General features: G+C 68.5%; 46 protein-coding genes, 2 tRNA genes and 5 pseudogenes (2 of these 53 running past the window's edge). 35 read left to right on the top strand and 18 right to left on the bottom strand.

Features of this window, described 5'->3' with window-relative positions:
* The 3 genes from OG390_RS18120 to OG390_RS18110 form a co-directional block, all read left to right on the top strand.
* Positions 1-624, top strand: the 3' portion of a protein-coding gene (locus OG390_RS18120) for a pyridoxamine 5'-phosphate oxidase family protein (protein WP_406169175.1). Its footprint begins 246 nt before the window's first position; 624 of the gene's 870 nt are visible here — the last part of the coding sequence; its start codon lies off the left edge, out of view; it ends in the stop codon at positions 622-624.
* Between the two features lie 249 nt (positions 625-873).
* Complete coding sequence (locus OG390_RS18115; protein WP_406169174.1) at positions 874-2,652, top strand: TIGR03767 family metallophosphoesterase; 1,779 nt, start codon at positions 874-876, stop codon at positions 2,650-2,652.
* Between the two features lie 92 nt (positions 2,653-2,744).
* Positions 2,745-3,881 (top strand): serine hydrolase domain-containing protein, encoded by a 1,137-nt coding sequence (locus tag OG390_RS18110; protein WP_406169173.1) that lies wholly within the window; start codon positions 2,745-2,747, stop codon positions 3,879-3,881.
* Positions 3,882-3,901: 20 nt separating this feature from the next.
* Here OG390_RS18110 and OG390_RS18105 read toward each other — a convergent pair whose 3' ends face one another.
* The 3 genes from OG390_RS18105 to pepN all read right to left on the bottom strand — a co-directional run bounded on the left by OG390_RS18105 (position 3,902) and on the right by pepN (position 8,853).
* The gene (locus OG390_RS18105; protein WP_406169171.1) at positions 3,902-4,462 is read right to left on the bottom strand and encodes a cysteine hydrolase family protein; all 561 of its coding nucleotides are present in this window, start codon (positions 4,460-4,462) and stop codon (positions 3,902-3,904) included.
* A 168-nt stretch (positions 4,463-4,630) separates the two neighbouring features.
* Positions 4,631-5,683: a hypothetical protein gene (locus OG390_RS18100; RefSeq protein WP_406169169.1), complete on the bottom strand. Its 1,053-nt coding sequence runs from the start codon at positions 5,681-5,683 to the stop codon at positions 4,631-4,633.
* A 578-nt stretch (positions 5,684-6,261) separates the two neighbouring features.
* Entirely contained in the window at positions 6,262-8,853 is a 2,592-nt protein-coding gene (gene pepN / locus OG390_RS18095) for an aminopeptidase N (RefSeq protein ID WP_406169168.1), read from the bottom strand.
* Positions 8,854-8,990: 137 nt separating this feature from the next.
* On the opposite strand from pepN, the gene OG390_RS18090 reads away from it, so the two are divergent.
* Positions 8,991-9,653 (top strand): DsbA family protein, encoded by a 663-nt coding sequence (locus OG390_RS18090; RefSeq protein WP_406169166.1) that lies wholly within the window; start codon positions 8,991-8,993, stop codon positions 9,651-9,653.
* Between the two features lie 22 nt (positions 9,654-9,675).
* On the opposite strand, the gene OG390_RS18085 is transcribed toward OG390_RS18090, so the two are convergent.
* The 4 genes and pseudogenes from OG390_RS18085 to OG390_RS18070 all read right to left on the bottom strand — a co-directional run bounded on the left by OG390_RS18085 (position 9,676) and on the right by OG390_RS18070 (position 10,943).
* On the bottom strand, positions 9,676-9,897 hold the full coding sequence (locus tag OG390_RS18085) for a hypothetical protein (protein ID WP_406169164.1): 222 nt from the start codon (positions 9,895-9,897) through the stop codon (positions 9,676-9,678).
* Positions 9,898-10,036: 139 nt separating this feature from the next.
* Positions 10,037-10,315: pseudogene (locus OG390_RS18080) on the bottom strand (FGGY family carbohydrate kinase); the annotation flags it as partial.
* Positions 10,316-10,359: 44 nt separating this feature from the next.
* Positions 10,360-10,713 (bottom strand): annotated as a pseudogene (locus OG390_RS18075) (NAD(P)-dependent oxidoreductase); the annotation flags it as partial.
* Positions 10,629-10,943 carry an ATP-binding cassette domain-containing protein gene (locus OG390_RS18070; RefSeq protein ID WP_406169162.1) on the bottom strand — a complete coding sequence of 105 codons (315 nt, stop codon included), beginning with the start codon at positions 10,941-10,943 and terminating at the stop codon, positions 10,629-10,631. The gene OG390_RS18070 and the pseudogene OG390_RS18075, both read right to left, overlap by 85 nt.
* 241 nt (positions 10,944-11,184) lie before the next feature.
* Between OG390_RS18070 and OG390_RS18065 the strand changes: the two genes are divergently transcribed.
* The gene (locus tag OG390_RS18065) at positions 11,185-11,508 is read left to right on the top strand and encodes a hypothetical protein (RefSeq protein WP_406169160.1); all 324 of its coding nucleotides are present in this window, start codon (positions 11,185-11,187) and stop codon (positions 11,506-11,508) included.
* A 109-nt stretch (positions 11,509-11,617) separates the two neighbouring features.
* A complete protein-coding gene (locus tag OG390_RS18060; RefSeq protein WP_406169158.1) occupies positions 11,618-12,247 on the top strand; it encodes a histidine phosphatase family protein in 630 nt (209 codons plus the stop codon).
* Between the two features lie 103 nt (positions 12,248-12,350).
* Here the strand turns inward: OG390_RS18060 and OG390_RS18055 are convergent, their stop codons facing one another.
* Complete coding sequence (locus OG390_RS18055) at positions 12,351-12,992, bottom strand: superoxide dismutase (RefSeq protein ID WP_406169156.1); 642 nt, start codon at positions 12,990-12,992, stop codon at positions 12,351-12,353.
* Between the two features lie 245 nt (positions 12,993-13,237).
* Between OG390_RS18055 and OG390_RS18050 the strand changes: the two are divergent.
* Positions 13,238-13,483, top strand: a pseudogene (locus tag OG390_RS18050) (transposase); the annotation flags it as partial.
* Here OG390_RS18050 and OG390_RS18045 read toward each other — a convergent pair.
* Positions 13,429-13,665: pseudogene (locus OG390_RS18045) on the bottom strand (sugar kinase); the annotation flags it as partial. The pseudogenes OG390_RS18050 and OG390_RS18045 overlap by 55 nt on opposite strands.
* Positions 13,666-14,277: 612 nt before the next feature.
* Here OG390_RS18045 and OG390_RS18040 point away from each other — a divergent pair.
* Positions 14,278-14,868 (top strand): biotin transporter BioY, encoded by a 591-nt coding sequence (locus tag OG390_RS18040; protein WP_406169154.1) that lies wholly within the window; start codon positions 14,278-14,280, stop codon positions 14,866-14,868.
* Between the two features lie 13 nt (positions 14,869-14,881).
* Here the strand turns inward: OG390_RS18040 and OG390_RS18035 are convergent.
* Both OG390_RS18035 and OG390_RS18030 read right to left on the bottom strand, forming a co-directional pair.
* Positions 14,882-16,267: pseudogene (locus OG390_RS18035) on the bottom strand (FAD-binding oxidoreductase).
* Between the two features lie 113 nt (positions 16,268-16,380).
* Complete coding sequence (locus OG390_RS18030; RefSeq protein WP_406169152.1) at positions 16,381-17,103, bottom strand: LPXTG cell wall anchor domain-containing protein; 723 nt, start codon at positions 17,101-17,103, stop codon at positions 16,381-16,383.
* A gap of 231 nt (positions 17,104-17,334) precedes the next feature.
* On the opposite strand from OG390_RS18030, the gene OG390_RS18025 reads away from it, so the two are divergent.
* Positions 17,335-19,440, top strand: coding sequence for a protein kinase domain-containing protein (locus OG390_RS18025; protein WP_406169150.1), 2,106 nt, complete (start codon positions 17,335-17,337; stop codon positions 19,438-19,440).
* A 110-nt stretch (positions 19,441-19,550) separates the two neighbouring features.
* On the opposite strand, the gene OG390_RS18020 is transcribed toward OG390_RS18025, so the two are convergent.
* On the bottom strand, positions 19,551-21,035 hold the full coding sequence (locus tag OG390_RS18020) for an amino acid permease (protein ID WP_406169148.1): 1,485 nt from the start codon (positions 21,033-21,035) through the stop codon (positions 19,551-19,553).
* 206 nt (positions 21,036-21,241) lie between these two features.
* On the opposite strand from OG390_RS18020, the gene OG390_RS18015 reads away from it, so the two are divergent.
* Together OG390_RS18015 and OG390_RS18010 are read left to right on the top strand one after the other, a co-directional pair.
* Positions 21,242-21,730 (top strand): ribose-5-phosphate isomerase, encoded by a 489-nt coding sequence (locus OG390_RS18015; RefSeq protein WP_399074680.1) that lies wholly within the window; start codon positions 21,242-21,244, stop codon positions 21,728-21,730.
* A gap of 179 nt (positions 21,731-21,909) precedes the next feature.
* Positions 21,910-22,719, top strand: a complete 810-nt coding sequence (locus OG390_RS18010; RefSeq protein WP_406169147.1) for an Fpg/Nei family DNA glycosylase — start codon at positions 21,910-21,912, stop codon at positions 22,717-22,719.
* Between the two features lie 13 nt (positions 22,720-22,732).
* Here OG390_RS18010 and OG390_RS18005 read toward each other — a convergent pair whose 3' ends face one another.
* The gene (locus tag OG390_RS18005) at positions 22,733-23,962 is read right to left on the bottom strand and encodes a GNAT family N-acetyltransferase (protein ID WP_406169145.1); all 1,230 of its coding nucleotides are present in this window, start codon (positions 23,960-23,962) and stop codon (positions 22,733-22,735) included.
* Positions 23,963-24,122: 160 nt separating this feature from the next.
* Between OG390_RS18005 and OG390_RS18000 the strand changes: the two genes are divergently transcribed.
* From OG390_RS18000 to OG390_RS17990, 3 genes are read left to right on the top strand one after another with little or no spacing between them, the layout of a single operon-like run.
* The gene (locus tag OG390_RS18000; protein WP_406169144.1) at positions 24,123-25,295 is read left to right on the top strand and encodes a PP2C family protein-serine/threonine phosphatase; all 1,173 of its coding nucleotides are present in this window, start codon (positions 24,123-24,125) and stop codon (positions 25,293-25,295) included.
* A 48-nt stretch (positions 25,296-25,343) separates the two neighbouring features.
* Positions 25,344-25,559 carry a hypothetical protein gene (locus OG390_RS17995; protein WP_406169142.1) on the top strand — a complete coding sequence of 72 codons (216 nt, stop codon included), beginning with the start codon at positions 25,344-25,346 and terminating at the stop codon, positions 25,557-25,559.
* Positions 25,556-26,011 carry an HD domain-containing protein gene (locus OG390_RS17990; protein ID WP_406169140.1) on the top strand — a complete coding sequence of 152 codons (456 nt, stop codon included), beginning with the start codon at positions 25,556-25,558 and terminating at the stop codon, positions 26,009-26,011. Before OG390_RS17995 ends, OG390_RS17990 begins: the two co-directional genes overlap by 4 nt.
* A gap of 105 nt (positions 26,012-26,116) precedes the next feature.
* Here the strand turns inward: OG390_RS17990 and OG390_RS17985 are convergent, their stop codons facing one another.
* A complete protein-coding gene (locus OG390_RS17985) occupies positions 26,117-27,292 on the bottom strand; it encodes an acyltransferase family protein (protein ID WP_406169139.1) in 1,176 nt (391 codons plus the stop codon).
* A gap of 624 nt (positions 27,293-27,916) precedes the next feature.
* Between OG390_RS17985 and OG390_RS17980 the strand changes: the two genes are divergently transcribed.
* A complete protein-coding gene (locus OG390_RS17980; RefSeq protein WP_016435177.1) occupies positions 27,917-28,111 on the top strand; it encodes a hypothetical protein in 195 nt (64 codons plus the stop codon).
* A 505-nt stretch (positions 28,112-28,616) separates the two neighbouring features.
* The gene (locus OG390_RS17975) at positions 28,617-28,871 is read left to right on the top strand and encodes a hypothetical protein (RefSeq protein ID WP_406169137.1); all 255 of its coding nucleotides are present in this window, start codon (positions 28,617-28,619) and stop codon (positions 28,869-28,871) included.
* A gap of 149 nt (positions 28,872-29,020) precedes the next feature.
* On the opposite strand, the gene OG390_RS17970 is transcribed toward OG390_RS17975, so the two are convergent.
* Positions 29,021-29,094: transfer RNA gene (locus OG390_RS17970), tRNA-Gly, on the bottom strand.
* 155 nt (positions 29,095-29,249) lie between these two features.
* On the opposite strand from OG390_RS17970, the gene OG390_RS17965 reads away from it, so the two are divergent.
* From OG390_RS17965 to clpX, 5 genes are all read left to right on the top strand, one after another.
* Positions 29,250-29,326 (top strand) — tRNA-Pro (locus OG390_RS17965).
* 202 nt (positions 29,327-29,528) lie between these two features.
* Positions 29,529-30,929 (top strand): trigger factor, encoded by a 1,401-nt coding sequence (gene tig, locus OG390_RS17960; RefSeq protein ID WP_406169135.1) that lies wholly within the window; start codon positions 29,529-29,531, stop codon positions 30,927-30,929.
* Between the two features lie 458 nt (positions 30,930-31,387).
* Complete coding sequence (locus OG390_RS17955) at positions 31,388-31,996, top strand: ATP-dependent Clp protease proteolytic subunit (RefSeq protein ID WP_391355491.1); 609 nt, start codon at positions 31,388-31,390, stop codon at positions 31,994-31,996.
* A gap of 117 nt (positions 31,997-32,113) precedes the next feature.
* Positions 32,114-32,794 carry an ATP-dependent Clp protease proteolytic subunit gene (locus OG390_RS17950; protein ID WP_362087703.1) on the top strand — a complete coding sequence of 227 codons (681 nt, stop codon included), beginning with the start codon at positions 32,114-32,116 and terminating at the stop codon, positions 32,792-32,794.
* Positions 32,795-32,954: 160 nt separating this feature from the next.
* Positions 32,955-34,241 carry an ATP-dependent Clp protease ATP-binding subunit ClpX gene (gene clpX, locus OG390_RS17945; protein ID WP_189185069.1) on the top strand — a complete coding sequence of 429 codons (1,287 nt, stop codon included), beginning with the start codon at positions 32,955-32,957 and terminating at the stop codon, positions 34,239-34,241.
* Positions 34,242-34,324: 83 nt separating this feature from the next.
* On the opposite strand, the gene OG390_RS17940 is transcribed toward clpX, so the two are convergent.
* Complete coding sequence (locus OG390_RS17940; protein ID WP_406169132.1) at positions 34,325-34,942, bottom strand: Uma2 family endonuclease; 618 nt, start codon at positions 34,940-34,942, stop codon at positions 34,325-34,327.
* Between the two features lie 394 nt (positions 34,943-35,336).
* Between OG390_RS17940 and OG390_RS17935 the strand changes: the two genes are divergently transcribed.
* Positions 35,337-35,642 (top strand): hypothetical protein, encoded by a 306-nt coding sequence (locus OG390_RS17935; protein WP_406169130.1) that lies wholly within the window; start codon positions 35,337-35,339, stop codon positions 35,640-35,642.
* On the opposite strand, the gene OG390_RS17930 is transcribed toward OG390_RS17935, so the two are convergent.
* Positions 35,580-36,515: a hypothetical protein gene (locus OG390_RS17930; RefSeq protein WP_406169128.1), complete on the bottom strand. Its 936-nt coding sequence runs from the start codon at positions 36,513-36,515 to the stop codon at positions 35,580-35,582. The genes OG390_RS17935 and OG390_RS17930 overlap by 63 nt on opposite strands.
* Before the next feature lie 136 nt (positions 36,516-36,651).
* Between OG390_RS17930 and OG390_RS17925 the strand changes: the two genes are divergently transcribed.
* From OG390_RS17925 to OG390_RS17865, 13 genes are all read left to right on the top strand, one after another.
* Positions 36,652-39,276 carry a valine--tRNA ligase gene (locus OG390_RS17925; RefSeq protein WP_406169126.1) on the top strand — a complete coding sequence of 875 codons (2,625 nt, stop codon included), beginning with the start codon at positions 36,652-36,654 and terminating at the stop codon, positions 39,274-39,276.
* 301 nt (positions 39,277-39,577) lie between these two features.
* Positions 39,578-41,140 carry a bifunctional folylpolyglutamate synthase/dihydrofolate synthase gene (locus OG390_RS17920; protein ID WP_406169124.1) on the top strand — a complete coding sequence of 521 codons (1,563 nt, stop codon included), beginning with the start codon at positions 39,578-39,580 and terminating at the stop codon, positions 41,138-41,140.
* A 5-nt stretch (positions 41,141-41,145) separates the two neighbouring features.
* Positions 41,146-41,535, top strand: a complete 390-nt coding sequence (locus OG390_RS17915; RefSeq protein ID WP_406169122.1) for a DUF4233 domain-containing protein — start codon at positions 41,146-41,148, stop codon at positions 41,533-41,535.
* Positions 41,536-41,744: 209 nt separating this feature from the next.
* On the top strand, positions 41,745-42,158 hold the full coding sequence (gene ndk, locus OG390_RS17910) for a nucleoside-diphosphate kinase (protein WP_369246568.1): 414 nt from the start codon (positions 41,745-41,747) through the stop codon (positions 42,156-42,158).
* Positions 42,159-42,532: 374 nt separating this feature from the next.
* Entirely contained in the window at positions 42,533-43,552 is a 1,020-nt protein-coding gene (locus OG390_RS17905; RefSeq protein ID WP_406169120.1) for a rod shape-determining protein, read from the top strand.
* Between the two features lie 251 nt (positions 43,553-43,803).
* Positions 43,804-44,742, top strand: a complete 939-nt coding sequence (gene mreC, locus OG390_RS17900) for a rod shape-determining protein MreC (RefSeq protein WP_406169118.1) — start codon at positions 43,804-43,806, stop codon at positions 44,740-44,742.
* Between the two features lie 18 nt (positions 44,743-44,760).
* On the top strand, positions 44,761-45,432 hold the full coding sequence (mreD, locus tag OG390_RS17895; protein WP_406169117.1) for a rod shape-determining protein MreD: 672 nt from the start codon (positions 44,761-44,763) through the stop codon (positions 45,430-45,432).
* A 188-nt stretch (positions 45,433-45,620) separates the two neighbouring features.
* Positions 45,621-47,882 carry a penicillin-binding protein 2 gene (gene mrdA, locus OG390_RS17890; RefSeq protein WP_406169115.1) on the top strand — a complete coding sequence of 754 codons (2,262 nt, stop codon included), beginning with the start codon at positions 45,621-45,623 and terminating at the stop codon, positions 47,880-47,882.
* Positions 47,879-49,078: a rod shape-determining protein RodA gene (gene rodA / locus OG390_RS17885; RefSeq protein ID WP_399074637.1), complete on the top strand. Its 1,200-nt coding sequence runs from the start codon at positions 47,879-47,881 to the stop codon at positions 49,076-49,078. The genes mrdA and rodA overlap by 4 nt, the downstream gene beginning before the upstream one ends.
* A gap of 248 nt (positions 49,079-49,326) precedes the next feature.
* Positions 49,327-50,844, top strand: coding sequence for a CHAD domain-containing protein (locus tag OG390_RS17880; RefSeq protein WP_406169113.1), 1,518 nt, complete (start codon positions 49,327-49,329; stop codon positions 50,842-50,844).
* A 70-nt stretch (positions 50,845-50,914) separates the two neighbouring features.
* Positions 50,915-52,864, top strand: coding sequence for a TIGR03960 family B12-binding radical SAM protein (locus tag OG390_RS17875; RefSeq protein WP_406169111.1), 1,950 nt, complete (start codon positions 50,915-50,917; stop codon positions 52,862-52,864).
* Positions 52,865-53,347: 483 nt separating this feature from the next.
* Positions 53,348-55,408 carry a restriction endonuclease gene (locus tag OG390_RS17870; RefSeq protein ID WP_406169109.1) on the top strand — a complete coding sequence of 687 codons (2,061 nt, stop codon included), beginning with the start codon at positions 53,348-53,350 and terminating at the stop codon, positions 55,406-55,408.
* Positions 55,409-55,552: 144 nt separating this feature from the next.
* A complete protein-coding gene (locus OG390_RS17865) occupies positions 55,553-55,966 on the top strand; it encodes a hypothetical protein (RefSeq protein ID WP_406169107.1) in 414 nt (137 codons plus the stop codon).
* A gap of 370 nt (positions 55,967-56,336) precedes the next feature.
* Here the strand turns inward: OG390_RS17865 and OG390_RS17860 are convergent, their stop codons facing one another.
* Positions 56,337-57,671, bottom strand: partial view of an ATP-dependent nuclease gene (locus OG390_RS17860; RefSeq protein WP_406169105.1) — the 3' portion only. 339 nt of this gene lie beyond the right edge of the window; 1,335 of the gene's 1,674 nt are visible here — the last part of the coding sequence; its start codon lies off the right edge, out of view — the gene reads right to left on this strand; it ends in the stop codon at positions 56,337-56,339.

Here is a 57,671-nt window from a genome sequence, read left to right as displayed (position 1 = left end):
GCCGGGCCCTGCGACCCGCTCGCGCCGGCGCTCTCCACGGCCGGTACCCCTGTCGGCACGATCGCGCTCGACCCGCGCACCCGCCGCCGGATGCGCCTCAATGGACGGGCCCGCCCGACACCCCGCGGGTTCGCGGTCGAGGCCGACCAGGTCTTCTCCAACTGTCCGAGGTACCTGCAGAAGAGGGAGTCGTACGAGACGGTGGACCGCATGCCCGGTGCGGCTCGAAGCGGTCGCGAACTCTCCTCTGAACAGCGGGAGTTCATCGAGGCCGCCGACACCTTCTTCCTCGCCACGGTCCACGCGCGAGGGGCCGACGTGAGCCATCGGGGCGGCAACCCCGGATTCGTACGCGTCGATTCGCCCGGCGAGCTCAGGTGGCGCGACTACCCCGGGAACTCCATGTTCCTGACCCTCGGCAACCTGGCGGTCGACCCACGGACCGGGCTGCTCTTCCTGGGCTGGGAGTCGGGGGCGGCGCTCCAGCTCACGGGCACGGCCCGCACGGAATTCACCGAGGACGGGGAGCGGACCGTCCGTTTCACCCTCACGGAGGTCGTGGAGACATCCGCGGCCAGTCCGCTGCGCTGGTCGGCGCCCGAGTACTCACCGGCCAACCCGTAGGCGAGTGTCGGCGAACAGGTTCAGTACCCGGGAACATGAACACGGAGTGACCGTCTTCCGGCCGTTCGGAGAGGGGTCATGGACGCGCAGGGTGTTCCAAGATCCACGTACGGTGATCGGCGCTGCCCGTTGCTTCCCAGTTAACGTGCAGGTCATTCCCGGTGCCAACGATCCAGTGTGAGCGGGGAGTTCGCAAGTCGAGCGCCCCGCGACCACTGCCGACGCGTTCGCACTCGGGGAGACCGCGCCATGTCGCGCATACGCTCTGTCGCCACTGCCGCTGCCATGAACCGCCGTACGCTACTCGCCGCCACCGGGGCGGTGTCCCTCTCCGCGGGGATCGGCCTGGCCCTGCGTTCCGGCTCGGACGCGCACGCCGCGACCAGCCACGCAGGCCAGGCACCCGTCGCCGACTCGCTCACGCACTCCAAGGCCCAGCCGGGGGTGGCCCCCGCCGGACTGGCTCCGTACACGCGCGGCACCACTCTGAGCAGCGTCGCCACCCCGCGTTCCGGCTCCACCGGGTACCGGCGGCTCGGCGACGGCGCAGGCTGGAAGCGGGTCGTACGCGACGAGCTGGCCGCGGCCAAGTCCGGCCGGGCCGAGCGGCGCACCGCGCTCGCCGCGTTCGTGCAGCTCACCGACCTGCACCTGACCGACGCCCAGCACCCGCTGCGCCTGGAATACCTGCGCGCCCAGAACAAGAGCTTCTGGCGTCCGCAGGAGAGCCTGACCGTCGCAGGCGCCGTCTCGCTCGTCGAGCGGGTCAACTCGCTGCGGGGAGCGCCCGTCACCGGTTCCCCGCTGCACTTCGTCATGACCACCGGGGACAACACGGACAACAACTCCAAGACCGAGCTGGAGTGGTTCCTGAAAGTCATGAGCGGCGGCCGCATCAGCCCCAACAGCGGGGACCCGCACCACTACGAAGGCGTGCAGGCCAGCGGCCTCAAGACGTACTGGCAGCCCGACGCGGCCGTGCGCGACGCCGACAAGCAGCTCGGCTTCCCGCGCATCGAGGGCTTCCTGGAGGCGGCGATCCGCGAACTGCGGAGCCCCGGTCTCAAGCTGCCCTGGTACTCCACCGTCGGCAACCACGACGCGCTCCCGCTCGGCTGCTACGGCTCGCGCGGCGACTCGTACCTCACCGACTTGGCGGTCGGCGGCAAGAAGCTGATGTCGCTCCCGGCGGCGGAGTGCACGGCCCTGGCGAAGAGCATCAAGGACGGCAGCAGCCCGAAGGGCACGGAGCTTCGGGACCTGCTCAAGGCGCACGCCCGGCAGATGCGCTCGGTCACGCCCGACGAGAACCGGGCCCCGTTCACCCCCGCCGAGTACATCCGGGCGCACCTCGACCCCGCGTACACCGGCCCGGGTCCGATCGGCCACGGATACTCCTCCGCGAACCTCGCCGCGAGCACCCAGTACTACACGTTCCGCATCGCCGAGGACGTCATCGGCGTCAGCCTCGACACCACCGACCCCGGTGGCCACTACGAGGGCTCCATCGGTACGGCCCAGCTCCGCTGGCTGGAGAGGACGCTGCGCGAGAACAAGGACTCGTACGTGATCGTCTTCAGCCACCACACCAGCAAGACGATGCGCAACCGCCACGCCGACCCCGCACACCCGGCGGAGAAGCGCCACGGCGGCGACGAGGTCATCGCACTCCTCGCCAGCTTCAGCAACGTGCTGGCCTGGGTGAACGGCCACACCCACAAGAACGAGATCATCCCGCACGCCGCCCCCGACAACCGCTCCTTCTGGGAGATCTGCACCGCCTCGCACGTCGACTTCCCCCAACTCGCCCGCGTGATCGAGCTGGTGGACAACAAGGACGGCACGCTCTCCCTCTTCACCACCCTCATCGAGTCCTCGGCCCCGCACGAGACGGACTTCTCCGACCTCACCCAGACCGGCCTGGCGGCCCTCTACCGCGAGCTCTCCTTCAACACCCCCGGCGCCCGCACGGACCTGTCGGGGACATCACGGGACCGCAATACGGAGCTCGTCCTGAAGAAGGGCTGAAATCCGCTCAACTGGCACACGGACAGGCAACCTTCACACCGGTCCGCCAGGTCCCTCCCCCCGACCAGATTCACGGATGAACGGGGAACGACATGTCAGTGCGTACGGGACTGGTGGGGGCGGCCGCGGTGGTGGTGGCCGGGGCTCTGGCGGGACCCGCGGTGGCGGCGCCTGCCGGAGGGGACCATGCCTCGACCCGGCAGGCGATGGACGCGGCCGTGAAGGACGGCGTCCCGGGGGTGACGGCCACGGCGAAGGACCGGTACGGCACATGGTCCGCCACGTCGGGCGTGGGCGACCTCCGGACGGAGGCGCCGCGCTCGACGGCGGACCACTACCGCGTCGGCAGCATCACCAAGACTTTCGTCTCCACGGTACTGCTCCAACTGGAGGCGGAGGGCCGCCTGTCGCTGGACGACAAGGTGGACAAGTGGCTCCCGGGCGTGGTGCGGGGCCACGGCCACGACGGCAGCGCGATCACACTCCGCCAGCTTCTCAACCACACCAGCGGAATCTTCAACTACACGGCGGACGAGGACTTCGGCCGTACGTACTTCCTGAAGGACGGCTTCTTCGAGCACCGCTACGACACCAACACGCCCGAGCAGCTCGTCGCGATCGCCATGGCCCACAAACCGGACTTCGCGCCGGGCACGTCCTGGAACTATTCCAATACGAACTACGTCCTGGCCGGCATGGTGATCGGCAAGGTCACCGGCCACTCGTACGCGTCGGAGATCCGCCACCGCATCATCGAACCGCTCGGCCTGCACGCGACGTCCGTCCCCGGCACCAGGGTCACGGTCCCGCGGCCGAGCAGCCGCGCGTACTCGAAACTGGCCGAGACGATGACGGGCCCGACGTACGACGCCACGGAACTCAACCCGTCCCTGGCGTCCTCGGCAGGCGAGATGATCTCCAACTCCTCGGACCTGAACCGCTTCTACGCGGCCCTGCTGCGCGGCAAGCTCCTGCCGCCGAAGCAGCTGACAGAGATGAAGACCACGGTCAAGGTCGACGGTATCCCGAACGCGGGCTACGGTCTCGGCCTCATCGACCGCAAACTGACCTGCGGCGTCCACGTGTGGGGTCATGACGGCGGCATCCACGGCTCGACGTCCTCGGCCGTGACCACCGCCGACGGCCGCCACTCCCTCTCCTTCAACTTCAACGGGGACTGGTCGGGGGACAGCGATGCGGTGATCGAGGCGGAGTTCTGCGGCAAGTAGCCTCCCCGAGGCCGCAGGCCCTAGTCGCCGGCGGCGAAGGTGACGTCCCCCGTGTCGATCGTTCCTCCGCGGCGCCCGGGGGCGCTCTGCCACCGCCAGTAGAGGTTGGTGTGAGCGACCACCTGCTCCGGGGACGGTGCGCCGTAGGCAGTGAGGTCCTCCGTGGTGTGGGCGTCGCCGACGAGTGTCACGTCGTAGCCGCGAGTGAAGGCTCCGTGGAGGGTGGAGCGGATGCACGCGTCGGTCTGGGCGCCGGCGACGACGAGGCGGCCCACGCCGCGGTCGGCGAGCAGCGTCTCCAGTTCGGTTTCCTCGAAGGAATCCCCGTAGAGCTTGTGGACGAGGGGTTCCGAGTCCGCGCGGACCAGCTCCGGGACGTACTGCCAGCTGTGGCTGCCGCGCTTGAGGTCGTCGTCGGAGTGCTGTACCCAGATCACGGGCACGTCCTCCGCACGGGCCTTGTCGACCAGGGTGTTGATGTTCGCGATCACGCTGTCGCGGTTGTGGGAGCCGTCCACCACTCCGTTCTGGACGTCGATGACGAGCAGCGCGGTGTTCGGCCGGTCGGGGAGGGTCGTCATGGAGCTCTCCGGTTTCTCGTCGAGGATCCTCGGAAATCCTGTGTCGGCCCCACAGTAGAGCGGGGCACTGACAACGCCACTCCGAAGCGGCGAGCGCATGGGAAGGGGCCCGCGAGGTGTGCTCGCGGGCCCCTTCCCTCCCCTCCTGATACGCGCCCCGGTCCGTTCCTACCGGGGCAGCACCACGACATATGCCGCCGGATCCCGGTCGTTCGAGGCCATCAGCGCGGTGCGTAGGACCGTGGCCTGCTGCTCCATCCCTTCGCGGAGCTTCTTCGGGGTGATGTAGACGACGGTGATGCCCAGGCGTTCCAGGTGTTCGCGCTTGCGGGCGTACTCCGACCAGAGGGCGTCCTCGTCCTGGCGGGGAGCCCGGGTGTCCAGCTCCACCGCGACCGCCTGTTCGGGCCAGTACGCGTCCAGGCCGCCCAGGTGGGGGCCGCCGGGCAGGCGCAGGTCCACGTTCCACACCGGGTCGGGCAGGCCGTACTCACGGACCATGCGGTACAGACGGTCCTCGGCGATGGCGCGGCCCTCGGCCAGCAGTGAATCCACCGCGTCCACCACGTGGGGGCGGCCGAGGAGCCGGGCCGCCGTCAACTCACGGACCACCGCGGCCGGTTCGCAGTGGCCGCCCCGTACCGCCTCCGTCAGCAGCCGGCGTACGGCCCCCGCGTCGGCCAGTTCCGAGACCGCGTCGGCGAGGGCGCGCGGCACGGGGGCGACCGGAACGCCCGTGACCTGCACGGGGGTCGGGAGGGACGGCGTACGGACGATGCGGGCGCAGCCGTTGGACCGGAGGCGGCGCAGGCGGGGGACCAGGACGTCGATCTTGTCGAGGGAGAGGAGGGGCGGGGCCGAGGAGAAGCCGTGCAGGGTCAGCGCCGCCAGGCCCGTGATCAGGGCGTCCGTGTACGGCTGAGGAGCGTGCGGTTCCTCGGCGGCCGGCTGGGCGGGGATGGCGGTCGCCGGGCCGGGCATGGGCGGGCGGGCGGCGTACAGCAGCACCGCGTGCAGGCGCTCCTCGGAAGTGGGCGGGCCGGGGTGCAGGAGGTAGACGCTCGGGAGGATCTGCTGCCAGGGGCCGCCGGGCCGGCACTGCTCGTTCGCGTCGGCGGTGGTCACACCGTGGGCGCGCAGCTGGGCGGTGGTCAGGACGCGCCGCTGTACGTCGGAGAGATGGTGGAGGGGGCGGGGGGAGAGCGGGGTGTTGTGGTTCATGCCCCGGGGTTTCCCGCCCCGGGGCCGCCCTCTAACCGCTGTTACACGCCCGTCGACAAATCTGGACAAGACCGTCCTAAAGTACGGGCGTTCGACTGCCGAAAGGCCCTGGTCCGGACGGGGAGTAATAGGGGTTACGGCTCTGAATACCTGTATTTCGTAACCACCGCGTGCATCGGATTACGTCACTGGCACGCCGGCCACCCACGCCGGCCACCCACGCCGACCACGAGCGCCGACGATCCGTGCCGGCCACGCGTGTCAGCTCTCCGCGCCGGCTCTCCGCGCCGGCCACGCGTGTCAGCTATCCGTGCCGGCTCTCCGTGCCGGCCACGCGTGTCAGCTATCCGTGCCGGGTATCCGTGCCGGGTATCCGTGCCGGCTCTCCGTGCCGGCTCTCCGTGCCGGCTCTCCGTGCCGGCTCTCCGTGCCGGACATGTGCGTCAGCTGTCCGCGCCGGTCACCCACGCCAACCACGAGCGCCGTCGCCGCGTCCGCGTCCGCACCGCGTCAGCACTGAGGACACCGGCCGGAACCGGTGCCCTCGTCGAGCAGTGAGCAGTGAGCAGTGAGCAGTGCTAGCCCGCCGCCACATCGCAGGCCTGTCCCCGCAGGGTGCGCGCCAGATCGTCCCGCGCCTCCAGCACCAGCCGGCGCAGCGCCGGCGCCGCTCCTTCGTGCGCCGCCAGCCAGGCGTCCGTCGCGTCCAGCGTCCCCTGCGAGTCCTGGAGTGACGGGAACAGCCCCTTCACCACGTCCATGCCGATCTGGATGGACCGCTCCGCCCAGACCCGCTCGATCGCCTCGAAGTACTTCGCGGCGTACGGCGCGAGCAGCTCGCGCTGGGACGGCTGCGTGAACCCGGCGATGGTCGCCTCGACGAGCGCGTTGGACAGCGCGTCGGACTCGACCACGGCTGCCCAGGCCTGCGCCTTGACCGCTGCCGAGGGGCGGGCGGCGAGGCAGCGGACCTGGTGGCGTTTGCCGGACGCCGTGTCGTCGCGGGCGAGTTCGGCCGAGAGCGCGGCCTCGTCGGTGACCCCGTGCGCGGCGAGCGGTTCCAGGAACGCCCAGCGCAGCTCCTGGTCGACCTCCAGCCCGTCGATCTTCGCGGTGCCCGCCAACAGGCCTTGCAGCAGCTGGAGATCGGCTTCTTCGGACGCCACCGTCGCGAAGAAACGCGCCCACGTCAGCTGGTGCTGGCTGCCCGGCTCGGCGAGCCGCAGCTCCCGCAGCGCGCCCTCGGCGAGCAGGCGCCCGCCCTCCGTGCGCCAGTGGGGCGCCACGTAGTACGTGAGCGCCGAGTTGGCCCAGGCGTGCAGCATCTGGAGCACACCGATGTCGGACTCGCGGCCGGCGAATCGCAGCACCAGGTCGATGAAGTCGCGGGCGGGCATGAGCGCGTCGCGCGTGAGGTTCCACAGCGCCGACCAGCACAGGGCGCGCGCCAACGGGTCGGTGATCTCGCCGAGTCGCTCCCGCATGGTTGCCAACGAGCCCTCGTCGAACCGGATCTTGCAGTACGTCAGATCGTCGTCGTTGACGAGGACCAGATCGGGGGCGTCGGCGCCGACCAGCTCGTGGACGACCGTACGCGGGCCGTCGACGTCGACATCGGCGCGCGCGTACCGCTCCACGGTGCCCTCGGGCGTGCTGCGGTACAGGCCCACCGCCACCCGGTGCGGGCGCAGTTCGGGGTGCGACTCGGCGGCCTCCTGGAGGATCGCCAGCTCGGTGACGCGTCCCTCGGAGCCCAGGATCACCTGCGGGGTGAGGGAGTTGACGCCGGCGGTCTGCAGCCAGGACCGCGCCCAGGCGGCCATGTTCCGGCCGCTCGTCTCCTCCAGCACCGACAGCAGGTCGCCGAGGCGCGTGTTCCCGTAGGCGTTCCGCTTGAAGTAGCGCCGCGCGCCTTCCAGGAAGGCGTCCTGCCCGACGTATGCGACGAGCTGCTTCAGTACGCTCGCGCCCTTGGCGTAGGTGATGCCGTCGAAGTTGAGCTTGGCGTCCTGGAGATCGCGGATGTCGGCCGTGATCGGATGGGTGGACGGCAGCTGGTCCGCGCGGTACGCCCACGCCTTGCGGCGGTTGGCGAAGGTGATCCAGCCGTCCTTGAAGCGGGTCGCGCCGACCAGTGAGAACGCGCCCATGAAGTCGGCGAAGGACTCCTTGAGCCACAGGTCGTCCCACCACTCCATGGTGACGAGGTCGCCGAACCACATGTGCGCCATCTCGTGCAGGACGACGTTCGCCCGGCCCTCGTACGACGCCTGCGTGACCTTCCCGCGGAAGATGAACTCCTCGCGGAAGGTGACGAGTCCCGGGTTCTCCATCGCGCCGAGGTTGTACTCGGGCACGAACGCCTGGTCGTACTTGCCGAACGGGTACGGGTAGTCGAAGTGGTCGTGGAAGAAGTCCAGCCCCTGCTTGGTCACCAGGAACACGTCGTCGGAGTCGAAGTGGGGTGCCAGGCCCTTGCGGCACATCGCGCCGAGGGGGATCTCCAGCGTCGTACCGTCGTCGAAGGTGCGGGAGTAGGAGTCGGTCGCATAGTGGTACGGGCCCGCCACGACCGCCGTGATGTACGTCGAGATCGGCTTGGTCTCGGCGAACCGCCAGACTTCGTCCGCGAGTTCACCGACGCCGTTGCTCCAGACGGTCCAGCCCTGTGGGGCGCGCACCTCGAAGCGGAAGGGGGCCTTGAGATCCGGCTGCTCGAAATTGGCGAAGACGCGGCGCGAGTCGGCGGGCTCGTACTGCGTGTACAGGTACACCTCGCCGTCCTCGGGGTCGACGAAGCGGTGCATGCCCTCGCCGGTGCGGGAGTAGGCGCACTCGGCGTCGACCACGAGTTCGTTGTCGGCGGCGAGGTCCTCCAGGCGGATCCGGGAGCCGTCGAAGACCTCGCCCGGGTCGAGGTCCTTGCCGTTCAATGAGACGGCGGTCACACTCGGCGCGATCAGATCGGCGAATGTGGCCGCGCCCGGCTCGGCGCAGCGGAAGCGGATCGTGGTCACGGACCGGAAGGTCCGCTGCCCTTCCGTGCCGCCCTCGCCCGCGGGGGAGGCGCCGACGGCGGAGCGCAGGTCGAGGGACACGTCGTACCCGTCGACGGACAGCAGGGCGGCCCGCTCCCGGGCCTCGTCGCGGGACAGATTCTCACCGGGCACGGACGGTACTCCCTCGGCTGGTGTTCAGCATGCGGACAGGCCCGATCCTGCCATGCGCCCCTGACACCGGGCACCCGGGAATGGGGTGGATGGCGATCGGTGTTGCCTGGGGAAACGACCGTATTTTTAGGAGAGCCATGTCCGAGACCGCGAGCACCTCCGCCAAGACCCCCGTCGACTTCTGGTTCGACCCGCTGTGCCCCTGGGCGTGGATGACCTCGCGATGGGTCCTGGAAGTGGAGAAGGTCCGGGACATCGAGGTCCGCTGGCACATCATGAGCCTCGCCGTGCTGAACGAGCCCAAGCTGGACGAGCTGCCCGAGAACTACCGGGAGCTGCTGACCACCAAGGCCTGGGCCCCGGTCCGCGTGGTGACCGCCGCCTGGCAGAAGCACGGCGACGACGTCCTCGGCCCGCTCTACACCGCCCTCGGCACCCGCATCCACAACCAGGGCGAGGGCCCGACCCGCGAGGCGATAGTCGGCGCGCTCGCCGACGTCGGCCTCCCCGCGGACCTGATCGACTACGCCGACCAGGAGAACTTCGAGTTCGACGCCGAGCTGCGCGCCTCCCACAAGGAGGGCATCGACAAGGTCGGCCAGGACGTCGGTACCCCGGTCATCGCCGTCCCCGGCGCCGACGGCGAACAGCTCGCTTTCTTCGGCCCCGTCGTCACCCCGGCTCCCAAGGACGAGGACGCCGCCAAGCTCTGGGACGGCACACTGCTCGTCGCCTCGGTGCCGGGCTTCTACGAGATCAAGCGGACGCGGACGGCGGGACCGGACTTCAGCAACCTGTGAACGTTAGTTTGAACCGGTCCGGTCAACTGAAATCCGCGGGAAGGCTGAAGCCTTTGGACTGGTTCCAGCGGGGCTGGACCCACAGGCACTGCCCGAGTGCGGTCTGGCCCTCGCACCGGAAGTAGCCGGGCGCTTCCTTCTTCCCGCGCAGACTCTCGATGTACGCCTCCTCCGTCTTGTTGATCTTGCGGAACGAGTGCGCCTTCCCCTTGGGGCATTTGGGGCAGTGGATGTAGTCGGACATGTGGGCTTCCCCCCGTCGGAGGGAGCGTAGGCGCGCCGCCCTCTCGGACGTGAGCCCGGAATCCGTCCCGCCGGAGCGGATTTCGGGCGTCACGTCCCCGCGAATCCTCCCGAACTCCTGGTGGAAGCGCTCGCCGTTAGGACGCGGCGGCCCGCACCGGCAGGCCCTCGCCGTCGACGAGCCACACCCCGTCGCCCTGCCCGGTGAGCCCGGCCAGCTCGACGGGGCCCGGCACGGCGGCGGTCAGCGCGGAGAGCGCGGCGACCACCGCCGCGTACACCTCCTCCATGTCCTGCTCGACCAAGCCGCCGCGGATGGTGTGGTCCACCGGCCGTGCCTGCACGGCCAGTTCGCGGCCCGTGGCGTCGAAGGCGGCCGCCTTCACCATGGACGTGCCCACATCGATACCGACGTACATGACCCTCGGCCTCCCTCAGCTCGGTCGTCTCCTGTCGGTGGGCCTCAGTCGAGGCAGTGTGCCGGCGGTTCCCCGCGTGTCCAGCGGCCCACCTCCGCCGCCGCGATCCGTGCGGCCTTTTCGGCCACCGCCCGGCTGGCGCCGCCCAAGTGCGGTGTCATGAGCAGCTGTTCGGTCCCGACGAGGTCGAAGAGAGGGGAGTCCGGCGGCACCGGCTCGCGCTCGTAGGTGTCGAGCGCGGCTGCCGACAGCTGCCCGGTCTTCAACGCGTCGCGCAGCGCGCCCTCGTCGACCAGCGGACCCCGCGCCACGTTCACCACGACGGCACCGGGCGGCAGCAGCGCCAGCTCGCGCGCGCCGATGAGGCCGCGGGTCTCGGAGGTGAGCCGTGCGTGCAGGCGGGCCGCCCCACGACCGAGGCGCCGCCCACCAGGATGTCGCCGCCGGTCACCGTCTCCAGACCCGCGATCATGCGCAGGGTCGTGGACTTGCCGCACCCGGAGGGGCCGAGCAGTCCGAGGAGTTCGCCGGAGCGCAGCTCCAGGTCGATGCCGCGCACCGCGTCCACGGCCGGGCGACCCCGGGACCGGTACGTCTTGCGCAGCTCGCGCAGCGCCAATTCGGCCATCCGCAACCCTTTCTGCTGGGCACTCAGCCACCGGTGCCGGTGGCGCACACTTCGTAGGGAACCTTGTGTTCGTCGAGATCGCGCAGCGCCTCGGCCGACGCCCCGTCGTCGACGAGGACGAGGTCGAAGCGGGACAGCGGGACGACGCGGTGCAGCGCGACCGGCCGAGCTTGGTGTGGTCGAGCAGCAGGATGTTGCGGGCGGCCGACGGTGCTGTACGCGGTCGGGGCCGCCGCTGTTGGTGGCGAGCGACCCGTCGGGCCCCTTCGGCCCCGGATGGAAGGCGATCTTCCCGGACGCCGGGCTCGCCCCCTTCACGGTCTGGAAGTACGCGGCCGTGTCCGCGTCAAAGAGCATCCCGGCCTTCTTCGCACCGAGGTCGCTGGAGCACTGGTACCAGGTGTACGACGTCCACGACGGCGGGCCGCCCTGCTTGACCATGCCCGCCCAGTCCTGGGTGAAGGCGATGGCCTCCGGGGTGTTCATGGCCGGTTCGATCTTGCCGTCGGTGACGGTGAAGTCCTTGAGGCCGTTACGCCTTCGTCCTCGGCGAACCCGCCTGTGACGCCGACCTGTGGGCCGCGCTCCTCCAGGGAGCTCGAACAGCGCGGCTGGCTGCCGGCTTCCGTCGCAGCGCACGCGCGAGCCCGCGTGAACCTGGATACTGCCGGGTCATGAGTACGACGAGCACCCGCGGTGCGACCCTTCTGCTGGCCCGGCACGGGCAGACCGTCTGGCATGCCGAGAACCGCTACGCCGGCGTGAGCGACGTCCCCCTCACCGACGAGGGCCGCGTCCAGGCCGAGGCCCTCGGCCGCTGGGCCGCCGCACATCCGGTCGACGCGATCTGGACGTCCACGGTCTCCCGCGTCATCGCCACGGCCGAACCCGCCTGCCGCGCCCTGGGCCTCAGCCCGCACCGCGAACCCGCGCTGCGCGAGTGCGACTTCGGGGTCGTGGAGGGCCGCACCCTCGCCGAGTTCGAGGCGGAGAACCCGGCGCGCGCCAAGGCCTTCCGGGCCGACCCGGTGTCGTACCCCTTCCCGGAGGCGGAGGACCCCCGCACCGCCGCCGCCCGGGGCGCGGCCGCCCTGCGCCGCATCGCCGCCGCCCACCCCGGCGAACGCGTCCTGGTCGTCGCTCACAACACCCTGCTCCGCCTGGTGCTCTGCTCCGTCCTGTCCATCCCGCTGGGCGAGTACCGCCGGGTCTTTCCGCGACTGCGCAACGCGGCGATCACTGAACTGCGGGTGACGGACGGGGCCGTCGCTCTGCTGTCGCTCAACGTGCCGTGCGCACCATGAGGGAAAGCCCCCGCGCGTCAGGTCCTCGCGGGGGCTCTCCTTCTTTCCGCCTGCTGCGTGAAGGGTGAGAAGACGATCACGAGCAGGACGTTTCCTATCTGCCTCAGGGGGCCAGGAGCAACACGTCGGCGCGAGACTTGGCCGCTTCGTGACGCCGGGCCACGTCCTGCCAGTCGACGACGTGCCACATCGCCTCGATGAAGTCGACCTTCTGGTTCTTGTACTGCAGGTAGAAGGCGTGCTCCCAGGCGTCGAAGACGAGGATCGGCACGGAGCCCTGGCCGACGTTGCCCTGGTGGTCGTAGATCTGCTCGACAATGAGGCGGTCGCTCAGCGGCTCGTAGGCGAGGACGCCCCATCCGGAGCCCTGCGTGGTCGCGGAGGCCTTGGTCAGCTGGGCCTTGAAGGCGCCGAACGAGCCGAAGGACTCCGTGATCGCATCCGCGAGGTCGCCGACGCCGTCCGCGGCCAGCGGCTCCCCGCCGCCGTCACCGGTCATGTTGTGCCAGTAGATCGAGTGCAGGATGTGGCCGGAGAGATGGAAGGCCAGGTTCTTCTCCAAGCCGTTGATCGCGCCCCAGCTCTCCTTGTCCCGCGCCTGTGCGAGCTGCTCCAGCGTGTCGTTGGCGCCCTTCACATAGGCGGCGTGGTGCTTGTCGTGGTGCAGCTCGATGATCTCGGGGCTGATCACGGGCGCGAGCGCGGCGTAGTCGTACGGCAGCTCAGGGAGCGTGTAGACGGGCATGCGGGGTCCCCTCCGACCTCTTATTGCAACTAATTTGCAACTGCACGCTAGCAGCAAGAGAGTGGGGGTGCGTGCCGGGGCGCGCACAAGGCGCTGAGGACGCCGGGGGAACCGAGCCTGGGCATTCGGAAGGGCTCGCCCGAAACTGTCCTCCGTGCGAGGGTTCTCAAGGGTCCAGTGCGAAGCCGCCGGGCGCAGCGCCCGACAGGGCGCGCGAACGCGTGATCGGGTGATTCCCTCAATAGCTCGGGCAGTTCATCGCGTACAAGGCCCGCAGAGCGGGAGTGCCGGTGGTGTACGTCGATCCGGCGTACACCTCCCGCACCTGCGCCGAATGCGGGCATGTAGACAAGGCGAACCGGGCGAGTCAGGCTCGGTTCGCGTGCCGGTTCTGCGGATTCGTTGATCACGCGGATCGGAACGGCTCCCGCAGCATCCGGGGCGCGGCCGACTCGAGGATCAGGCCCGGTTCGGCGAACCGGGCGCAGTAGTCCGTCACCGACGTCGGCGAAAGACCGGTCAGCCGGGCGATGGTGCTGCGCGCCACCGGACCGTGCTCCAGCACGGACCGCAGGACGACGCTCGCGTTCGTCCTGTGCCGGTCGCGATCGGCGGCGCGCGGTAGGCGGGAAGAGGAGGGGGAGGTGAGAGTGGGTGCCGCGGTACGGGGCATGGCGATCATCCTCGGGAACGGGTCCGACACTGCGCCGTCTCGTGAAGTGAGGCGCACGGGATCCGCTCCGCCCGCCGCGCTAAGGACGGCGACAGGCGGCCGCGCTCACCCGTCGCAGGTCGACATGGCGACGCGACGAGAAGTTCCGGGCCTGGGCAATCATGCGTCGAAGGGTAGGCGCTGCCGACCGACTTCGGCCAGGGGTGTGTTTCGCCCCCTCCGCCCCTGCCCATTCCCGACCTCGGGGGCTTCGCCCCCTGCTCCGCAAGCGCCGGAGATTTTCAGCCCGTCCGGCGTTTGAGGACGAGCGCGTCAGCGCGACAGCGGGGGGTCCGGGGGTGCGGCAGCCCCCCAGGTACGGGACGGGCAGGGCCGGAGGGGGCGAAGAAACTCATTGGCGGGACCCTACAGTCGCCACCCATCCCACTACCCCCGACAAATCGACCCCCACCTCAGTGATCAGCATCACGCCCCGACGGGTGTGCCCCACCCTCTTTGTGGAGAGCCCACCAAGCTCCGGATCTCCCCTTTGTCGACCACTGACGGTGATCGCCCACGCACCCCTGGGATAGCGTCACCGTGTCCCAACCTGCCTGCATCGCCGGAGTCCCCATGAGTACCGCAGCCGCCACGCCCCGCACCGGCACCCGCCCCGGCGAGGTCCTCGCCGACCTGCTCCCCGCCTCCCGCGTCAGGGACGCCGCCCTCGTGCTCGGCGGGGCCGCCCTCACCGGCCTCGCCGCCCAGATCTCCCTGCCGGTGCCGGGCTCCCCGGTGCCGGTGACCGGCCAGACCTTCGCGGCGCTCCTCGTCGGCACGGCGCTCGGCGCCGGTCGGGGCCTCTTCTCCCTCGCCCTGTACGCGCTGCTCGGCCTGGCCGGCGTCCCGTGGTTCGCCGGCGGCGCCTCCGGCGTCAGCGTGTCCTTCGGCTACATCCTCGGCATGCTCCTCGCCTCCACCGTCGTGGGCGCCCTCGCCCGCCGCGGCGCCGACCGCTCGGTGCTGCGCATGGCGGGCACGATGCTGCTCGGCGAGGCGATCATCTACGCGATCGGCGTTCCGTACCTGGCCCTGGCCGCCGACATGTCGGCGAGCGCGGCCATCGCGGCGGGCCTCACCCCGTTCCTGATCGGCGACGCCCTCAAGGCGGCCCTGGCGATGGGCGTGCTGCCCACCGCCTGGAAGCTCGTCGACAAGAAGTGACGGCTCAAGTGGCCTACTGGTCCTTGATGTTGTAGTTCCTGCGGAAGAGGTTCGCCGGGTCGTACTGCGACTTCAGCCCGGCGAGCCTCTTGCGCGTTCCCGCGTCGTACAGCCGCTCCGTCCGATCACCGGCCGCGAACGCGAAGTTGAGCGCACGCCCGATCGTCCACGGCGCGATCCTCTCGAACGCCGGGTCCAGCACCGCGCGAGCCCGCTCCCGCTCGGCCATCGCCAGGAGCCGTACGAGGAAACGCCCTTCGCGATGGGGCAAGGAGTTCGGCGCGTCCCGCGCCAGCGCCCCGCCCAGATGGTTGATCTGCACGACGCACATCGCGGGCGCGTCCGGACCGGTGCGGGCGAGGAGTTCGCCCGCCGCGGCCACATCCGTTCACTCAGCACCGCGCTGTCGCCGTAGTACGTGTGCGGGAAGTCCGGGTCGCTGTGGATGGTGTGGCTCTGGGCGTACGGCATCTCGCGCAACGAGTCCACGAGCACCGGCCCGATCTCCCGCAGTGGGGCGACGACCCGCTCACCGTCCGCGCCTGTGTACGCCACGCGTACGGAGATCACGTACCGTCCGCGCAACTGCGGCGGCATTCCCGGCACGTCCGGGTACGGCACGGCCGCGAACGAGGAGGTCAGCCTGTCCGGCACGGTCCGCGTCCAGTGCTCGTACGCCCGCAGCACGTCCACCGGATCGACCGAGCGCCCGTCGAAGGCGAGCGAGCCGCCGTACAGCCGCGCGACCGGTACGAGCCCGATCTCCAGCTCGGTGACGACGCCGAGTTGTGGCCACCGCCGAGGAGCGCCCAGTACAGCTCGCCGTCCGACTCGGGTGTCACATGGCGGAGTCGCCCGTCGGCGGTGACCACGTCCAGCGAGCGCACATGGTCGGCGGCGTCTCGAACTCCCTTGCCAGGATGCCGAGTCCGCCGCTCAGGGTGTACGAGACGACGCCCACGCCCGGCGCCGACCCTCCTCCACTGCCTTAACGGCGTGGGAGGTACCCCCATTGCGGGGCGAGCCCGTACGGCTCGGCCGCCGCGACGACCTGGCCCCAGCGGACACCTGCCTGGACCTGGACGGTGCGTGCCTGAGGATCGACGCTCACCTCGTGCATGCGCTTCGTCGTGATCAGGACGCCGCCCTCCGCCGAGCCCGGCAGCCCGTGCCCTGTGGCCTGCACCCCGACCGGCAGGCCCGCGGAGGCGGCGTAGTGCACCGCAGCGGTCACGTCGTCGGCCGACGACGCGGCGAAGATCACGGCGGGCCGTTGTGCGAAGCCGGTCTGGAAACCGGCGAGTTCCTCGTCGTACCCGGGGTTGCCGGGGCGGAGGACGAGCCGGCCACGGTCTGCGGTGTTCCGGTCCTGGTCTGCGGTGGTGTCGGCGGTGTTCATGCGGTTCATCGTGGCGGCATTACCTGGCAATGGCCGTCAGGTTTTCCGGGGTCACGCAAGAGATGGGCCGGGACGCCGCGCTCGGTATCCCGGCCCACCTCGACAGGCGCTGGTCAGGGCTGCTGCCGCCGCGGGCGCCGGTGCGCCCACCACAGTCCGGCCGCTCCCGCGGAGATGAGCGCCGCGCCTGCCGCGCCGAGCGGCAGCACGTCGCTCCCCAGGCCGGTCTTCGGCAGCTGGTCGCCGCCGGGTGCCACCGGCTTGTTGTCGGTGCCGAGCAGCAGCGGGGTGGCCGGGGCGTTCGGCGACGGGTTCGTCGTACCGAACGGCACGGGGCCCTGCTGCCAGTAGGTCTTCTTCCCGTTGCTCGTCTGCACCGGGAGGCAGATCTTTCCGGTCTTGCTCAGATCGAACGTCGCATCGACCGCGTACGACTTTGACTTGCCGACCGCGAGATTGCCGACCGAGCAAACGAAACCACTGTTCGATCCCTTGGGCAGATCCTTGTCCGCCATGGCGGTGCAGCCCTTGACGGCCTTGACCTGAAGGCCGTCGAAACCGACCACCAAAAGCCTGATGTCGCCGCTGTCCTTGGTCCCTTCGTTCTTTACCGTGGCAGTAATCGCCGTCTTCTGTGAACTGTTGTCGACCGAGATCTTCTCGGGCAGCAGCGTGGTCAGCTTTACACCCGACGGCGCCTCGTCAATTACTTTTCCCCCCTTGCTGCTTCCCGGCCCCTGGTCGTCCGCGACGGCGGTGAAGGAAAGGATCATCACGGCCGAGAAAGATGCCGTGAGCAGCGATCCCGCGATGGTCGTCGTGCGACGAGAACTCATGTTCGTCCCCCTTGGCTGCGCCTGAATTCGCAGTACTTGAAGAGGTACCACAAGATTTCTCCGCACTATGCTGGTACGGCCCGAAGTGTGACCATTGTGTTTCTGTTGTGACGGGCGATTGTGGCTGATGTTGAGGGGGTGCAGGGATTGTCGGCGAACGTACAGGGCGGTGTTCCGGGATTACTGGTGACGGGGCGTTATCGGCTGGTCGAGAGTATTGGTCAGGGGGGAATGGGGCGGGTGTGGCGAGCCGCCGACGAAATGCTCGACCGGCAGGTCGCGGTCAAGGAAATGCGCATCGACGGACTCGATCCCGAGGACACGAGGACGCGCCGCGAACGCACACTGCGCGAAGCCAGGGCCACGGCCCGGATCGACCATCCCAACGTCGTCCGCATCTACGACGTCGTGGACGAGGGCGAGCGGCTGTGGATCGTCATGGAACTCGTCGCCGGGCGTTCCCTGGAACAGATCGTGGTGGAGGACGGACCGCTCGGCGCGCGCGAGGCGGCCCGGATCGGGCTCCAACTGGTCTCGGCGCTGCGCCAGGTGCACGCCGGGGGAGTGCTGCACCGCGACATCAAACCGGGCAACGTCCTGGTCGAGCGGCGCGGCCACCGCGTCGTCCTCACCGACTTCGGCATCGCCGCGTTGCAGGACGCGGAGGCTCTCACCATGGTGGGCATGCTGGTCGGCTCCCCCGACTACATGGCGCCCGAACGCATCTCCGGCCGCGCACAGGGCCCGCCGTCCGACGTGTGGTCGCTGGGCGCGACTCTTTGCGCGGCCCTCGGCGGCCGCTCCCCGTTCTCCCGCTCCACCACGCTGGCGACGCTGCACGCCGTTCTGTACGAGGAGCCCGAGCTTCCCGCGTCCGCAGGTGACTTGCGGGCCATTCTGGCCGCGCTCCTGGAGAAGGAGCCGTCGACCCGGCCCGGCTTGGCGGAAGTTGAGGCGGAGCTCGCGGAGATCGTGCACCGGGGGTCGGAGGCCGGGGTGGACACGGATTCCGCCGAACTTCCGGATACGGGGCCCGAGTACGACTTCGACTCCGCGTACGAATTCGAGTACGCGACCGAGGCTGGGGCCGAGTCCGAGTCCGAGTCCGAGTCCGAGTCCGAGTCCGGGGCCGGGTCCCGGCCCGGGGCTGGGGTCGGGCCCTGGGGCGGGGCCGAATCCGAGTCCGAGCCCGGGCCCTGGCCGGAGCCGGACGTGCCGAATGCCACCGCACCGCTCCTTCAGCCGGCTCACGAGGAGCCGCCCACGCCCGCACTCCTCGACGCCGAACTGCTACGTGCCGCGCGGCAGCCCCCGTCGGACCTCCCCGAGGCCACTCCGCCTCCGGAAGAAGAACGCGCCCCCGAACGCGCCCCCGAACCCGAACCCGTACACGACGCGATACCGCTGCACCGCACCCCGACACGAAAGAGCCCACCCGACTTCGAGAAGCACCCAAAGCTGCAACCGCAGAACCATCCGAAGGGGCCCCCGGAGCAGCCGTCCGCCTCCGCCCCCAACGCCTCCACCGAAGTCCCCTCCGCGGTGCGCGCGGAGGTCGGCTCGGAGATCCCCTCCGCCGGCACTCCCGACACGTCGGCGCGGACCGCGACGGCGATGACCGCGGCACGGCAGCCGCGGGCGCCCGGTCCCGTCGGGATGCCCCCCGGCGAACTCCCCGGTCCCGCCGTGCCGTCCGGCGGCCCGCGACGGAGCAGGCGTCGTATGGGTCTGGCCGCGGCCAGTGGTGTGGTCGCCGCGGGCGTCGTCGCCTGGGTCGTCATCGCCTCGATGAGCGGATCGCCCGACGACAGGGCCGGGGCCTCCTCCGGATCGTCCGCGCCGACCGCCTCGTCGGGAGCCGTCGGCTCCGCGTCTCCCTCGTCCACGGTCGAGGGCACCTCGCGGCCGCCCAGCCTGCCCCCGGGAGCCCATCGGGAGGCCGGCGGCTACGCGTGGGCGACGCCCAAGGGCTGGCGCCGTGACCTGAAGACGGGCTCGGAGGTGCACTACACCTCGCCCGACGGCAAGCAGGAACTCGCGGCCACGTCCTCGTTGGCCAAGGGCGACCTGATGCAGACCTGGCAGACCTCGGAACAGAACGCCCGCCAGGGGCGGGACTACCAGAAGATCCGTCTCGACAGGACGACGTTCCAGGGCAGGCCCGCAGTCGTCTGGGAGTACACCTTCACGCTCAAGGGCGTGCACTGGCACGCCCTGCTGCTCGGCTTCGACGCCGACGGCAAGTCGTATCAGGTCAACACCTGGTACCAGCCGGACATCGAGAACCAGGCGCTCCAGGTCTACCAGCAGGTCAAGAACAGCTTCACGGTGCTGTGAAGCGGGACCGCGTGGCGCAAACGGAAGGAGGGGCCCCGCGGCGAGGACAATCGCCGCGGAGTCCCTCCCACACGTCACATCAAAGACGTCGGACCGACGTCATCATCGGCTCAGCCGACCTTCACCGGATCCTCGTCCCGAGGCTCGGCGGCCACGACGTGCTGCACGGAGGACGCGCCCGCCCCGACCTTCTGCCGGATGACGGCGATGACGAGTACCACCGCCGCGACCAGCAGCGACAGCAGCACGGTCTCCCGGCCGTCGTGTTCCGTGTCGGTCAGCATGTAGCCGAGCACGAAGACGATCAGCGCGGCCGTCGCCCAGGTCAGGTACGGGTACAGCCACATCTTCACGACCAGCTTCTCCGGCGCCTCACGCTGGATGATCTTCCGCATCCGCAGCTGGGAGAAGCAGATGACCAGCCAGACGAACAGGGCGACCGCACCGGAGGAGTTGACCAGGAAGAGGAAGACCGAGTCCGGGAACTTGTAGTTGAAGAAGACGGCGACGAAGCCGAAGACGACCGAGACGACGATCGCGGCCATCGGCACACCGCGCGAGGTGGTCTTCGCGAAGGTCTTCGGCGCGTCACCGCGCTGACCGAGCGAGAAGGCCATGCGGGAGGCCGTGTAGAGGCCGGAGTTGAGGCAGGACAGCACCGACGTCAGCACGATGAAGTTCATGATCTGACCGGCGTGCGCGATGCCGAGGGAGTCCAGGGCGGCGACGTACGAGCCCTTGTCCTTGATCGAGGGGTCGTTCCACGGCAGCAGGGCCACGACGACGAAGATCGAGCCGAGGTAGAAGACGCCGATCCGCCAGATGATGCTGTTGGTGGACTTGGTGACGGCCCGCTGCGGGTCCTCGGACTCACCGGCGGCGAGGGTCGCGATCTCGCTGCCCATGAAGGAGAAGACGACCAGCAGGACGCCGGTGAGGATCGCGCCGGGTCCGTGCGGCAGGAAGCCGCCGTGGCCGGTCAGGTTTCCGATGCCGGCCTTGTCGCTGTCCGCGCCCGGCAGCACACCGAAGATCGCGAGCGCGCCCACGATGATGAACGCGCCGATCGCCACGACCTTGATCCCGGCGAACCAGAACTCGAACTCGCCGTACGACCCCACGGACACCAGGTTGGTGGCGGTGAGGACGACCATCACGATGAGCGCCCAGCCCCACTGGGGCACGGCCGGGATCCATCCTTCGAGGATCTTGGCGCCGGCGGTGGCCTCCACGGCCAGCACGACGACCCAGAAGAACCAGTAGAGCCAGCCGATCGAGAAGCCGGCCCAGCGGCCGAGCGCGCGGTCGGCGTGCGCGGAGAAGGAGCCGGAGGTCGGGTTCGCGGCCGACATCTCTCCGAGCATCCGCATCACCAGCACCACGAGCGTGCCGACGAGAGCGTAGGAGAGGAGGATGCCGGGCCCGGCGGTGGCGATACCGGTGCTGGAGCCGACGAACAGCCCGGCTCCGATGACACCACCGATGGCGATCATGGACAGATGGCGGTTCTTGAGTCCGGCCTGGAGGCCGCCACCGGGTTCTCCGGGGCCTCCGGGGCCGCTTGCGGCCTTCGTGGGGGTCGGCTGCGAGGTCATGAGGGGGATTCCTTTGCGCCGGTGGGCAGATTCCCGTGCATGAGCGGTGTACGGGTCGGACCAGTGAATCTGAGGCAAAGGAATTCGTGAACCTTTGAATCCAGATCGTTACTTGAGGTTTCCCTGAGGTTCTGTAGTATTGCTCACGGTTTCCGTGGTCGAACCCCCGCGGCGCAGCGACGAAACAGCCGTGTCACACTCGGACCATGCGCGTGTACCTCGGCTCCGATCATGCCGGTTTCGAACTCAAGAACCACCTCGTCGAGTGGCTCAAGGCCGCCGGTCACGAGCCCGTCGACTGCGGGCCCCACATCTATGACGCCCAGGACGACTACCCGCCGTTCTGCCTCCGCGCCGCGGAGCGCACGGCGGCCGATCCCGAGTCCCTCGGCATCGTGATCGGCGGCTCGGGCAACGGTGAGCAGATCGCCGCGAACAAGGTGGCCGGGGTTCGCGCCGCGCTCGCCTGGAGCGAGGAGACGGCGTCGCTGGGCCGCCAGCACAACAACGCCAATGTCGTCGCCGTCGGCGCCCGCATGCACTCGGAGGAAGAGGCGACGAAGTTCGTCGAGACCTTCCTCAACACCCCCTTCTCCGGTGACGAGCGCCACATCCGCCGCATCGACATGCTCTCCGCCTACGAGACGACCCGCGAACTCCCCCCGATCCCGGCCCACCACCCGCAGCAGCCGTAGCCACGGGGGCCCCTGCGTTGTTCACGCAGTTCCCCGCGCCCCTTTTCAGGGGCGCGGGGAACTGCGCAGTCTTTTAGGGGGGTCCGCGGGGGCGCAGCCCCCAGGCACGGGACGGGCAGGGGCGGAGGGGGCGAAAAACGCCCGAGCCGTCGGACGACAGACAACAGCAGGAGGACCCCGTGCCCGAAGGGCACACGATTCACCGGCTCGCCGAGGACTACCTCGCGAGCTTCGGCGGCCGCCCGGCACGCGTCACCAGCCCCCAGGGCAAGTTCACCGACGCCGCCGCCCTCCTGGACGGCGCGGAGCTCGGCACCGCGGAAGCCCACGGCAAACACCTCTTCCTCGGCTTCCGCGCAGAGGACTGGATCCACATCCACCTGGGCCTCTTCGGCAAGGTCGACTTCGGCGACGCCCCCGCCCCACCTCCCACGGACACCGTCCGCCTCCGCCTGGCGAACAACACCGCGTACGTGGACCTCCGCGGCCCCACCACCTGCGCCCTGATCACGGACACCGAGAAGCAGGCGATACACGACCGCCTCGGCCCGGACCCCCTCCGCCCCGACGCCGACCCTTCAGCGGCGTACCACCGCGTCTCCCGCAGCCGTACGACGATCGCCGCCCTCCTCATGGACCAGAAGATCATTTCGGGCGTGGGCAACGTCTACCGCGCCGAGGTCCTCTTCCGGCACGGCATCGACCCGTACCGTGCGGGCAAGGACCTCACCCGCACGGAGTGGAACGCGATCTGGACGGACCTCGTGGAGCTGATGCGCGAGGGCGTCCGCAACAACCGCATCGACACGGTCCGCCCGGAACACACCCCCGAGGCGATGGGCCGCCCGCCGCGCGTGGACGACCACGGCGGCGAGGTCTACGTGTACCGCAGGGCCCACCTGCCCTGCCACATCTGTGGCGGCGAGATCCGCACCGCCGATCTCGCCGCCCGCAACCTGTTCTGGTGCCCGACCTGCCAGCGGCCGTAGCCGAGCGCCGCCGTCAGAACCCGTGCGGCAGCCAGGGCGCGACCACGGACGAGAAGGCCACGGACGCCTCCCCCAGCGCCCCCTGGCGCAGCTCCCGCACCCGCCCGGCCGCGGCGAGCGAGGCGAGTGACACCCCACCGAGATATGCGGCCCCCAACTCCCGTACGGACAGGGTGAGATCGACCGAGTCGCCGGTGCGCACGTACGTCGCGCCCTTCGCGTCCCCGGTGAGCCGCCAACGCCCCTTGTTCCAGGGGCAGAATGCGTCCTCGACCTCGAACACCACGTCCACCGGCGCCTGATACGTGCGCGCCTCCAGCGCCGCTCCGACATCGACGAGCCGTACGTGCAGCGAGTCCTTCATCCGCAGATTGCAGCGCCGGATGTCGGACACCAGGTGCTGCACGTCCTCGTCGACGGGCCGGGCCCGGGTGCGCAGCGTGGACGTCAGGTCGATGTCGAACAGGAACCGCCACAGCGCGGCCCGCACCGCCGGGTCGAGCCCCTCCAGGTCGCTCAGGATCACCACGCCGTCGGGCCCGGACGGGCCCCACTCCGGCTTGACCCGGAAGCGCGCGTAGCCGACGACCTCGCCGTCCCGATCGGCCACCACGCACTGCAGCGGCGACGCGCCGTCCCGCTCGCTCTTGGGGTCGAGGACCTGGAGGCGGTCCCAGCCGGGCTGCCGCGCCAGCATTCCCGGCCGGCCCCGAACCACGCGCGCGTACACCGCCTCGCACGCGTCGAGCACCTCGGCCGGCACGGCGTAGCGCAGATGTACGTCGTCGGTGCCGGGCGGCACCGACAGTCGTACGCGGTGGGTGTCGATCTCGGCGTTGAGCTGCAGTGTGCTGATGCCGTAGCCGAACCGGCCGTAGATCGCCGGTTCCGAGGCGGTCAGGACGGCGAGCGGCTCGCCCCCGGCGCGGATGTCGTCCAGCTGGCGCCGCATCAGCGCGGTCAGCACCCCGCGCCTGCGGTGCGTGGCTGCGACGCTCACCATGGTGATACCCGCGGCCGGGACGGAGGCGCCGCCGGGGACGGTGACGCGGAAGGAGAACGCGCCCGCCGTACCCACGCACTGATCGCCGTCCCACACGCCCAGGGAACGGTCGTACTCTGTGAGCGCGTTGTACAGCTCACGCTCCTCGGACGCCTCCGGGACGCCACCGAACGCGCGAATGAGGTTGTCGTACCAGACATCCCAGTCGGTCTGCTGCAGCACCCGCACGTCAGTTGTCATAGCCCATGCCTACCAGGGCAATGCGGTACGAGCGAGGGAATTTCTCCCCCGCCGTCGCGGTGCCTGGTGTGAAGTTCTCTGTGAAGTTGAGCGCTCGGACGGGGGACAAGTGGGACCTCCCGTGCCAAGCACCTGGTCCGATGGATAGGGTCCCGAACTAATGGCAGCAGGACGAGAGCGGCGCGCGGAAGCCGAGACGTTCACGGCCCGGTTGAAGAAGCAGTGGCACCGGGCCCGCACAGGGTTGCGCAGATCCGCCGTCGACTACTTCCGTGGGGACGGTTCGGACTGGATCGCGCTGGCCGGTCTGCTGCTCACGATTCCCCTGGTCGCCGCCACGACGCTGGTGAACTCGGTGTGGTGCTCGCCCGCCGCCCTCGTTCTGCCGATCGTGGCCGGAGGCCTCCTGCTGCGCCCGGCCAGCCTGCTCGGTCTGTACGCGGCCGCGGCCACCGCGTTGATAGTGGAGTCCGTGGAGCTGGGCCCGTACACCGAGGGCCCGTCCCGGGTGACACCGGGCGTGGTGCTGGTGGTCGCGGCCTGCGGCTTCTTCGGACTCCTGATCGCGCAGTTCCGCAGCCGGGTGGGCGTGCCCTGGCGACGGGGCGGCACCATGCTCTTCGACCTCCGCGAACGCATCCGGGTGCAGAGCAAGCTGCCGAAGCTGCCGCTGGGCTGGCACCGTGAGATGGCGCTGCGACCTGCCGGCGGGCAGTCCTTCTCGGGAGACTTCGTGGTGGCCGCCCGTACGAACGGGGGCCGCACCCTGGAGGTCGTCCTCACGGACGTCTCGGGCAAGGGCATGGACGCGGGCTCGCGCGCGCTCCTCCTCTCCGGAGCCTTCGGAGGCCTCCTGGGCTCCCTCGCACCGCACGCCTTCCTCCCCGCCGCGAACGGCTACCTCCTCCGCCAGGACTGGGACGAGGGCTTCGCGACCTCGATCCACCTGGTCCTCGATCTGGACTCCGGGGACTACGAACTCTTCTCCGCCGGACACCCGCCGGGTCTGCAGCTCAGTGCGGGCAGCGGGCGCTGGGAGGAGAAGGCCGCGGAAGGGCCCCTGCTGGGTGTGTACGACGGCGCCCAGTTCGACTCCGTGAAGGGGGCGTTGCGTCCCGGAGACGTGTTGATGCTGTTCACGGACGGGCTGGTGGAGACCTCCGACCGTGACATCGTCGAGGGCATCGACCGCCTCACCGGCGAAGCCGATCGCTATGTGGCCGGTGGCTTCCACGGAGCCGCCTGGCACCTCATCGAAGCCGTGGCCAGGGACGTCAACGACGACCGCGCCCTCCTCCTGATCTGCCGAGACGGCTCGACCCCCACACGGTGACCGAGGGAGGATTTCGCCCCCTCCGCCCCTGCCCGTCCCGTGCGCGCAGTGCCCTGCGTCCCTGAAGGGCGCGGGGAACTGCGCAATCACCCGGGCCCGGCGACGACCGCGGCGCCGTCGAGGACGCTGGCGACGCCCCCGAAGGAGCGCGACGGTGCCGGCCGCGCGGACGGCTCGTTCGCCGCGGCGATCGTCGTGCTCGGCGTGACGGCGGCGACCGTCCCTCCCCGCGCGGCACTGCGCGGGGAGACACTGGAGGAGTGACGCAGACTCTTCTGACCCTGGCCGAAGTCGAAGCCATTGCCCGTGAGGCGCACGCCGCCCAGACCGACAAGGCCGGGCGGCCGTACGCCGAGCATCTCCAGGCCGTGGCGGAGGGCGTCCGCGAGCGCGGCGGCGACGACGAACAGATAGCCGCGGCCTGGCTGCACGACGCCGTCGAGGACGACGCGCTCTCCGCGGACTGGCTGCACGAGGCCGCGCTGACCCGACGTACGAAGGACATCGTGCTGGCGCTCACCAAACAGGAGGGCGAGCCGCCGGAGTCGTACGCGCGGCGCATCCGTACGACCCCGGGCGCCCTTCTGGTGAAGGTGTCGGACCTGGCGCACAACGCCGATCCGGCCCGGCTCGCGGTCCTGGACGAGCACACCCGGGCCCGGCTGACGAAGAAGTACGCCACGATGCGGGCGTTGCTGGGGCTGCCGCCGTCCTGAGCGGCCCGAGGCGCTTGCCCGGGCAGCGCACGCAGGGTGGCCCGGCACGGAAAAGTGCGGGCCCGGGAGAACCCGGGCCCGCACTTCGAGCGGTCAGCCGCGTGGCTAGGCCTTCGCCGTCGCCCGCTCCCGAGCCAGCTCCGTCGCGTCCCGCTTGAAGGCCCAGGCCATCCTGGGCTCCATCGCGAAACGGAAGATCCGCTGGACGGGCGGCGTGCACAGCGCGGTGACGAGCGTGGCCGCGACGATCGTCACGAGGATCTCGCCCAGCGGCTTGTGCAGCCACGGGTGGTCGAACCAGCCCCAGTAGTCGGATGCCTTGACCACCAAGCCGTGCAGCAGATAGCCGTACAGCGTGCCCGCTCCGAGCGCCGTGAACCAGAAGGAGCGCCGCGGCACCCAGGCGAAGAAGCACGCGGTGAGCAGCAGCGAGCAGCCGTAGAGCGCGAGGGTCATGACGACACCCGCCCACCAGGGCGCGCCCAGTTCCTGTGCGCTGTCACGGTGGTAGAACCAGGCGGCGTTCATACGCGGCGCCGCCCAGTAGCCCACGACCAGCGCCGTCGCGAAGATCGGCACCGACAGGATCCGCACCTCACGGCGCCGTACCAGCTGGAAGTGCTCGGGCTTCATGAACAGGCCCATGACGAAGAACGGCAGGAACTGCAGCACGCGCTGGAGGTCCAGGTCGTCGCCGATGTCCGGGGAGACGGACGCGAGCACCGCGAAGACGAGTGCCAGCGGAAGAGGCCAGCGCATCAGCTTCCACAGCGGGGTCGTCAGCCGCCAGACGAAGAGCGCGACCAGGAACCAGGTGAGGTACCAGGGGTCGAGGAGGGTGATCGACTGATCCGTATCGCCGCCGGCCCAGCGATCGAAGAGGGAGTACGCCGTCTCGAAGAGGACGTACGGCACGGCGACACCGGTCACCAGCCTCTTGAGCCGGTCGGGGCGCATGTCGAAACTGCGCGAGAAGTAGCCGGAGATGATGATGAAGGCCGGCATATGGAAGGTGTACACGACCGTGTAAGCCGCTTCGATGGTGCGACTCTGGCCCTTCAGCGGCTCCCACGCGTGGCCCATGGCCACTAGCACGATGGCCAGGTACTTGGCGTTGTCGAAGAAGGCGTCGCGCTGCTTGGCGGGCTTGGCGCCCGCGGCGGCATCGGTGGCCGCTCTGGGGGTTTGGGGTGAGCGCGGACTCGGCACTCCTGCCGCCGGCTGCTCTGCCGGGGGGAGCGGCGCTCTGTGGTGGCCGTGCGGTCGGAGCGAGTTCGTCACAGGCCCTCCCACCAAGAACTCGGGGAGAGGATCCGGGACCTCGCTGCACAGGCGGGGGACGTGGCGGCGTGGAACATCTGAGGCACCCTAGCGTTGTCTATGCGTTTTCGTAAAACGCTCGGCGTCATTCCTGCTTATCGCCTGCGAGTACCCAGGATTTGGAGATGTCTGCCTATCGGTCCGCAAGTGGTTCGGCATACCGATCTGCTTACCGTATGAGGCTGTTCTGTCCCCATACATCCCGACTAAATGGTGCATAAGGCTCGCGGGCGACTCTGGTGATATGTCCGGTTCATTAGCCTTTAGTTACCCGTCTATAGGGTCTTCGATGTGCCTGTGGCAACAATTCGAATTACCTGCGAACAGGTTGTGTGGACATGGCAACGGTCCCTCTGAATTTCCGTTGAGGGGCCCGTGCGGGTGCACTCTCGAATTGCCGTGCGGAGTCCCGCCGTTGGTCCGCGCCGAGGCGGTGCGGGTGTGCGGGCCCGGCGTGCCCGCGGCCGACGATGCGTCACCCGCCGCATACGAAAGCCTGGTTGGTGGCACGATGGTTCTGGCGGGGGTGTGAGGGGTTGCACCTCCGGGCCGGGAGAGCGGACCGACCGTAGGGTGTGATCAGTTGTGGCCATTTCGCTGTCAGTGGTGCTGCTGTTGGCGATCATCCTTGTGGTGTTGATCCGAGGGGGATCGATCAAGGCGGGACCTGCCATTGTCGCGGTGCTCTTCGGTTTCTTCCTCGCGTCGACCGGCATGGCTCCGTCCATCAATCGGTTCCTGAACTCGATAGCGGAGACGATCAACTCGATCAGCTTCTGAACAGGACAGGGCAGGGCAGGACAGGGCGGGACCGGACGGGACGCATCCGCTCGTAGCGCTTTCGACAGGCGTCGGGGAATGCGGAGCGGGGATCCGCCGCGACCTGAAACCGGCCGACGTGCTGCCCGTCGACGAGGCTTCTCGCGCCCTCGGCTCCGGCGGGCCGCGTGCCGCCGACCTGGCCACCGCCGACACGCTCACCCGGACCGGGCGCGACGGCGGTCTCCTCCGCTCCTTCACTGCGCCCGCAGGGCCCGCGGCGCACGAAGAAACCTTCGGCCCGATTCCGAGGAACCGGGCCGGGGGCCACAGAGCGGGCGACGGGAATCGAACCCGCGTAGCCGGTTCGGAAGATCGCCCTTCCGCCGTGGCGGCCGAGCACCGTCCCGGCGTACCCGCGTGCCCCATCACCCGGCCCCCGCCCCCGGCGCCACCGTCCAGGTCCGGCCACGGCCGGCCCCACTGCGATCCCAGCGCCGCGGGGGTGATCGACACGGATGTGCGCGTGAGCGGTGCCGTGAAGATCACGGCGACGGGAACGATCGCGATCCAGCGCGACGTCACCACGACCTTCAGTCGGTGGGGCGAGAGCAGCACGCTCGTGGGCTCGGACTACCCGCTGCCGGGTGCGCCGGCCGGGTCGCTGATCGCCCGGATCGGAAACGGACCTGCCACTACATCGGAAACGGACCCGCCACTACATGGGGCGGGCCCGACGATCCTGGTGGGCAGCGGACACGGCACGCCCTGCTCGGGCTGAGGCCTGCACGGGGGTGAACTGATCGGCCTGCACCGTCGCGACTCGAAAGCCCAAGGGGCACTCAGCGGCCAGGGAGCGCTGATCGGAGCCCCCGGAAGCGACAAGGGCCAGGCCAGAGGATCGAACCTCTGGCCTGGCCCTACGCCATATGGAGCGGGCGACGGGAATCGAACCCGCGTAGCTAGTTTGGAAGACTAGGGCTCTACCATTGAGCTACGCCCGCGAGCAGGACGCGCCGCAGGTCAGTGACCGCGGCACAGGAGGCATCGTAGCGGGTCGTACCCCTTCGATGCACACCCCGTTTCCCGTGCCGCACAGGCGCTCGGGAAATGCGGCAGCCCCACTGCCTGCGGGCATGTACCCTACGTGTCGCACCGACGGGGTGTGGCGCAGCTTGGTAGCGCGTCCGCTTTGGGAGCGGAAGGCCGTGGGTTCAAATCCCGCCACCCCGACCACCGGCCGGAACCCGCCAGGGCTCCGCGCGTCGCAAGATCACCTTTTGGGGCGTGTACCGCCTGCGGTTACTATGCAAGCTGCGCGCCCGTGTGTCTGCACTCTCACGTCTCTCAAGGGCCGCGAATCCGCCTAAGGCTCTGCCCCACTCGGCAGAAGCACGCAGCAGAACCCCCAAGAAGTCAGCCACAAGGAGACCGAACCGTGAAGAGCGCCGTGGAGACCCTGAACCCGACCCGGGTTCGGCTCACTGTCGAGGTGCCCTTCGAGGAGCTCAAGGACAGCCTCGACGCGGCGTACAAGAAGATCAACCAGCAGGTCACGGTGAAGGGCTTCCGGAAGGGCAAGATCCCGGCGCGCGTCATCGACCAGCGGTTCGGTCGCGGCGCCGTACTCGAAGAGGCCGTCAACGACGCGCTCCCGAAGTTCTACACCGAAGCGGTCAACGAGGCTGAGCTGAACGTCCTCGGCCAGCCCGAGGTCGACATCACCGAGCTGAAGGACGGCGAGACGCTGAACTTCACCGCCGAGGTCGACATTCGCCCGACCATCGAGATCCCGGACTACTCCGGCATCGAGGTCGAGGTCGACGCCGTCGCGGTCAGCGACGAAGACGTCGAGAAGGCGGTCTCCGACCTGCGCGAGCGCTTCGCGTCGACCTCCCCGGTCGAGCGCGCCGCCCAGGACGGCGACGTCGTCACCATCGACCTGGAGGCCAAGGTCGACGGCGAGGTCCTCGAGGACGGCATCGCCAGCGGTGTCTCCTACACCATCGGTTCCGGCGAGCTGCTCGACGGCATCGACGAGGCCGTGACGGGCGTGGAGGCCGGTGGCGAGGCCACCTTCACCTCCGAGCTCAAGGGCGGCTCCGCGGCCGGCAAGGAGGCCGAGGTCACCGTCAAGGTCACCCAGGTCGCCGCGCGCGAACTCCCCGAGCTGGACGACGACTTCGCGCAGCTCGCCTCCGAGTTCGACACCCTGGAGGAGCTGAAGGCGGACAGCCGCAAGCGCCTCGAGAACATGAAGCAGTACGACCAGGCCACGCAGGCCCAGGAGCGCGTCCTGGAGAAGCTGCTCGAGCTGGTCGAGGTGCCCGTCCCCGAGAAGCTGCTCGAGGACGAGATCAACACCCGTAAGCACAACCTCGAGCACCACCAGCTCGGCCAGATGGGTCTCGACCTCGCGAAGTACCTGGAGATCCAGGGCAAGACCGAGGAAGAGTTCGACGCCGAGACCAAGGAAGCGGCGGTCAAGGGCATCAAGACCCAGTTCGTCCTTGACGAGCTCGTCAACAAGGAGAAGCTGAACGTCAACCAGGAGGAGCTCACCGAGCACCTCATGCGGCGCGCTGCCTCCTCCGGCATGTCCCCCGACCAGTTCGCCCAGGCCGTCGTCGAGGGCGGCCAGGTCCCGATGCTCGTCGGCGAGGTCGCCCGCGGCAAGGCCCTCGCGGTCGTCGTCGAGGCCGCCACGGTCAAGGACACGAACGGCGAGATCGTCGACCTCGAGGACGAGGACGAGACGGAGACGGCCACGGAGGTCGCCGCCGAGGTCACCGAGGGTGAGGCCGCCGAGGCCTCCGCCGAGGAGAGCACCGAGGCCTGATCGCCTCGCTGGACAACTGGACGGGGCTCCCGGGGACACCGGGGGCCCCGTCGGGCTTTGAGGGGCCCCGTCGGGCTTTGAGGGGCCCCGTCAGGCTTTGAAGGGGGCGCGAGGAACTGCGCGAGCAACCCCCACAAAGCCCCGGACGCGCCTGCCGCGCCCGGTCGTCGGCGGGTGCGGCTCGTGGTGGCGGGTGCGGCTTGTAGTGGGCTGATCGCGCAGTTCCCCGCGCCCCTTCGGGTGCCCCGGGCGGGGCGCGCGACCTGCGCTCACAGCGAACAGTTCCTTCTGCGGGATTCACCGGAGGGACCAGCGCGTTAGGGTCCATGAATACGAGGGCAGGGGAGTCCCCGAAGCCGCCCCGAGCGGTGTTGGACCGGGGTCCCACGCCCCCAGCAGACGACGTGAGACGGCCCGGCGCCGTCGTAAGACGAGCAGGTGGATACGTGACGAATCTGATGCCCTCCGCCGCCGGCGAGCCTTCCATCGGTGGTGGCCTCGGCGACCAGGTCTACAACCGGCTGCTCAACGAGCGGATCATCTTCCTCGGCCAGCCGGTGGACGACGACATCGCCAACAAGATCACCGCGCAGTTGCTGCTCCTTGCCTCCGACCCGGACAAGGACATCTACCTCTACATCAACAGCCCCGGCGGATCGATCACGGCCGGCATGGCGATCTACGACACCATGCAGTACATCAAGAACGACGTGGTGACCATCGCCATGGGCATGGCGGCCTCGATGGGCCAGTTCCTGCTCAGCGCCGGTACCCCCGGCAAGCGCTTCGCCCTGCCGAACGCCGAGATCCTGATCCACCAGCCCTCCGCCGGCCTCGCCGGCTCCGCGTCGGACATCAAGATCCACGCCGAGCGGCTGCTGCACACCAAGAAGCGGATGGCGGAGCTGACCGCCTTCCACACCGGCCAGACGGTGGAGCAGGTCACCATCGACTCGGACCGCGACCGCTGGTTCGATCCGATCGAGGCCAAGGAGTACGGCCTCATCGACGACATCATGCCCACCGCTGCCGGTATGCCGGGCGGCGGCGGCACCGGGGCGGCGTAAGCCCCTCAGCGCCCTCCAGGGCGGCGCAGGCCGGGTTCCACCGCCCCAGGCGGCCGCGAGCCGTCCAGCGCCCCCAGCCGACCGCCTCAGCCCTTATCAGGCTCTTCAGGAGACACAGTGAACGACTTCCCCGGCAGCGGCCTCTACGCCCGCACGCAGGCCGAGTACACCGGTCCTCGCGCGGAGTCCCGCTACGTCATCCCGCGCTTCGTCGAGCGCACCTCGCAGGGCGTGCGTGAGTACGACCCGTACGCGAAGCTCTTCGAGGAGCGCGTGATCTTCCTCGGCGTGCAGATCGACGACGCCTCCGCCAACGACGTCATGGCGCAGCTGCTGTGCCTGGAGTCGATGGACCCCGACCGTGACATCTCGGTCTACATCAACAGCCCCGGTGGTTCCTTCACGGCGCTCACTGCCATCTACGACACGATGCAGTTCGTGAAGCCCGACATTCAGACGGTCTGCATGGGACAGGCGGCCTCGGCCGCCGCGATCCTGCTGGCCGCCGGTACGCCGGGCAAGCGCATGGCGCTTCCGAACGCGCGTGTGCTGATCCACCAGCCCTACAGCGAGACCGGCCGCGGCCAGGTCTCGGACCTCGAAATCGCCGCGAACGAGATCCTCCGGATGCGTGCGCAGCTGGAAGAGATGCTGGCCAAGCACTCGACCACGCCGATCGAGAAGATCCGCGAGGACATCGAGCGCGACAAGATCCTCACCGCTGAGGACGCGCTGGCGTACGGCCTGATCGACCAGATCATCTCCACCCGCAAGATGAACAATTCCGCGGTCGTCTGACGTACCGCTGTATCGTCTGCCGCTCCTTGGCGTGGTTCACGGCAAAGTGAACCACGCCAAGGGGGGCCCGAACGGGGGGCTCGGCAAGGTACCGTCGGACATAAGGCAGCACCAGGAGCCGCTGGACCTAGGCGTCTCCCAGGCGAAGGGGAAGCACACCGTGGCACGCATCGGTGACGGCGGCGATCTGCTCAAGTGCTCGTTCTGTGGCAAGAGCCAGAAGCAGGTCAAGAAGCTCATCGCAGGCCCCGGTGTGTACATCTGCGACGAGTGCATCGATCTCTGCAACGAGATCATCGAGGAAGAGCTCGCGGAGACGAGCGAGGTGCGCTGGGAGGAGCTCCCGAAGCCTCGCGAGATCTACGAGTTCCTCGAGGGGTACGTGGTCGGCCAGGAGTCGGCCAAGAAAGCTCTCTCGGTCGCGGTGTACAACCACTACAAGCGGGTCCAGGCCGGCGAGAACAGCACGGGCCAGAACCGCGATGACGCCATCGAGTTGGCGAAGTCGAACATCCTGCTGCTGGGCCCCACGGGCTCCGGCAAGACACTGCTCGCCCAGACCCTGGCGCGCATGCTCAACGTTCCGTTCGCCATCGCCGACGCGACGGCGCTGACGGAGGCGGGGTATGTCGGCGAGGACGTCGAGAACATCCTTCTGAAGCTCATCCAGGCGGCCGACTACGACGTCAAGAAGGCCGAGACGGGCATCATCTACATCGACGAGATCGACAAGGTGGCTCGTAAGAGCGAGAACCCGTCGATCACGCGAGACGTGTCCGGCGAGGGCGTGCAGCAGGCCCTCCTCAAGATCCTCGAAGGCACGACGGCGTCAGTCCCGCCCCAGGGCGGCCGCAAGCATCCCCACCAGGAATTCATCCAGATCGACACGACGAACGTCCTGTTCATCGTGGGCGGCGCCTTCGCGGGCCTGGAGAAGCTCATCGAGTCCCGTGCCGGGGCGAAGGGGATCGGCTTCGGTGCGACGATCCGCTCGAAGCGCGAGCTGGAGTCGAAGGACCAGTTCGAGGACGTCATGCCCGAGGACCTGGTCAAGTTCGGCATGATCCCCGAGTTCATCGGCCGCCTCCCGGTCATCACCTCGGTCCACAACCTGGACCGCGAGGCCCTCCTCCAGATCCTGGTGGAGCCCCGCAACGCCCTGGTGAAGCAGTACCAGCGCCTCTTCGAACTCGACGGCGTGGAACTGGACTTCGAGCGCGAGGCCCTCGAAGCCATCGCCGACCAGGCCATCCTGAGGCAGACCGGCGCCCGAGGGCTCCGCGCCATCATGGAAGAGGTCCTGATGTCGGTGATGTACGAGGTCCCGTCCCGCAAGGACGTGGCCCGCGTCGTCATCACGGCGGACGTCGTCCATTCGAATGTGAACCCGACACTGATCCCGCGGGACGCCCGCGGACGGGGTCCGGGGGAGCAGAAGACGGCGTAGGCGCCGTAGCCATACGAGGAAGGGGCGCCCGGCGAACTTCTCGCCGGGCGCCCCTTGTTGTCCGCCGCGCCTGCCGCTTCCCGTCAGATGTCGGAGTCTTCGTCGTCCTCGGCGGGCGCCTGGAACCCGGCGGTGTCGAGGGGGCAGTCGAACGGCGCGGGGATCTGGAGCTTCTCGCCGAACGGCACTGTGAAGTGTGCCTCGTATCCCTTGGTGGACGCAGCCCAGAAGACGGTGGCCTGCTCCTCCTGCATGTCGAGGAGCAGGTACACCGGCACGCCCGCCTTGCCGTAGGTCTCGACCTTGTCGGTCAGATCGTCGTCCCGGGTGGAGGGGGAGGTCAGCTCGGCGACGAAGGAGAGGCCTTCTCCGTCCAGCCGGTTGCTCGTGGTCCGGCGGGTGCGCCGGTGAGCGGCGTGGATGTCAGGGCCGTAGGCTCGCTCGCCTCCGGGGAATACATAAAGCAAGGGGCCCCAGCTGATGCGGTGATCCTCGGGCAGGTGGGGGCGAAGCTGATCGCAGACCAGATCCATCACGTCCGCGTAATACGCCTTCGACCAAGGCGACACGACGATGTTCCCCCTGATGATCTCGGCTGTGTAGCCGTCTGGCACGTTCAGCTCGTCGAGGGCGTCCAGCAGTCCCTCGAAGCGGTGGGGGTCCGTGCCGCTTATCGTCGGTCGTTCCAGCATCAATGACATGATGCGTCTCCCTCGCGATGTGGGCCAGTCGATACTCAGCGTAGCCGCCGGCGGTGACAGCGGATCGGCGGAAGCCGACCTCAGGGGGTCCTCGTCGTGTGTCGGAATCTGAGGGGCGCAGCGAGGGCACGTACACGGCGGGAGCCGTACGGGGCTGTCCAGGATCAGGTTCGATCCGTAGCTCGCCGTTACTGTCTGGGTAGCGCCCCACGTCTTTCCGCCGTCGCGCGACATCCTTAAGGTCATGCGCGACTGGTCGCCGATACCCATGCCGGGCCCTCCGCGCCCGTGGTCTTGACTCAGGTGACGGAACAGCTCCACGTTCGCCAGATTGTGGTTCGCTGTTGACGACGGGTACCTCTTGGCGGGGCTTCGGCGCGGTGATCGGCTCGAAGTGGAGCCGGAGGAGAAGGGCCTGCTCGAGGACGTCCTGCTCGGGGAGCTGGTCAAGTTCGGCATGATCTCGGAGCGCATCGACCGGCTAGCGGTCATCAGGGCGGTCCACAGTCTCGGCGGCTCCGCACTGCTGCAGTTCCTGGTGGAACCCGCGCTTGACGAAGGCGGGGCGTCCGGCACGGGATTGCCGGGCGCCCCTTCACGGCTGACTACCTTCTCGACGTGCTTCTTTGACCTGACGTCAGATTTTGACGCGGACGTCCTTGCGGAACTTGCCCGTCATGTCCGCGGTGTCCGACAGTGATCCACTCTTGCCGGCCATCATGCTAGCCACGTCGGTGGCGATCACCAGACCGAGAGTGCTGTGATCGCCCCAGATGCAGGTCGGCACAGTGAATTCCTTGGGCCCGGATGTGGTGTCGGTCGACGACGAGCTGTCATTCTTGATCTTGACGGCCTGGCACTTCAGGACCGTGCCGTCCAAGTCGAACTTCTGCGGGCTGCCTACGGGCGTGCCTTCACTGTCGTCCTTGGAAGCCTCGGACTTCATGTGCGCGTACATCGCGTCGACGACCTTCTCCGGGTCGTCGATCTTGCCGTAGACGCCGCTGAACTGCAGCAGCTTCAGCGCCAGCGGGTTGCTCTTGTCGCCGGACGTGTACTGGGCGCTAACGTCCTTCGGGTCCTGCACGCCCCACTTCTTGGCGTCCTCGATGTCGCTCTTGGACATCGTGTCGCTGTCACTCTCGCCCTTCTTGTACTCACCGCTGAGCACCTTGGCCGGAGTTGTCAGCTTGTGCGGACCGTCGTCCGCGACCGAGCTGCCACCCCCGCCACCGATCACGAAGTACGCCCCCACCGCGATCGCCGCCACGACGGCGACGGCGCCGATGATGAGGCCCGTCTTCTTCTTGCCGCCGCTCGGGGTGGGCGGCTGCGGCACGGCGCCGTAGGGCTGCTGGCCGTAGGGAGGCTGCTGGCCGTAGGGAGGCTGCGGGGGGACGCCCTGGGGAGCCTGCTGGGGGTAGCCGTAGCCGGGCTGCGCGGGGGGAGCCTGCTGCGGGTAGCCATAGCCGGGCTGGGGGGCCTGCGGCTGCTGGCCGTAGGGGCCCGGCTGACCGTACGGTCCGGGCTGCTGGGGCTGCCCGCCGTACGGGCCCGGCTGGTTGTAGCTCATTACTGGGTTCCCCTCCAGATACTTATGTGTTCCGAACATCCTGGCGCACAGGTCACGCGGCCAAGTCCCCGGGGGCGGCACCGTTACCAAAGAATCGCGTTTCGGGACTGCCCCGTGACACCCCTAAACTGAGCCTGTGACCGAGAACGCTCAGCAGCAGCCACCAGCGCCCAACACCGAACTGCCGACCCAGTACGCGCCGGCCGACGTAGAGGGGCCGCTGTACGAGCGCTGGGTAGAGCGGGGTTACTTCGAGGCCGACGCGAAGAGTGACAAGCCTCCGTACACCGTCGTCATCCCGCCGCCGAACGTCACGGGCAGCCTGCACCTCGGGCACGCCTTCGAGCACACCCTCATCGACGCACTCACGCGCCGCAAGCGCATGCAGGGCTACGAGACGCTGTGGCAGCCCGGCATGGACCACGCCGGCATCGCCACGCAGAACGTCGTCGAGCGGGAGCTCGGCAAGGAGGGCAAGTCCCGCCACGACCTGGGCCGTGAGGCCTTCGTCGAGCGTGTGTGGCAGTGGAAGGCCGAGTCCGGTGGGCAGATCTCCGGGCAGATGCGGCGCCTCGGTGACGGCGTCGCCTGGTCGCGTGAGCGTTTCACCATGGACGAAGGGCTCTCCCAGGCCGTCCAGACCATCTTCAAGAGGCTCTACGACGACGAGCTGATCTACCGCGCCGAGCGCATCATCAACTGGTGTCCGCGCTGCCTGACCGCCATCTCGGACATCGAGGTCGAGTACCAGGACGACGACGGCGAGCTCGTCTCGATGAAGTACGGCGACGGGGACGACACCATCGTCGTCGCCACCACCCGTGCCGAGACCATGCTCGGTGACACGGCCGTCGCCGTTCACCCCGAGGACGAGCGGTACAAGCACCTGGTCGGCAAGCTCATCAGGCTGCCGCTGACCGACCGCTCCATCCCGGTCGTCGCCGACGAGCACGTCGACCCCGAGTTCGGCACCGGCGCCGTCAAGGTCACCCCGGCCCACGACCCGAACGACTTCGAGATCGGTCAGCGCCACGGCCTGCCCGCCATCGCAGTGATGGACGAGCACGCCGTCATCACCGCCCACGGCCCCTTCCAGGGCCTGGACCGCCTCGAGGCCCGCTCGGCCATCGTCGCCGCGCTGCGCGCCGAGGGCCGGATCGTCGCCGAGAAGCGGCCCTACGCCCACAGCGTCGGCCACTGCTCGCGCTGCAAGACGACGATCGAGCCCCGCCTGTCCATGCAGTGGTGGGTCAAGGTCGGCCCGCTGGCCAAGGCCGCCGGTGACGCGGTCCGCGAGGGCAAGGTCAAGATCCATCCGCAGGAGATGGAGAAGCGGTACTTCGACTGGGTCGACAACCTCCACGACTGGTGCATTTCACGGCAGTTGTGGTGGGGGCACCGGATTCCGGTCTGGTACGGCCCGAACGGCGAGGTCGTCTGCGTCGGTCCCGACGACGAGGCGCCGACCGGCGAGGGCTGGCGTCAGGACACCGACGTCCTCGACACCTGGTTCTCCTCCGGCCTGTGGCCCTTCTCGACCCTCGGCTGGCCCGAACAGACCGAGAGCCTCGCGAAGTTCTACCCGAACTCCGTCCTGGTCACCGGCTACGACATCCTCTTCTTCTGGGTCGCCCGGATGATGATGTTCGGCCTGTATGCGATGGACGGCACCCCGCCGTTCCACACCATCGCCCTGCACGGCATGGTCCGCGACCAGTTCGGCAAGAAGATGTCGAAGTCCTTCGGCAACGCGGTCAACCCGCTGGACTGGATGGACAAGTACGGCAGCGACGCCCTGCGCTTCACCCTCGCCCGCGGCGCCAACCCCGGCGTCGACGTCCCGATCGGCGAAGACTGGGTCCAGGGCTCGCGCAACTTCGCCAACAAGATCTGGAACGCCACGCGCTTCGCGCTGATGAACGGCGCCACGGTCGAGGGCCCGCTGCCCTCGCCCGAGCAGATGTCGGCCACCGACCGCTGGATCCTGTCCCGCCTCAACTCGGTGGTCGCCGAGGTCGACGTCCTGTACGACGACTTCCAGTTCGCAAAGCTGTCCGATGCCCTGTTCCACTTCGCGTGGGACGAGGTCTTCGACTGGTACGTCGAGCTGTCCAAGACGACGTTCATGGGCGGCGGCGAGCCCGCGAAGGTCTCCGGCCGGGTCCTCGGCGAGGTCCTGGACGTGACCCTGCGTCTCCTCCACCCGGTCGTCCCGTTCGTCACGGAGACCCTCTGGACCACGCTCACCGGCGGCGAGTCGATCGTCATCGCCGAGTGGCCCAAGGACAGCGGCTTCCGCGACGCCGGCGCCGAGCGGGAGATCGAGACGCTTCAGCAGGTCATCACGGAGGTTCGCCGCTTCCGTGCCGACCAGGGCCTCCAGCCCGGCCAGCGCGTCCCGGCCCGGCTGGCCCTCGACGGCACCGCGCTGGCCCCGCACGAGGCGGCCATCCGCCAGCTGCTGCGCCTCCAGCCGGAGGGCGAGAGCTTCTCGGCCACGGCGACGCTGCCGGTCGCGGGCGCCACGGTCGCGCTCGACCTCTCCGGGACGATCGACGTCGCCGCGGAGCGCAAGCGCCTCGCCAAGGACCTCGCCGCCGCCGAGAAGGAGAAGGCCCAGGCGAACGCCAAGCTCGGCAACGAGGCGTTCCTCGCCAAGGCCCCGGACCAGGTCGTGGAGAAGATCCGCACGCGGCTCGCCAAGGCGGACGAGGACATCGCCCGCATCAAGGCGCAGCTGGACCGCCTGCCGGAGGCGTAGCCGCCGGTCGTACGTGCGCGAAGGCCCCCGGAACCATGGAGGTTCCGGGGGCCTTCGTCCGTCGTACGACCTTGTCGGTCATACGACTGTGTCGGTGGCGGTGCGGTTCCACGGTCACGCGGGCGATGGTCAGGTGGCGCCCATCACCCCATTGCATGCAAGACGTGGCTCCCGCCGGCCCGCGGTCAACGGGCAGCCCAAGGGGGGTCTGGGGCGCAGTCCCAGGTACGGGACGGGCAGGGGCGGAGGGGGCGAAACCCCCACACGCCCAGACACAGCGGCGGCTCCGTAGACTGGCCTCGTGAGTGACCTCCCCCCGCACGACAGCAGCGAGTCAGACGAGCCGGAGACGCGCGATTCGCTCGGCCTCTTCGACGAGATCGTCGCGGCCACGCCTACATCAGCCGCTTCCGAGGCGGGCGACCGCGACCCCGATCTCGCGGTGATCGAGGCCGGCAGCCGCACCCTGCGCACGCAGGGCACCGACGGCCGGCAGGCCGACGTCCCCGCCCGCCCGGCCGACCCCGAGGTCGACAAGGCGCTGCGCGAGGTCGAGGCGGAGCTGGCGACCCGCTGGGGCGAGACCAAGCTGGAGCCGTCGGTCAGCCGCATCGCCGCGCTGGTGGACGTTCTCGGGGAGCCGCAGCGCGCGTACCCCTCGATCCACATCACGGGCACGAACGGCAAGACCTCCACCGCCCGCATGATCGAGGCCCTGCTGGGCGCCTTCGACCTGCGCACCGGCCGCTACACCAGCCCCCACGTGCAGTCGATCACCGAGCGGATCAGCCTCGACGGCGCACCGATCTCCGCCGAGCGGTTCATCGAGACGTACAACGACATCAAGCCGTACGTGGAGATGATCGACGGTCAGCAGGAGTACCGGCTGTCGTTCTTCGAGGTGCTGACGGGCATGGCCTACGCGGCCTTCGCGGACGCCCCCGTCGACGTCGCCGTCGTCGAGGTCGGCATGGGCGGCAGCTGGGACGCCACCAACGTCATCGACGGGGACGTCGCCGTCGTCACGCCCATCGATCTCGACCACACCGACCGGCTCGGCGAGACGCACGGCGAGATCGCCACGGAGAAGGCCGGCATCGTCAAGCAGGACGCCACCGTGATCCTGGCGCAGCAGCCGGTGGACGCGGCCCAGGTACTGCTGAAGAAGGCCGTCGAGGTCGACGCGACCGTGGCCCGGGAGGGCCTGGAGTTCGGGGTGGTCGCGCGACAGGTCGCCGTGGGCGGGCAGTTGGTGACGCTGCGCGGACTCGGCGGCGAGTACGAAGAGATCTTCCTGCCGCTGCACGGCGCCTACCAGGCGCACAACGCCGCCGTGGCGCTCGCCGCCGTCGAGGCGTTCTTCGGCATCGGATCCGCGCACGCCCAGCGGCTCGACATCGACACCGTCCGCAAGGCTTTCGCCTCGGTGACCTCGCCGGGCCGCCTGGAGGTCGTACGCCGCTCGCCGACCGTCGTCGTGGACGCCGCGCACAATCCGGCGGGCGCCCGCGCCACCGCCGAGGCCGTCAGCGAGGTCTTCGACTTCAGCCGGTTGATCGGGGTCGTGGGCGCGAGCGGCGACAAGAACGTACGAGGGCTGCTCGAAGCCTTCGAGCCGATCTTCGCCGAGGTCGTCGTCACGCAGAACTCCAGTCATCGCGCGATGGACGCGGACGAGCTGGCCGGGATCGCCGTGGAGGTCTTCGGCGAGGACCGGGTGCAGGTCGAACCGCGGCTCGACGACGCACTGGAGGCCGCGATCACGCTTGCCGAGGAGGAGGGTGAGTACGCGGGCGGGGGCGTGCTGGTCACCGGTTCCGTCATCACCGTCGGCGAGGCCCGACTGCTCCTGGGGAGGGGCTGACCACTGTGCGTACGCTCTGTGCTTCCACGCTGATCGGCGAGTTCTTCGTCATCGGCTTCGCCGGGCTCGTCGCCATGAAGGATCCCGACCTTTCGACGTCCACGGTGTGGACGGTCTGCGGGGTCGTCATGGCGGTGAGCGTGCTGCTGTGCGGCATGATCACGCGGCCCGGGGGTGTCCAGCTCGGCTGGGCGCTGCAGATCGCGCTGATCGCGAGTGGGTTCGTGGTGCCGTCGATGTTCTTCCTGGGGGCGATCTTCGCAGCGCTGTGGTGGGCGTCCGTGCACTACGGGCGGAAGATCGACGAGGCGAAGGCGAGGTTTGCGGCGCAGACGCAGGCCGAGACGCAGGCGTCGGCGTCCATGTCGGCCGAGGCCGGGGGTAACCCGGCGTAGGGGTGGCCGTCGGTTTCCATCGCCCCCTCCGCCCTACCCGTCCCGTATCCGGGGGGCTGCCGCCCCCCAGACCCCCGCTTCGGCCTGAACGGCCTCGTCCTCAAACGCCGGACGGGCTGGAAGTCAAACGCCGGACGGGCTGAAAGGGCACCCAGCTACGCCCTGTAGCCTCGGTGACCCGCACACTTGTGACCTGAAGGAGCCACCCCGTGAGCCAGCGCACCCTCGTCCTCCTCAAGCCCGACGCCGTTCGTCGCGGCCTGACCGGCGAGATCATCAGCCGTATCGAGCGCAAGGCCGGCTGGCAGATCACCGCCCTGGAGCTGCGGACGCTGGATCAGGACACGCTGGAGCAGCACTACGGCGAGCACAAGGGCAAGCCCTTCTACGAGCCGCTGGTGGAGTTCATGGCGTCCGGGCCCGTCGTGGCGCTGGTCGTCGAGGGCGAGCGCGTGATCGAGGGCCTCAGAGCGCTGGCGGGTCCCACGGACCCGATCGCGGCCGCCCCCGGCTCCATCCGCGGCGACTACGGTGTGATCGTCCGCGAGAACCTGATCCACGCCTCCGACTCCGAGGAGTCCGCCGAGCGCGAGCTGAAGATCTTCTTCCCCGGCCGCGTCTGAGCACCCTCCGGACATCGTCCGAAGCACCGCGCGAGCGTCCTCCGAAGCGCCGCGCGGACATCACGCGGAGATCAATTTTCCAACATTTTTCTGAGGGATCGTCACGTCACTCGTATGCCTGACCTGGGACGGCCGAATGTTTTTCGGTCGTCCCGTGGCATATGCGTGCCGATCGGGGGAACGCGTTCCCCCGATGGACCGTCTCCACAAGCGGGGCGGCCCGTCATCTGCTGACAATGGCGAAGACCCTCGCGCAGTGTTCGGGCAGGCGCGTCTACGATGGAAGCCTTCACGTCACTGCACCCAACTCGCCGTCCTAAAAAGCCGTCAAAGCTCCACTTGGGAAGGCCAGACGAATCCTGATGGGGAACTCAATGTCGTTCATCGGCCGTGACATGGCTGTCGACCTCGGGACCGCCAACACGCTGGTGTACGTCAGGGGTCGCGGGATCGTACTCAACGAACCGTCCGTCGTCGCGATCAACACCAATACCGGTGGCATCCTCGCGGTCGGCGCGGAGGCGAAGAAGATGATCGGGCGGACGCCGGGCAACATCGTTGCCGTGCGCCCGCTGAAGGACGGTGTCATCGCCGACTTCGAGATCACCGAGCGTATGCTCCGCTACTTCATTCTGAAGATCCACAAGCGGCGCTACCTCGCCCGCCCCCGTGTCGTCGTCTGTGTGCCCTCGGGTATCACGGGTGTCGAGCGCCGCGCCGTCATCGAGGCGTCGTCCCAGGCCGGCGCCCGCCAAGTGCACATCATCGAGGAGCCCATGGCCGCGGCCATCGGTTCCGGCCTGCCGGTCCACGAGGCAACGGGCAACATGGTGGTGGACATCGGCGGCGGCACCACGGAGGTCGCGGTCATCTCGCTCGGCGGCATCGTCACCGCCCAGTCCATCCGCGTCGCGGGCGACGAGCTGGACAACGCGATCATCCAGCACATCAAGAAGGAGTACAGCCTTCTTCTGGGTGAGCGGAGCGCCGAGCAGATCAAGATCACGATCGGTTCGGCGTACGACCTCGACAATGACGAACACACCGAAATCCGCGGCCGGGATCTTGTCTCCGGGCTGCCCAAGACCGTGGTCATCTCGGCCGCCGAAGTGCGCAAGGCGATCGAGGAACCCGTCAACGCCATCGTCGACGCCGTGAAGACGACCCTCGACAAGTGTCCGCCGGAGCTGTCGGGTGATGTGATGGACCGCGGAATCGTTCTGACCGGCGGCGGCGCCCTGTTGCGCGGCCTCGACGAGCGGCTGCGGCGCGAGACCGGTATGCCGATCCACATCGCCGAGGACCCGCTGGACAGCGTGGCGCTCGGCTCCGGCAAGTGCGTCGAGGAGTTCGAGGCGCTCCAGCAGGTCCTGGACGCCCAGCCGCGCAGATGAAGTAATACTTCGATTCCGCCGTACGAGATGATCCCTTCTCGTACGGCGGATCGTTGGTATGGAGACATAAACTCCTCCGACATAGAGTCATAAGCTCACCCATAACAGCCCCCACACCAGCCCCACAACGGCCCCCCACGCCAGCCACGTACAACAGCCCCCATAACAGCCTCATCACACCCAGGGGCATGCTTCTGCCCGGGGTGCGCCCCTGTTGACCCAATCCAATGAGGAAGGCACGGCCGCCGCACGTGAGGGACACACGAGAGAGCCGGCTGCTCCTGGTGCTGCTGATCGCCATCGCGTTCGCACTGATCACGGTGGACATCCGCGGTGGGCAGGACTCACCGGTCGACGGTGCCCGCCAGGCCGCCGCGACAGTCTTCGGTCCGATCGAGAACGGGGTGTCGTCCGCGGTCGATCCCGTCGGCAACGCGATCTCAGCGGTTCGCGACTCGGGCGGCCGGCACGACCGCATCGCCCAACTCGAGCACGACAACGCGGCGTTGAAGGCGAAACTCGGCAGCGACGACCGCAACCGCAGCCGCCTCAGGCAACTCAACAAGATGATCAACGTGGCGGCCGAGGGCCAATACGGCATCAAGGGCGCCGAGGTCATCGCCATAGGGGCGGCCCAGGGCTTCTCCTGGACCGTGACCATCGACGTCGGCGCCAACGACGGCATCAAGCGCGACATGACCGTGCTGAACGGGGACGGCCTGGTCGGCCGGATCACCACCGTGGGGCCGAACACGGCCACCGTGCTGCTCGCCAACGACCCCGATTTCACTGTCGGTACGCGGATGGAATCGAGCGACGAACTCGGCTTCGCCTCCGGACAGGGCGACCGCCCGCTGCGGGTGGAACTGCTCAACGGCAAGGCGAAGATCAACAAGGGTGACCGTCTGGTCACCTTCGGCTCGCAGGCCGACAAGCCGTTCGTGCCCGGCGTCCCGGTCGGTGCGGTGTCCCGCGTGGACCCCTCCAGCAGCGGCCTGACCCGCACGATCTACGTCAAGCCGTTCGTGTCGTTCACCAAGCTCGACATCGTCGGTGTCGTCGTCCAAGCCCCCGGTAAGGACCCGCGCGACACCGTGCTGCCGCCGAAACCCAAGCCGACGCCCACGCCGACGGTGACCGTGACGGTCACCCCCTCGGAGCCCGTGTCCGTCGACGACCAGCAGCAGTAGCAGGAGGAGCCGAATCCCATGCGTTTCAACCGGATGCTGCTCTCCGCCACCCTGGTGGTCGTCGCCCTGGTGATCCAGGTGAGCGTGCTCGCCCGACTCCACCTCCCGGGCGCCGTCCCGGACCTGGTGCTGCTGACCGTGCTGGCCCTGGCCATGGTCTACGGCCATGTCGGCGGCGCCCTCATCGGCTTCGGCGCGGGCCTGCTCGCCGACCTCGTCCCACCCGCCGACCACGCCGCCGGGCGCTACGCCCTCGTACTGTGCGTCATCGGCTACCTCGCCGGACTGGTGAAGCCGGAGAACGGCCAGCTCAAGTCCGCGACCGGCCCGATGGCCGTGGTCGTCGCCGCGGCGGTCGGCTCCACGCTGCTGTACGCCGGTGTCGGCGCCCTTGTCGGCGACACCGCCGCCCGCCATGTCGGCCTCGGCAGCCTGCTGTTCACGGCCGCCCTGTACGACCTGCTGCTCGCGCCGTTCGTCGTCCCGGCACTGATGGCCCTGGCCCGGCGCGCCGAGAACAATCCGCTCGCCGAGACCAGCGGGTCCGCCAAGGCGGCCGACGTCTCCGTGGGCTGGCTGTCGTCCAGCACCGGACTGCGCATCGGCAGACAGCGCGGCGGGCTGCGGGTGAAGGCCGCCAAGGCGCGCGTCGCCCGCGCGGGACGTATCAAGGGGGTCAAGCGGCTGTGAGGACAGGCGTGAGGACGACGATGAGGACAACTGCGAGTGCGGTTGCGCGCACAGGTGCGAGGGCAGCCGTGAGGGGACCTCAAGCGCCGCTCGTGTCACGGAAGTTGGCCGACCGCAGAGTCGCCGCACACAGGTTCACCGTGTACTCGTATGTCTCGTACACACACTGAGAGGGGGAGGCAGCAGCAGTGACCAACATCCCCGAGACCGGTCGGACCCCAAGGGTCCAGATCCGACTCGTCGTCATCCAGATTCTCGTACTCTCCCTCCTCGGCACCCTGGGCGGACGCCTCTGGTATCTCCAGATCCGCAACGGCGACGAGTACGCCAAGGAAGCCTCCGGCAACCACGTCCAGCAGGTCGTGCAGCCCGCCGTGCGCGGCTCGATCCTGGACGCGCGCGGTGTGCCGATCGCCGACAACGAGACCCGGCTCGTGGTCTCCGCCTCCCGTACCGACCTGCTGAAGATGAAGGACGACGGCAAGGCCGTCCTCACCAAGCTCGCCGGGGTCCTGGGCATGAAGCCCCAGGAGGTCATGGAGAAGGTGCGCCTCTGCGACGCCAAGACGCCGCAGCCCTGCTGGAACGGCTCGCCGTACCAGCCGATCCCCATCACCGACGAGGCGACCACCCAGCAGGCCCTGCAGATCCGCGAGCGCTCCGAGGACTTCCCCGGCATCACCGCCGAGCCGGAGGCCGTGCGCCGCTACGCCTCTCCCGGCAAGTCCAACACCGCGCAGGTCCTCGGCTACCTCTCGCCCGTCACCGACGACGAGATCACCAAGGCCAAGGACAGCAACTCGCCCTACCTCCGCTCCGACCAGGTCGGCCGCAACGGCCTGGAGCGCGCGTACGACAAGGAACTGCGCGGCAAGGCCGGCGTCACCCGCTACGAGGTCGACAACCTCGGCCGGGTCATCGGCAAGGCCGAGAGCGACGCCGCCGAGCCCGGCTCGAACCTGGTCACCAGCATCGACTCCCGGGTCCAGCGGGTCGCCGAGTACGAGCTGAACGAGGCGATGAAGAAGGCCCGCCAGCAGTACGACAAGATCACCAGTGAGTACTACAAGGCCGACTCCGGCGCTGTCGTGGTGATGGAGGCCAAGACCGGCCGGATCGTCGCCATGGCGTCCGCCCCGACCTACGACCCGAACGTCTGGGTCGGCGGCATCTCAGCCAAGGACTACAAGGCGCTCACCGGCAAGAACTCCGACTACCCGCTGCTCAACAGGGCCATACAGGGTCAGGCCGCACCCGGTTCGACCTTCAAGGTGGTCTCCACGGCCGCCGCTGTCGAGGCAGGCTATGAGTGGGACGGCGGCTATCCGTGCACCAGCTCGTACTCGGTGGGCAGCCAGGTCTTCAAGAACTTCGAGGGCGAGAGCTTCGGCCCCATCTCGCTCGGCCGCGCCCTCGAGGTCTCCTGCGACACCGTCTTCTACGGCCTGGCCGACCGGGAGTGGAAGAAGGACGGCGGCATCAACCCGAAGAAGGGCCAGCCCAAGGACTACTTCTTCAAGGCCGCCCACCAGTTCGGCCTCGGCAAGGAGACCGGCATCGACCTGCCCAACGAGGTCACCGGCCGCATCCCCGACCGCCAGTGGAAGGAGAGCTACTGGAAGGCCAACAAGGACGCCTGGTGCAAGACCGGCAAGAAGAACGGCTCCTACGTCGAGAAGATCGCGTACGAGAACTGCCTCGAAGGCAACAAGATGCGCGAGGGTGACGAGATCAACTACTCGATCGGCCAGGGCGACACACTCGTCACTCCGATCCAGGAGGCCGTGATCTACGGCGCCGTCGCCAACGGCGGCACCATGTACACCCCGACCATCGGCAAGGCGATCGTCAGCGCCGACGGAAAGAGCGTCCAGGAGATCAAGCCGAAGGCGAAGGGCAAACTGCCGGTCAACAAGACGACCATCAAGGGCATGGACGATGCCTTCGCCGGCGTCGTCACCCGCGGTACCGCCGCCTGGAAGTTCGGCGGCTGGCCGCAGAACAAGATCCCTTTGCACGCCAAGACCGGTACGGCCGAGGTCTACGGCAAGCAGACCACGTCCTGGCTGGCCACGTACTCCAAGGACTACACCGTCATCATGACGATCGCCCAGGCAGGTACGGGTTCCGGTGCCTCGGGTGAAGCCGTGCGCAACATCTACAACGCCCTCTACGGCGTCGGCGCAGACGGCTCCATCGACAAGTCGAAGGCCCTCCTCCCCACCCCGCAGAAGGGCCTACCGAAAATCCAGACGGACGGTTCGATCGACGCCCCGGCGATCTCCAAGGACCCGGTCAAGGACCTGCAGGCCAGCAAGACCGACGACTCCGGTACCACCGACCAGCAGCTGCCCGCGGGCACCACGCCCTCGCCCAGCGGGAGCAACCGCGACACCCGAAGGCGCACGGCCCGCCCGAAGAAGAGGCGGGGGATGAGGATCCTGACATGACCGGAGCGAACAACTTCTCCGTCTCCGGGTACGGACCCGAGCGCGCGGGCTGGACCCGCCTGTTCGCCCGCGACTCGCTCGCCCGCCGCCTCGACTGGCCGATACTCCTCTCGGCCATCGCGCTCTCGATGATCGGCTCGGCGCTCGTCTACTCGGCGACCCGCAACCGCACCGAGATCAACCAGGGCGATCCGTACTACTTCCTCATCCGCCATCTCATGAACACCGGCATCGGCTTCGGCCTGATGATCGGCACGATCTGGCTCGGCCACCGCACCCTGCGCACGGCCGTCCCGATCCTGTACGGCCTCTCGGTCTTCCTGATCCTGCTGGTGCTGACCCCGCTGGGCGCGACGGTCAACGGCGCGCACGCCTGGATCGTCCTGGGCGGCGGCTTTTCCCTGCAGCCGTCGGAGTTCGTGAAGATCACGATCATCCTCGGCATGGCCATGCTGCTGGCTGCGAGAGTCGACGCAGGTGACAAGCAGTACCCGGATCACCGCACGGTGCTGCAGTCGCTCGGCCTGGCCGCCGTCCCGATCATGATCGTGCTGCTCATGCCCGACCTCGGCTCGGTCATGGTCATGGTCATCATCATCCTGGGCGTACTCCTGGCGTCGGGGGCCTCCAACCGCTGGGTCTTCGGCCTGCTCGGCACAGGCGCTCTGGGCGCGATCGCCATCTGGCAGCTCCACATCCTGGACGAGTACCAGATCAACCGCTTCGCCGCCTTCGCCAACCCCGACCTCGACCCGGCCGGCGTCGGCTACAACACCAACCAGGCCCGCATCGCCATCGGCTCGGGGGGCCTCTTCGGCACGGGCCTCGGCCACGGCTCGCAGACGACGGGCCAGTTCGTCCCCGAACAGCAGACGGACTTCGTCTTCACGGTCGCGGGCGAGGAGCTCGGCTTCGTGGGCGCGGGCCTGATCCTGGTCCTGCTGGGCGTCGTCCTGTGGCGCGCCTGCCGCATCGCCCGCGAGACCACCGAGCTCTACGGCACGATCGTCGCCGCCGGCATCATCGCCTGGTTCGCCTTCCAGTCCTTCGAGAACATCGGCATGACCCTCGGCATCATGCCGGTCGCGGGCCTCCCACTGCCCTTCGTCTCCTACGGCGGCTCGTCGATGTTCGCGGTGTGGGTGGCGGTGGGATTGCTGCAGTCGATCAGGGTGCAGCGGCCCATGTCGGCGTAGACCTTCGGGGGGGGGCGCCGGGGGCTTTTTCGCGCCCCCCGCCGCCCTACGCGCCCCTTCAGGGGCGCGCGGAACTGCGCGACAAGCCCCCACCGGCCCGCACCAACAGAACAACCCAGGGGGGTCTGGGGCGCAGCCCCCAAAAGGATGGGACGGGCAGGGGCGGCGGGGGCGAAAACCGGTCTCGCCAGCAGTCCCGCAGAGCTCGGGCACTGCCATCCCGGCCCCGCGCGCACTAGATTCAGGTCATGGCGGACACAAAGCGCGAGATCGAGCGAAAGTACGAGGGTCCCCCGGCCGGCGAAGACGCGAGACTGCCGGACCTGACCGGTGTGTCCGGAGTCTCGGGTGTCATCGACAAGGGCGTGGCCGAGCTCGACGCCACCTACTACGACACCCCCGACCAGCGACTCGCCGCCGCCTCCCGCACCCTCCGCCGCCGCACCGGCGGTGACGACGCGGGCTGGCACCTCAAGCTCCCGGTCTCCGAGGGCGTCCGGGACGAAATCCACGCACCGCTCTCCGACGACCTGCCCCAGTCGCTGAAGGGCCTCGTACGCTCCCGCGTGCGCGACGCGGAACTCGTCCCCCTCGTACGCCTGCGGTCGACCCGTGACATCCGCCACCTCGTCGACGCGGACGGCGCCCTGCTCGCCGAGGTCAGCCTCGACCGCGTCCGCGCCGATCGGCTCAGCGGCGGCGAAGGCACCGCCGAGTGGACCGAGATCGAGGTGGAGCTCGCGGACGACGGCGACCCCGCGTTCCTCGACAAGGTCGAGAAGAAGCTCCGCAAGGCCGGGCTGAGCCCGTCCACGTCGCCGTCCAAGCTGGCCAGGGCACTGGCGGAGACCGGCGGCCCGGCGCGGCACAAGACGATCGCGGAGCAGCCTGCGACCACCGCCGGGGACCACGTACTCGCGTACGTCCGTACCCAACGCGACGCCATCGTCGAACTCGACCCCGCGGTCCGCCTCGAGGTGGAGGACTCCGTGCACCGGATGCGCGTCGCCACCCGCCGGATGCGCAGCACGTTCCGCTCGTTCGGCAAGGTCATCGACCGTGCCGTCACCGATCCGATCGCCGATGAGTTGAAGTGGCTGGCCGGCGAGTTGGGCGTCGACCGGGATCAGGAGGTGCTCACCGAGCGGCTCATGGCGGCGCTCGACGAGCTGCCGCCCCCCTTGGTCGTCGGCCCGGTCCGTGACCGCGTGGACACCTGGTCCCGCGCCCGCCGCGGCGGCTCCAGGGACCGGTTGATCGCCGTACTGGACGGCAAGCGGTACCTGGACCTGCTCTCCGGGCTCGACACGCTTCTCGCGGAACCGCCGATGCGCAAGGCGGCCACGCACGATCCGGACAAGGTGCTCGCCAAAGCCGTGGAGAAGGACTTGAAGAAGGTCTCCGCCCTGGTGGAACAGGCCCTCGACCTGCCGCCCGGCACCGACCGTGACCACGCGATGCACGAGGCCCGCAAGAAGGCCAAGCGCACCCGGTACGCGTCGGAGGCGGCGGCCCCCGCGCTGGGCAAGCCCGCCGAGTCCCTGGTCAAGTCGATGAAGTCGTTGCAGAGCCTGCTCGGCGAGCACCAGGACAGCGTGATGGGCCGAGTCACCCTGCGCGAAGTCGCTGAGCAGGCGCATGCGGCGGGGGAGAGCTCGTTCACGTACGGGGTGTTGTACGGGCGGGAGGAACAGCGGGCGGCCGCGGTCGAAGCACAGCTGCCCAAGGAGTGGGAGGCGGTCGAGGGCAAGGCTGCGGCGGTCTGACGGTGCGGCGGGCCCTTCCGGCCGCGTTAGGCTAGATGGTCACCCCCGTCAGCTCACGAAGGTTCGCGAGATGTCTGCCGAATCCGCTGTGTCGGTCTTCCCGCAGCTCGAAGCTCTGCTCCCGCATGTGCAGAAGCCGATCCAGTACGTCGGCGGAGAGCTCAACTCCACGGTCAAGCCCTGGGACACCTGTGATGTCCGCTGGGCGCTGATGTACCCCGACGCGTACGAGGTCGGGCTGCCCAACCAGGGCGTCATGATCCTCTACGAGGTACTCAACGAGCGCGAGGGCGTCCTCGCCGAGCGCACGTACAGCGTGTGGCCGGACCTGGAGGAGCTGATGCGCGAGCACCGGGTTCCCCAGTTCACGGTGGACAGCCACCGCCCGGTGAAGGCCTTCGACGTCTTCGGCCTGTCCTTCTCCACGGAGCTGGGCTACACGAACATGCTGGCGGCGCTCGACCTGGCCGGGATCCCCCTGGAGTCCAAGGACCGTACGCTCGACGACCCGATCGTGCTGGCCGGCGGCCACGCGGCCTTCAACCCCGAGCCGATCGCCGACTTCATCGACGCGGCGATCATCGGCGACGGCGAGCAGGCCGTGCTCGACATGACCGAGATCATCCGCGCCTGGAAGGCCGAGGGCCGCCCGGGCGGCCGCGAGGAGGTCCTCTTCCGCCTGGCCAAGACGGGCTCGATCTACGTTCCGGCCTTCTACGACGTCGAGTACCTCTCCGACGGCCGTATCGCCCGAGTCGTCCCGAACAAGTCGGGCGTCCCGTGGCGCGTGTCCAAGCACACGGTCATGGACCTCGACGAGTGGCCGTACCCCAAGCAGCCGCTGGTCCCGCTGGCCGAGACGGTCCACGAGCGCATGTCGGTCGAGATCTTCCGCGGCTGCACGCGCGGCTGCCGCTTCTGCCAGGCGGGCATGATCACGCGCCCCGTGCGCGAGCGCTCGATCACCGGTATCGGCGACATGGTGGAGAAGGGCCTGAAGGCAACGGGCTTCGAGGAGGTGGGCCTCCTTTCGCTGTCTTCGGCCGACCACTCGGAGATCGGCGACATCGCCAAGGGCCTTGCGGACAGGTACGAGGAAGACAAGATCGGCCTCTCCCTCCCCTCCACCCGCGTGGACGCCTTCAACGTGGACCTGGCGAACGAGCTGACCCGCAACGGCCGCCGCTCGGGCCTGACGTTCGCACCGGAGGGCGGCAGCGAGCGCATGCGCAAGGTCATCAACAAGATGGTCTCGGAGGAGGACCTGATCCGCACGGTCTCCACCGCCTACGGCAACGGCTGGCGCCAGGTGAAGCTGTACTTCATGTGCGGCCTGCCGACGGAGACCGACGAGGACGTCCTCCAGATCGCCGACATGGCGATGAACGTGATCGCCGAGGGCCGCAAGGTCTCCGGCCAGAACGACATCCGCTGCACGGTGTCCATCGGCGGCTTCGTCCCGAAGCCCCACACCCCCTTCCAGTGGGCCCCGCAGCTTTCGGCGGAGGAGACGGACGCCCGCCTGGAGAAGCTGAGGGACAAGATCCGCGGCGACAAGAAGTACGGCCGCTCCATCGGCTTCCGCTACCACGACGGCAAGCCCGGCATCGTCGAGGGCCTGCTCTCCCGCGGCGACCGCCGCATCGGCTCCGTCATCCGCGCCGTCTACGAGGACGGCGGCCGCTTCGACGGCTGGCGCGAGCACTTCTCGTACGACCGCTGGATGGCCTGCGCCCACAAGACCCTCCCCGCCTTCGGTGTGGACGTCGACTGGTACACGACCCGCGAGCGCACCTACGAGGAAGTCCTCCCCTGGGACCACCTCGACTCCGGCCTCGACAAGGACTGGCTCTGGGAGGACTGGCAGGACTCCCTCGACGAGACCGAGGTCGAGGACTGCCGCTGGACGCCGTGCTTCGACTGCGGTGTCTGCCCGCAGATGGATACTTGGCCACAAGTAAGTAACAGCGGCAAGAAGTTGCTGCCGTTGACGGTCAAGAAGTCGACTCCGACCAGCTGAAACGGGCGGCGTGGGTGAGTGAGCTGGCGCTGCGGCGCATCGTGGATGCCTTGGCCGACGCTAGCGCGGAGGAGGCTGCCGCTTTGTTCGGGGCGCTTGGCGCTCGGGGTGAGCGGCAGCCGCCCTTGCGGGAGGTGCCGAGAACGCCTCTGCCGCAGCCTGGAGGCTCTTTGGGGATCCAGTCCGAGGTGGAGTGGGTCTGAGCCTCCGCAACACGGTGAGGCCTGCCATAGACCTCTTGGAGCCCCCTTCGGTACAGAGGGGGCTCTGTGCTGTCTGTTGTGGATCTGCCGTCCGCGCGGTAGACGGTCCTATCTCTCTGTGCGCATGCTGGTGACCTGCGTGGACTGCTGATTCCAGTTGCCCTTGGCAAGTTGATATCCAGGACGGCGATTACTGGATAAAGTCGGTTTGTCACAACTGGTTGCGGGGGCAACCAGAGTTCGGTCGGTGCTGCCGACGTCCTGGGGAGGGCCTGAGCGCATGAGTCGTCGCTCTGCTGGTTTCGTCAACACTTGGGCTGAAGCGCAGCGGCAGTACCAGCGGCAGATCGAAGCCGAGCAAAGGCGACGCCGCGAGGAAGCCCGACAAGCACGGGACTATCAACGACGTGTCGCTCAGGGGCACCGGGAGTACCGGCAGGCGGAGGCCAGGCGGCGTACCGATGAGTTGGATGCGCAGGTCGCGACTTTGCAGGGGCTTCTGACCGCGGGGTGCCAGGCGTCGGCCTTCAGGGCGTCATCCCTGATGCGTGTGGAAGACATTCCGCCGTTCGACCCCGGCCAGCTCGCATGGCCCGTGCGCATGCCGGATCCGACCCAGTACCAGGCGCAGGGCGGCTGGACGGCCAATAAGCGTGCCCAGGCGCAGGCTGAGGCGCGATCCCGCTTTGAGCGCGACTGGCACGCCGCACAGGCTGCAGAGGCGCAGCGGCAGCAGCAGTTGGCCGCCGCCCAGCGCGACTACGACCACAGGGCTGAGGCGCAACGAGCCGAGGTCCGCCGACATAACGCTGGCATCAGCGAGGCCACCGCAGGTGTCCGGCGGGGCGACCCCGAATCCGTGGTCGAGTACTTTTCGGCTGCTCTGTACTCGTCCGCTGCCTGGCCCGAGGGCTTTCCCCGGCAGGTGGCCGCGGCCTTCGACCCGGCGGCGCGGCAGTTGGTACTGGACTGGGAGCTGCCCGGGTACGACGTAGTTCCGGAAACGAAGTCGGTGAGGTACGTGCCGGCCCAGGACCAGGACAAGGAAACGGTGCGTCCCGTGACGCAGCGCCGTGCGCTGTACCGAGAGGTGCTGGCGCAGAGCGTGCTGTTGGTCCTGCACCAGCTCTTCGCGGCGGACGAGTACGGCGTCCTCGACTCGGTCGCGCTGAACGGCTTCGTGGATGCCCACGATCCTGCGACAGGTAGGCGGGCACACATCTTCCTGGCGACCGTCATGGCCCAGCGAGCGGCCTTCACCGACCTGCATCTGGAACAGGTGGACGCGACCAGCTGTCTGACGGGGGCGCTACGGGGACAGCTCACGACCCGGCCCGACCAACTCACCTCCGTACGCCCTAGCCGACAGCCCCAGGACGTCGGCAATCAGGTCGTCACCTATGGCGGCGGTGACGAGGAGCCGGACCTGTACGACATGGATCCGATCGCCTTCGAGTCCCTCGTCGCCGACCTGTTCCGCGCCATGGGGATGCAGGCGGTGATGACACAGAGATCGAACGACGGTGGCGTGGATGTCGACGCGCTGGACCCGACTCCCATCCGGGGCGGCAAGATCGTCGTCCAGGTGAAGCGCTACCGCAACACCGTGCCACCCACCGCGGTACGCGACCTGTACGGCACGGTCCAGGACGCCGGCGCCAACAAGGGCGTCCTGGTGACCACTTCGGGCTTCGGCCCCGGCTCGCACACCTTCGCCCGCGGCAAGCCGCTGGAGCTGATCTCAGGCGTCGAACTCGTCGATCTACTACGCCGGAACGGGCTTCGTGGACGACTGGGGGAGGGTGGGCGACCGGATCCCGCGCAGTTGGCGCCGTCCGGCTCGTCGACGCCAACCGACGACCACAACGTCCTGGGCATGGTGTGGTCCGGAAGTGTCGCGCTGGACGTCTGCGCTCTCGTCTGCCAGGGCCACCGGGTCCTCAGCGAAGACCACTTCGTGTTCTTCAACAACCCCCAGACCCCGGACGGTTCGGTACGTGCGGTCACGGCCTCGGCACCGGACAAAGCAGCGATCAAGGTCGCCTTTGATGCTCTGCCGGAGGCCGCTGACCGGTTCGTGCTGGTGGCGGCCGTGGACCCGGAGGTGAACCCGGGCGCCGATCTCTCCGGCTTCACTGAGGCCTGCATCCGCTTGCTCGACCCGTCAATGACCGAACTCGGCCGTCTTGAGGTCTCCGACGGCCGCTCCGGTGAAACGGCGCTGGTGCTTGGCTCCTTCCGGCACCGGCCCAGTGGCGACTGGGACTTCGTGCTGGGCGGGAAGGGGTACACGGGAGGCCTGGAGGAGCTTGTCCAGGACTACGGCATCGAAGTTGAGTAGCTGAGAGGGCGTCGCGAGGATTGGGGCCGGGGGCTCGCCCGACGTTCGCTCTGAGGGGGAGTGGGTGTGAGCCGCCTGGGTCTCCTTTCGGTCATATCACTCGCTGGCTGCATGATTCGCTAGACCCTAGCCACGATTACTGGCATGGCGACTTCGGGGGCAAGAAGCAGTCGATTCGGTGGTTTGGGACAATGGTGGGGCGTCCTGGCCGGGGCGCTTCTCATCGCGGCATGGATCAACGAAGCAGCCGGCCCGGCGGTGATCGTCACCCTGTCGGCCTTGGTCCTTCTTTGGTCCTTCTTCCAAGCTCCGGTGACCTGCGGGGCACCCGTCCGAGGACGGACCGACGGCTGTCGTAACAACGCCACTGGCATCCTGATGGGCTGCCACATTCATCAACACCGCTGGCAGAAGCTCAAGATGCTGATCCTCCGGCGGCGAGTGCGAGAGTTCTGCTCTGGGTTGTTCTCAGACGGCAAAGCCACCCTCGTCACCCTCGCAGCGCTGGGCAGCTTCCTTTCCGGGCTGGTCGCGCTGATTCCAGGTGTCGCTGTCTGACACGACCGCACAGGCTTCCGCCGTACGGCTATGCCCGCAGATGGATACTTGGCCACAAGTAAGTAACAGCGGCAAGAAGTTGCTGCCGCTGACGGTCAAGAAGGACGCTCCGACCAGCGGTCACGCTCACTGACGTGAGTGAGGCATTGGAGCGCATCGCAGAAGTGCTGGAGAACGGCAGCGAGGATGAGGCGGCTGCCGTCCTCAGAGCGCTCGGTGCTCAGGGCAGGCGGCAGGCGATCGTGCGGGACACGCCGCGAACGCCCCTGCCGCCCCCTGGAGGCTCAACGAATGTCCATTCCGAGGTGGAGTGGGTTTGAGGGGCTGGCAGCCCGGGAGAGAGCCGTACGCGGCGGCTCTTGCCACCGCGCTACTGTGCCGACTCGTCCTTGCCCGTGAGGTAGTCCCTGACTTCGGAGCAGAACTGCCGTAGTTCGCTGCTAGGGCTGAGGTGGCGCCCCTCCTCGAAAACGCGGCTCAGCCATGCGGCCTTGTTGGAGGGAGAAATATCCCGAATCCAGCATTCGAGTTCGCCAACGGGTACAAGGAAGAGACCAAGCTTGGCGAAGTAGGCGACGAGGCGCTGGGCTGCAAGGTAAGGCTCGCCAGATAGTGCCTGTACACCAGACATCTTTATCTTCTTCCAGCCGTTAGCTGTCTTGAGTGTTTCTGTAATTTCATCGATCTTCTGCTGAGTGAGAAGTGTTTTGCCGCACGGACTCCCGATGATGGAGACGATCTTCCTCTTGATCTCGCTTGCTGCTGTGGAAACGACTTCAGAAGATGCCTCTTGGTTAACCATGAGTACGTCGGCCCTGATGTCGTCCCAGTCTCCGTCCAAATGGTTCAGTGCCTCCCTGACCTTTCTGGTGTCATTCAAGAAATCAAGGTCCGCGATGACTGCCACTCGAACACCGCAGGCTCTCAGTTTCCGTGCTGCATCACTCAGACGGGCCTTCCCGTTCACGTGCAAGAAAATGAGGTTCTCGTGCGGGGTGCTGCCGCGGATGGCGTCCAATGTTGCTGCGTAAAATTTACAGTCCCCTTCTGCTTCGCAGAGGACCACTCCGTCGTGGAAGATTCCGGAAATGACGTTGGAGTAACGTAGGAGGGGTGTATCAAGGATTTCAGTCACTGATTCGGGCGGTAGAGTTCGGGCGGTTGAGGTTTCTGTGGTTCGGGAGATTCGAACCAAGGCGAGCCCGCGTGTAGTTTCGCCTGGTATTGCGGCATTTCCTTCCAGGGCTCCGGTGAGAAAGTCGGCGCTGTGAGTGGCGACGAACACCTGGCAGGGAGTGGGGGTGTACCGGGTGAGGTAGTGCGCTAGGAGGCGTACCTGTGGAGGGTGGAGGAACGCTTCTGGCTCGTCGATGACGATGATTGGTGCAGGGCGTACAAGCGCATGCAGGAGAAGATTGACGAAAGCGCGCATTCCGTCACCTTGGTCATTTACATATGGAAGTGATGCATATGCTTCCCTCAGTTCCGGCGGTGGTGGCGGAGCAGTGTCCTTCAATTGTACTGGGCCGAGTTGCAGTCTAATTTGGGGAACGTACCGATTGATCGCAATGGGAGTCCCGAACGCGCGTTGAAACAGATCAGAGAACTTTTCAAGACTTTCGGCCGACTCCCAGAGGACTTGACTGGGGTGGGAAGCCGGCCTTGACCAGTCCCATTGTTCTGAGTCGGTTTGATTTCCTAGACG

The organism is Streptomyces sp. NBC_00996, assembly GCF_045162675.1.
Taxonomy (GTDB): Bacteria; Actinomycetota; Actinomycetes; order Streptomycetales; family Streptomycetaceae; genus Streptomyces.
This window is presented reverse-complemented; position numbering and strand designations above follow the sequence as displayed.

Excerpts from the sequence above, each read along its gene's own strand:
- OG390_RS18030 (WP_406169152.1), bottom strand. The coding sequence starts at position 17,103 with ATGAGTTCTCGTCGCACGACGACCATCGCGGGATCGCTGCTCACGGCA.
- OG390_RS18000 (WP_406169144.1), top strand. The coding sequence starts at position 24,123 with ATGGCAGCAGGACGAGAGCGGCGCGCGGAAGCCGAGACGTTCACGGCC.
- OG390_RS17875 (WP_406169111.1), top strand. The coding sequence starts at position 50,915 with ATGTCTGCCGAATCCGCTGTGTCGGTCTTCCCGCAGCTCGAAGCTCTG.
- OG390_RS18090 (WP_406169166.1), top strand. The coding sequence starts at position 8,991 with ATGTCCGAGACCGCGAGCACCTCCGCCAAGACCCCCGTCGACTTCTGG.
- OG390_RS17930 (WP_406169128.1), bottom strand. The coding sequence starts at position 36,515 with ATGAGCTACAACCAGCCGGGCCCGTACGGCGGGCAGCCCCAGCAGCCC.
- OG390_RS18015 (WP_399074680.1), top strand. The coding sequence starts at position 21,242 with ATGCGCGTGTACCTCGGCTCCGATCATGCCGGTTTCGAACTCAAGAAC.
- OG390_RS18100 (WP_406169169.1), bottom strand. The coding sequence starts at position 5,683 with ATGAACCACAACACCCCGCTCTCCCCCCGCCCCCTCCACCATCTCTCC.
- OG390_RS17905 (WP_406169120.1), top strand. The coding sequence starts at position 42,533 with ATGTCGTTCATCGGCCGTGACATGGCTGTCGACCTCGGGACCGCCAAC.
- OG390_RS18040 (WP_406169154.1), top strand. The coding sequence starts at position 14,278 with ATGAGTACCGCAGCCGCCACGCCCCGCACCGGCACCCGCCCCGGCGAG.
- OG390_RS18115 (WP_406169174.1), top strand. The coding sequence starts at position 874 with ATGTCGCGCATACGCTCTGTCGCCACTGCCGCTGCCATGAACCGCCGT.
- OG390_RS18005 (WP_406169145.1), bottom strand. The coding sequence starts at position 23,962 with ATGACAACTGACGTGCGGGTGCTGCAGCAGACCGACTGGGATGTCTGG.
- OG390_RS18105 (WP_406169171.1), bottom strand. The coding sequence starts at position 4,462 with ATGACGACCCTCCCCGACCGGCCGAACACCGCGCTGCTCGTCATCGAC.
- OG390_RS18025 (WP_406169150.1), top strand. The coding sequence starts at position 17,335 with ATGGGGCGGGTGTGGCGAGCCGCCGACGAAATGCTCGACCGGCAGGTC.
- mreD (WP_406169117.1), top strand. The coding sequence starts at position 44,761 with ATGCGTTTCAACCGGATGCTGCTCTCCGCCACCCTGGTGGTCGTCGCC.
- OG390_RS17940 (WP_406169132.1), bottom strand. The coding sequence starts at position 34,942 with ATGTCATTGATGCTGGAACGACCGACGATAAGCGGCACGGACCCCCAC.
- OG390_RS17865 (WP_406169107.1), top strand. The coding sequence starts at position 55,553 with ATGGCGACTTCGGGGGCAAGAAGCAGTCGATTCGGTGGTTTGGGACAA.
- OG390_RS18060 (WP_406169158.1), top strand. The coding sequence starts at position 11,618 with ATGAGTACGACGAGCACCCGCGGTGCGACCCTTCTGCTGGCCCGGCAC.
- rodA (WP_399074637.1), top strand. The coding sequence starts at position 47,879 with ATGACCGGAGCGAACAACTTCTCCGTCTCCGGGTACGGACCCGAGCGC.
- OG390_RS17880 (WP_406169113.1), top strand. The coding sequence starts at position 49,327 with ATGGCGGACACAAAGCGCGAGATCGAGCGAAAGTACGAGGGTCCCCCG.
- OG390_RS17870 (WP_406169109.1), top strand. The coding sequence starts at position 53,348 with ATGAGTCGTCGCTCTGCTGGTTTCGTCAACACTTGGGCTGAAGCGCAG.
- OG390_RS18055 (WP_406169156.1), bottom strand. The coding sequence starts at position 12,992 with ATGCCCGTCTACACGCTCCCTGAGCTGCCGTACGACTACGCCGCGCTC.
- OG390_RS18070 (WP_406169162.1), bottom strand. The coding sequence starts at position 10,943 with ATGGCCGAATTGGCGCTGCGCGAGCTGCGCAAGACGTACCGGTCCCGG.
- OG390_RS18020 (WP_406169148.1), bottom strand. The coding sequence starts at position 21,035 with ATGACCTCGCAGCCGACCCCCACGAAGGCCGCAAGCGGCCCCGGAGGC.
- OG390_RS18085 (WP_406169164.1), bottom strand. The coding sequence starts at position 9,897 with ATGTCCGACTACATCCACTGCCCCAAATGCCCCAAGGGGAAGGCGCAC.
- OG390_RS18110 (WP_406169173.1), top strand. The coding sequence starts at position 2,745 with ATGTCAGTGCGTACGGGACTGGTGGGGGCGGCCGCGGTGGTGGTGGCC.
- OG390_RS17955 (WP_391355491.1), top strand. The coding sequence starts at position 31,388 with ATGCCCTCCGCCGCCGGCGAGCCTTCCATCGGTGGTGGCCTCGGCGAC.